Source organism: Sneathiella sp. (assembly GCF_029233945.1).
Lineage (GTDB): Bacteria > Pseudomonadota > Alphaproteobacteria > Sneathiellales > Sneathiellaceae > Sneathiella.
Genome location: NZ_JARGOQ010000032.1, coordinates 1 through 44,493 on the forward strand (window position 1 = coordinate 1; position 44,493 = coordinate 44,493).

Genomic DNA, 44,493 nt, shown 5'->3' on the forward strand with positions numbered 1-44,493 from the left:
GTTACCGGACAGCGACCTCAACGCTGCGCGTCTACCAATTCCGCCACGACCGCACAATGGAGGAGGGAAATAACAAATGTTTGTCCCCCGCGCAACAACTGAATCGCAAATACCGCTAATTAAAATTCCGGGAGATTTTTCTTGACGCTGTCGGTGATCGAAATCCCGATGTTATCGTCAACGATAATAATACCGCCATAGGCAATCGGCTTGTTGTTGGCGAGGACAACCGCGTCATCATCCGCCCCGGCGTCGAGCTCAATCACCGCGCCGCGCCCCATTTTCAGAAGCTGGTGTATAGGCATGATGGCTTTTCCAAGAACTACGGAGAGTTCCACGTCCACGCCTTCAATCGCTTTGTCTTCCTCACTCATGCCCGTACATTCCTGTAAACCGAAGTTAGGCCATTATCAACCATCAGGGTTAACAGGTTATTAATGGCGCGCGGGGCCCGCAAATATTGCTGTTTCACCGGAAACTGCTATATAGCGTTCATGCAGGAAATTGAATGGAAAATCTCTGACGACCCGGTTCCCTATGAGGAAGCGCTCGCTGTGATGGAGGCCAGGGTCGCCGCCATTCGGGAGGGAACCGCGCGGGAGCTTGTCTGGCTGCTGGAGCATCCTCCGCTTTATACGGCAGGGACCAGCGCAGATGTGGCTGATCTTAAAGACCCGAACCGATTCCCGGTTCATAATGCAGGCCGTGGCGGGCAATATACCTATCACGGGCCCGGTCAGCGCATCGCCTATGTGATGCTGGACCTCAAGAAGCGCAATGCGGATATTCGCGCCTATGTTCAGGATCTGGAGGATTGGGTCATCGACCTGCTGTCGCAGTATCAAATCAAAGGCGAGAAACGCTGCGAGCGGGTCGGCGTCTGGGTTGACAGGGGTTTTCGTGAAGACAAGATCGCCGCCATTGGGGTGCGGGTGCGCCGCTGGGTGAGCTTTCACGGCATCTCGATCAATGTCGACCCCGATCTCAGCCATTATGAAGGAATTGTCCCCTGCGGCATTGCCGAGCATGGGGTGACCTCTCTCGTCGATCTTGGGATTCCCGTTAGCATGGCGGAGGTCGATATGGAACTGAAGGCCGCCTTCGAGCGTGTGTTTCTGAAAAACGGCGACCTCGGCACATTTGCGCCCGAGGCCGCCTGAGACTTATTCGAATTCCAGAATAACGTCGTCCACTGCCAGAATATCCCCTGCGCCCGCCTTAACAGCGGAGACAACCCCATCCTGTTCGGCGCGGAGAATATTCTCCATCTTCATGGCCTCGACCACGGCCAGCGCCTGACCGGCCTTCACTTCATCGCCTTCATTGACATTGACGGAAACAACCATTCCCGGCATTGGGCAGAGAAGGAATTTCGACATATCCGGCGCCACCTTGACCGGCATGATTTCGGCAAGCGCCGCTGCATTCGGTGTCCGTACCGACAGATCGACTTCCGCACCACCATGGGTCAGGCGGATAGCCCCCCGAAAGAGCGAGAGCTGCGCAATCATCTTGGCGCCATTGACCTTGGCCTTGATGCGTCTCTTGCCCGGCTCCCATTTTGAGCGAACGGCAATGATCCGATCGCCGATCTTCACATCGATGCCGCTTTTTGCATCCTCTGCGGAAATCTCAATGGATTTTTCCTTGCCCTCAGTCACGATCCAGTTTTCGGCGGCCTTCGCGACCACATCTTTCAGAGACCGGCTGACAGAGCGCAGATGGACAAGTACGGCAATCGCGACAAGTTTCTCATAAGTTTCATCGCTGAGCGGTGCACCATGGAACCCTTCGGGATACTCCTCGGCAATAAAACCAGTGGTGAGATTGCCCGCCTTGAAGCGCGGATGATTGCAAACCGCATTCAGGAAATTGATGTTGTGGGCGATACCGCTCACCTCATAGGCATCAAGCGCGCGGCCCATTTCCTCAATCGCCTCATTACGATCCTTCCCGTAGGTGACCAGCTTTGCGATCATCGGATCATAGAACATGGTAATCTCGGAGCCTTCGGTCACACCCGTATCAACCCGGACATTATCCCCCTTGGGCACTTTATAGCGGCTCAGACGGCCAATGGAGGGCAGGAAGCCCCGATATGGGTCCTCGGCATAGAGACGGCTCTCCAGCGCCCAGCCAGTGAGCTTGATGTCCTTCTGCGTCAGGCTCAGCTTCTCGCCATAGGCAACGCGGATCATCTGCTCGACAAGGTCGATCCCGGTGATCAGCTCCGTTACCGGATGTTCCACCTGCAGACGGGTATTCATCTCCAGGAAATAGAAGCTCTTGTCGCTGCCGACGATGAACTCGACCGTTCCGGCGGAATGATAATCCACCACATTGGCCAGCGCGACCGCCTGCTCGCCCATGGCTTTACGCAGCTCTTCATCGACGAAGGGGCTCGGTGCCTCCTCGATTACCTTCTGATGCCGCCGCTGGACAGAGCATTCACGCTCTCCCAGATAGAGGCAGGTGCCATGCTTGTCGGCCAGAACCTGAATCTCGATATGGCGCGGATCGACAACGAATTTCTCGATAAAGATGCGGTCATCGCCGAAGCTGCTGATCGCTTCATTCTTGGCGGACTGGAAACCTTCTCTTGCCTCCTCGTCATCATGGGCAATGCGCATGCCCTTCCCGCCGCCGCCGGCGGAGGCCTTGATCATTACCGGATAACCAATCTCCTTGGAGATTTTAACGGCATGTTCCGCATCCTCGATCAGGTCCATATGACCCGGAACGGTGTTAACGCCGGCGTCCAGCGCCAATTTTTTAGATGCGATCTTGTCGCCCATGGAGGCGATGGCCTTCTTACCCGGCCCGATAAAGGCGATCCCCGCCTCATCCAGCGCATCGGCGAAGGCCTGATTCTCAGAGAGAAAGCCATAGCCCGGATGCACCGCCTCCGCGCCGGTCTCCTTACAGGCGTTGATAATTTTCTCGATAATGAGGTAACTCTCGGCCGCCGCAGACGGTCCGATATGCACGGCCTCATCCGCCATCTGCATATGCACAGCGCCGTCATCCGCATCGGAGTAAACGGCAACGGTCTTGATGCCCATCGCACGGGCGGAGCGGATAACACGGCAGGCGATCTCGCCACGGTTGGCTATCAGGATCTTTTTAAACATTTTTCTTTCCCTTTACCTTCGACCCTATAGCGGAATATTGCCGTGTTTTTTCCACGGATTTTCCAGTTGTTTATTTTTCAGCATGCGTAGTGATGTGGTGACACGATGCCGGGTATTGTTCGGCATGATCACATCATCGATAAAGCCCCGATGACCGGCGACAAATGGATTGGCGAACCGGGCCTGATATTCGTCGGTGCGCTTCTGGATTTTCTCCTCATCCCCGATCTCGGAGCGGAAGATGATCTCCACCGCGCCCTTGGAGCCCATGACGGCAATTTCCGCCGACGGCCAGGCATAATTAACGTCGCCGCGCAAATGTTTGGAGGCCATCACGTCATAGGCCCCGCCATAGGCTTTGCGGGTAATCACGGTAACTTTCGGCACCGTTGCTTCCGCATAGGCATAGAGCAACTTCGCCCCATGCTTGATGATGCCGCCATATTCCTGCGACGTGCCGGGCAGGAAGCCGGGAACATCGACAAGGGTGACGATCGGGATGTTGAAGCAGTCACAGAAACGCACGAACCGCGCCGCCTTCTTGGAGCTGTCGATATCAAGACAGCCGGCGAGAACCATTGGCTGATTGGCCACGATACCGACAGTCTGCCCATCCATGCGGCCAAAGCCGGTGATGATGTTCTTTGCAAAATTCGGCTGAATTTTGAAGAAATCCCCCTCATCCACCAGCTTTTCCACCAGTTCCATCATGTCATAGGGTTTGTTGGCATTGGCGGGGACTAGTGTGTTGAGCGATTTTTCCTTGCGGTCCGGATCATCGAAGCTGTCGCGGACGGGCGAGGATTCCAGATTGCTGGAGGGGAGGAAATCCACAAGACGGCGCACTTCCGTCAGGACTTCCATATCATTGTCATAGGCGTTATCGGCAACGGATGACTTGCCGGTATGGGTCCCGGCCCCGCCGAGTTCTTCCGCCGTCACCGTCTCGTTCGTGACGGTCTTCACCACATCCGGCCCCGTTACAAACATGTAGGAACTGTCGCGGACCATGAAGATAAAGTCAGTCATCGCCGGGGAATAGACCGCGCCGCCCGCGCATGGGCCCATGATGACGGAGATTTGCGGCACAACGCCGGACGCCATTACATTGCGCTGGAAAACCTCGGCATAGCCTGCGAGGCTGTCGATGCCCTCTTGAATACGGGCGCCGCCAGAATCATTAAGGCCGATGACCGGCGCGCCGACCTGAACGGCCTTATCCATGATCTTGCAGATTTTCTTGGCGTGGTATTCGGAGAGGGAGCCGCCGAAGACAGTAAAGTCCTGACTGAAAACAAACACCAGCTTGCCGTTGATCGTGCCATGACCAGTAATGACGCCATCGCCCGTGACCGTTTCTTCCTGCATGCCGAAATCGACGCAGCGATGCTCGACGAACATATCCCATTCCTCGAAGGAGCCCTCATCGAGAAGCAGGCTGATCCGTTCCCGCGCGGTAAGCTTTCCCTTGCTATGTTGCGAGTCGATCCTTTTCTGACCGCCCCCGAGCCGCGCTCTGGCCCGCTTCTCTTCAAGCTGCTGAATGATGTCCTGCATGTCCCCTCCTCAGGTAATAATGCCGCTTAATTGTAGAAAGCGCTCGCTTGCTGCAAGGCTTTTCTTGTTATTGTTCCGCCGATTAACAGCTTCTGCATCCGATCCCCAGAATTCCATCACATGGGTTTCGTCAAGTTCACTGATATCAAACGCCTCTTCCGCCGTGACATGCCCATCAAGCACCGCGAGCGCGATCACCAGAGAGCCACATAATGAGGTAATATTATAAAGCGGCGCAAGCGTCATATCATTTTGTGCCACCACCACATCCCGCATCTTGGTCAGCGCCTCTTCCGGCTGCTGTATATGCATGATGCCCTGGCAGGCTTCTAAAGTAACCTTATGGCGCGTCTCGATCCATTCCAGCATCGGATCCCACGCCGCCGACTGCTTCGCAACCAGGCTCATCGGATGGCTCGCCCGATAGCAGACAAGATCCGTTCCGCCATAGCCCGCGATTTCCTCAATCACTTTGTCCCGCTGCGGGGTGACCCGGTCAATGGCGGTTGCCGCCGCTTGCATGAGCGGCATGGACGACGGATCAATGTCCGTAACTTGCGCATCCCATTCTTCGGCAATGGCTTCCGCGAGCGCGCGGGTTGGCAGGCGCAAATGCGCCTTGGCCGGCGTTTTAATCACCCGCCCGTCAAGCTGAACGGAGTAAGCTCCGCCCTCTTTCTCTGCCGTCACTTTTTTGTAAAAGCGTTTCATCCCTGTTCGCTTTCGCGCCTTTAACCTAACAGTCGTTTGGCTTATAGCGATTGCACGGGAAAAAGCAAGGTCGGACTTGGATTTTTTGGCAAAACCTCAAGCCGCCCCGACGATTTTCGGCAGTTCATCAAATCGGTCAATCAGCTTCTCTGCCCCGCTTTCGCGCAGTTCAGCGTCATCATGATAGCCCCAGGTCACGCCGATCCCGCGGCAGCCCGCATTTTTCGCAAGCATCATATCAAAGCTGGTATCCCCGATCATGAATGTTTGCTCCGGCAACGCGCCCGTCATCGCCATCGCCTTTTCCAGCATCTGGGGATGTGGTTTACCGGGATTATGGTCGGGGGTCTGAAGAGAGCTGAAATAGCCATCAAGGCCATGTTGTTCAATCACCGCATTCACGCCGCGCATCGACTTTCCGGTCGCGACTGCCATGGCAATATTCCGGCTTGCGAAATGCTCCAGCACCTCCCGCACACCCTCGAATAACGGCTCATGATGATCGGCCTGCAATCGGCGCTTAAAAAAGGCGCCTTTATAGCCCATGACAATCTGCTCCAACTGAGCATCCTTTAAGGGGGTTTGCGCGAGATGCCGCACCGCCACGTCCGGGTTGAGACCGATGGAGCGACGAATATCCAGATCCGTCGGTGCAGGCAGCCCTGCGTCTTCAAACGCAATCCGCATACAGGCAACGACATTATGCGCGCTATCCACCAGCGTGCCGTCGCAATCGAAGACTACGAGAATATCAGTCGCCTTTGTCATCCGTACCTGCTGCTAAATTGAAGGGCCGGAAAATACTAAATTCACCGACCCTTATCGACTTATTGATTTTGCGACCGATTGACCGCACTTGTAATCGCCTTGAGGGAGGCAGTCACGATATTCGCATGACGACCGACACCGAAGATCGGCTCGCCTTTGTCATCGCGCATTTCAACATAGGCAACCGCCACGGCGTCGGAGCCAAACCCGGTCGTATGCTCCCGATAGTCATTGACCTTGAGATCAAAGCCATAGGCCTGTTTGAGAGCGGACATATAGGCATCTATCGGCCCGGTGCCGACGCCCTCGACCGTCCGTTCCTTGCCCTTCTCGCGGATCGTTGCGATCAGCTTGCGCCGTTCGGATGCGTGGGTATCCACTGTCGTCTGATGATCGACGAATTCAATATCCCCCTTGGCGTTGAGATACTCATTTTCGAAAATCTCAAAGATCGTTGCCGAAGAGAGCTCTTTTCCCGTCTCATCGGTCACGCCTTGCACAACCTTGCTGAGTTCAACCTGCAGGAGACGCGGAAGCTCAATGCCGTAGTCTTCCTCCAGAAGATAGGCGACGCCGCCCTTGCCGGACTGGCTGTTGACCCGGATCACCGCGTCGTAATTGCGGCCAAGATCAGCGGGATCAATCGGCAAGTACGGAATGGCCCAGAGCGGATCGTTTGATTTTTTCAAGGCCCCGAAGCCCTTCTTGATCGCGTCCTGATGCGAACCCGAAAAGGCCGTAAAGACAAGATCGCCGCCATAAGGATGGCGCGGATGGACCGGCAGCTGGTTACAATATTCGACGGTGCGGACAACCTCGTTGATGTCACTGAAATCAAGCTCGGGATCGACACCTTGGGTGTACATATTCATGGCGATATTCACCACATCGACATTACCGGTGCGCTCGCCATTGCCAAACAAGGTCCCTTCCACCCGGTCTGCGCCCGCCATAATACCGAATTCGGCGGCAGCAACGCCGGTGCCCCGGTCGTTATGCGGATGCAGGCTCAGGATAATCTTTTCCCGCTCCGGCAGGTTGCGGTGCATCCATTCGATCTGGTCGGCATAGATATTGGCGCTTGCCACTTCAACCGTCGCCGGCAGATTGAAGATAATCTTGTTATCCACCGTCGGCTTCCAGATTTTCATCACCTCCGTACAAACCTCACAGGCGTAGTCGAGCTCCGTCTGGGTAAAGCTTTCCGGTGAATATTCCATCTGCACCAGAGTTTCCGGCATTTCATCCGCGAGTTGACGGACCAGCTTGGCCCCGTCAATGGCGATCTGCTTGATGCCGACCTTGTCCAGATCGAACACCACCCGGCGCTGCAATGTAGACGTCGAGTTATACAGATGAACGATGGCCTGCTTCGCACCCTTAATACTCTCGAAAGTGCGGCGGATCAGCTCTTCCCTCGCCTGCGTCAGCACCTGGATTTTCACATCATCAGGAATCTCCCCTTCCTCAATCAGGAAGCGGACGAAATCGAAATCAGTTTGGGATGCTGAAGGGAAACCAACCTCGATTTCCTTGAAGCCGAGTTCGACCAGATGGCGAAACATGCGGAGTTTACGCTCATGCCCCATCGGTTCGATCAGCGCCTGATTCCCATCGCGCAAATCCACGCTGCACCAGATAGGGGCCTTGTCGATCACCTTCGTCGGCCATTGTCGATCCGGTATATTAATCGGCTCGAACGCCTTGTATTTATCGCCGGGTGTGAATGTCATTTTTCAAATTCCTCTTGTCTCGCTTGGACGCCACGCGTCCCGTGTATCTTATATATTCAGTTCAATGCAGCCTGCATACGGTCGCCGGGTGCCGCGCGTACCCGAGCGACCGCCTGGAAGTCGAGAGAGCCCCCCGGAGGAGTGAAGACACTCTTCCTGCCATGAACCGTTTGAATTTTCAGAGATGGACGACCCAGAGGTCTTCGTTACATACATTCGTTTATCCGACAATTTTGAGAATAGGACAGCTCTCGCCCCGGCACCAAGTTCAGAGTGCCGGGCCTATAAGTCGTAGGCTCAATAGTCGGTTCGAATTCATCATGGGTGAAAATTTAGCGATTGAAAGCCATTAGTCAAGCCAAAAGCGGCAATTCCCGCGCCCGCGGAGTTAGAGTTCCATATCCAGGAACGGATCTTCATAGTCATTTTCCTGAAATCCGAACAGCTTCCAGCTCTCCGCCATATGCCGATCCAACGGTGCTGTCACGGTCAGGTCGCCCCCATCGGGGTGGGAAATCGTTATCTCCCGCGCGTGCAGATGCATCTTCTTGCTGACGATGCCGTCGAGGAAAGCTTCCGGCCCGCCATATTTGCCATCGCCAACAATGGGCGTGCCGAGTGCCGCCGCATGAACACGCAGCTGATGCGTCCGTCCGGTGAGTGGCTTGAAGGCGACCCAGCAGGCCTTCTGCGCGGCAAGCTCAACTACCGAGTAATCGGTGATTGCCGTCTGCCCTTCCCGGTCGACAACCACTTTCTCGCCGTTGGAGGTAACGATCTTGGCAAGGTTATAGCTGATTGTTCCCTCGCGCGGTTTCGGAACGCCCGCGAGCAATGCCCAGTATATTTTCCGCGTTGTGCGACGCTTGAATGCCTCCGCCAGATGCTTTGCCGCCAGTCTTGTCCGGCCCAACACCAGAACACCGGAGGTGTCCTTGTCCAGACGATGCACAAGACGCGGCTTCTCCGGATAGTCAAACCTGAGTCCTTCCAGCAGGCCGTCGATATGACGATTCTGGCCACTTCCGCCTTGAACAGGAAGACCCGCCGGCTTGTTGAGGACAATCACCGCATCATCCATATGCAGGACCATCTGCCGGATGTCTGCGATATCCCGATCGGAAAGTTTCTCTTCCTGCGGCGCACGCGGGCCTCTTGCCTGCACCGGCTTATAAACATCATCCGCCAGAGGCGGCACCCGCACGGTCTGCCCCGCCTCCAGACGATCATTCGCCTTGGAGCGTTTCTTATCGACCCTGATATCACCCTTGCGGAGCAGTTTCTCGAGCTGCCCATGGGTGAGGCCTGGAAAATGTGCCTTGAACCAGCGATCAAGCCGCTGATCCGATTCATCATCGCCGACAATAAGATGCTGAACCCGGCTCATTACAATACCGCCCGCATCAGATGAAGCCCAGCGAACAACCCAGCAATAGAGAGCACCACTGACATCAGCACATAAATCGCTGCCGAGAGGGTTTCGCCCTTCTCAACCATCAATGCAACGTCGAGCGAGAAAGCCGAAAAGGTTGTAAATCCGCCCAGAAAGCCCGTCACCAGCAAAACCCTGATCTCGGGTGGTGGAGACCAGCGCAGCGCGATCAGTTCAATCAAAACGCCCATCAGGAAGGAGCCAACGATATTGACGAACAAGGTTCCATACGGGTAACCCGGCCCCAACTGCCGCAGCATGATTTGCGCCACGCCATAACGCGCACAGGCGCCGAGCGCGCCGCCGATTGCCACTGATAGGAACATATTCATTTATCTGTCTTTCCGGCCTGTCTCTCCGCCCGTAGCCGCGCCCAATAGTCCAGGCGCTTCTTTATGTCGCGTTCAAATCCGCGCAGGGCCGGAGAATAATACTGCTCGCGCTTCATTTCATCGGGAAAATAGCTCTGGCCCGAAAATCCATCTTCCGCATCATGATCATAGGCATAACCCGCCCCATAGCCCATATCCTTCATCATGCCCGTTGGCGCGTTCAGGATATGCTTGGGCGGCATGTGGGAACCATGCTTGCGCGCCGCCTTCTTCGACTGACTAAAGGCTCGATACCCTGCGTTTGATTTCGGCGCCGTGGCGAGGTAGATCACCGACTGCGCGATGGCGAGATCCCCCTCCGGGGAGCCGAGAAACTGATAGGCTTCCTTCGCCGCGTTGGCCTGCACCAGTGCGCTGGGGTCCGCCATGCCGATATCCTCTACCGCAAACCGGACCAGCCGCCGCGCGAGATAAAGCGGGTCCTCCCCCCCGTCCATCATGCGGGAGAACCAGTAGAGCGCCGCATCCACATCCGAACCACGCAGCGACTTATGCAGCGCGCTGATCAGGTTGTAATGCCCGTCGCGATCCTTGTCATAAGCTGGTGCACGTTTGGAAATAACCTGAGATAGCGCCTCGGGATCGAGCATTTCCTCGCCTGAATGAAAGACCGCCTCCACCATATTCAGGAAAAACCGGCCATCCCCATCAGCAAGTTGCAGGAGCGCCGTCTTCGCCGCCTCATCGAGCGGAATGGGACGCCCTTCCAGTTCCTCCGCCCGCTCCATCAGGACACGAAGAGAGGTTTCGTCATGGCGGTTGAGGACCAGCACCTGGCAACGCGAGAGCAAGGCGCCGTTCAACTCGAACGAGGGGTTTTCCGTGGTCGCACCGACCAGCGTGATGGTCCCATCTTCGACGTAAGGCAAAAACCCATCCTGCTGCGCGCGGTTGAAGCGATGGATTTCATCCACAAACAGAAGGGTTCTCTTGCCATCCTGCCGCCGCATCTTCGCCGCCTCGAAAGCTTTGCGTAAATCGGCAACGCCTGAGAAGACGGCGGAAATCTGCTCAAAATGCATATCCACTTCCTTGGCGAGCAGGCGAGCGATGGTCGTTTTGCCCGATCCGGGCGGTCCCCAGAAAATAATTGAAGCGAGCCAGCCCGCATCCAGCATGCGTTTCAGCGGCGCGTCCTTTTTCAGAAGATGATCCTGCCCCACCACCTCCTCCAGACGGGAGGGGCGCAACCGATCCGCGAGCGGCCGATCTGCGCCGCCGTCGGGGAGCCCTGCGTCAAACAGGCTGGTCATAGATTAACCTTGAAGGACAGGGTTCGCCCGTTGCGACGGATCGCGATCTGCCAACTTCCTTGCGCGGATTCAAGCACCTGTTTAGCCTGCTCGACATCCGTAATTTTTTCCCCGTTGACCCGGAACAGGATATCCCTTGGCCGGAGGCCATAGCGCTCCGCGACGCTTCCCTTGGTCGTTCCGGCAACGACAACGCCTTCCGAGAAAGCGGAGAGGCCCAGCTCCAGCGCATAGGCCGGCGACAAATTCCCCACCACTGATCCGGACAGCGGGTGACGGCCCGTCAATGTCTCTATGCTGCGCGGCGGGATTTCCGGTGCGGGCTGCAGGTTCATCTCCAGCGTCATCCGCTCCCCATCCCGATAGACAACGAGGCGTGCAGTCTTGCCAATCACACTTGACGCGACCCGGAAGGTAAGTGTTTCCGGCCCGAGGATTTCCTTGTCATCGATGGAGACGATAACGTCCCCGACGCGAAGGCCCGCCTGATAGGCGGCACCATAAGGATGAACGCGATTAATCAGCACACCCCCCGGCTTTTCAAGGCCGAGACCGTCGGCGACATCCCCGGTGATCTCCTGCCCACTTGCACCAAGCCAGGGGCGAACCACCTTCCCTGTTTCAAGGCCGTTTGTAAGCACAGCCTTCACCAGATTGGCGGGGATCGCAAAACCGATACCGAGGGAGCCGCCGCTTTTGCTGAAGATCGCTGAATTAATGCCGGCTATCTTGCCATCCATGGTCAGGAGCGCGCCACCGGAATTGCCGGGGTTAATTGCGGCGTCCGTCTGGATAAAAGACTGGATATCATTGGCAACCCCTGCGTTTCGATCAAGGGCAGAAATAATTCCGCTTGTCACGGTCTGACCGACGCCGAATGGATTGCCGATTGCGATAACAAGATCACCGATCTCAAGGACGTCCGAATCAGCAAATTCCAGAAAGGGGAGCCGCTCGCCTTCCACATCGATTTTAAGGATGGCAAGGTCCGTCCGCTCATCCGAGACGATTACCCGTGCATCAAACTCGCGGCGGTCGGAAAGCGCCACGGTAATTTCATCGGCGCCGTTGACAACATGGTAGTTGGTGACGATAACCCCGTCACCATCCACCAGCACGCCGGAGCCCAGCGAATTCTGGATCTTCTGGCGTTGTTTGGGCGGACCGAAGTTGTTGCCAAAGAAGCGTTTGAAGAAGGGATCATCGAACAGGCTCGGTCGGGTCTGGGTCACACGGGTCTTTGTGAAGATATTGACAACCGCCGGCACTGCTTTTTTCACCAACGGGGCGAAAGAGAGCATGATCTGCACCTGGCTTTGCGGGACCACATCCTCAGCCTGAACGGGCACAGCCGTCCCAATCAGGGCCAATAGAAGAATGCCGGATGCGAGTTGCCGGAGATATCTTTTCATGCGTGTCAAACCGGTTCCAAGTGAGTTCTGCTTCGTCTTTATATAGATGTCCATACTAGCGTGATTTTCAATCGGTTGTCAGCCTGGTAGGCATCAGGGCGAAAAAAAAGGCAGCCTTCAAAGACTGCCTTTTCATTTCTTTGCGCGGATCGTCTTACGCGACGGCTTCCGCCTCTAATTCGTCTTCATCGACGGCGCTCTGATCCGGGCCGGAATCCTGACCCTTGGCATCCACATCCCGGTCTACCAGCTCAATCACGCCCATCGGTGCGGCATCGCCTGTGCGAAAGCCTGCTTTCAGGACGCGGGTGTAACCGCCGCTGCGTTCCGCATAGCGCTCACTCAGCGTTGTGAACAGCTTGTCGACTGCCGATTTCTCATGCAGCTCGGACAGAGCCTGCCGACGCGCATGAAGATCGCCGCGTTTGCCAAGCGTAATCAGCTTTTCAACGACAGGGCGCAGTTCCTTCGCCTTTGGCAGGGTCGTCTGGATTTGCTCATGCTTGATCAGGGACGCCGCCATATTGGCGAACATCGACTTGCGATGAGCAGAGGATCTGTTGAGCTTACGCCCGGATTTACGATGCCGCATTTTTCTTACTCCACAGCGAGGATTGCTGTTCTAAAAAGGTTCTTCCAGCCGTTTGGCCATATCTTCAATGTTTTCCGGCGGCCAGTTCGGCACTTCCATACCGAGATGGAGGCCCATCTGCGCCAGCACTTCCTTGATCTCGTTCAAGCTCTTGCGGCCGAAGTTCGGCGTCCGCAGCATTTCCGCTTCGGTCTTCTGAATGAGATCACCGATATAGACGATATTGTCATTCTTCAGGCAATTCGCCGAGCGGACGGAGAGTTCAAGCTCATCCACCTTGCGAAGCAGATTGCGATTGAATTCCGGCTCCTGGCTCTCTTCCTTGACGACCACTTCTTCGGGCTCATCGAAGTTCACGAAGAGCTGGAATTGCTCCTGCAGGATGCGGGCAGCGAAAGCCACCGCATCTTCCGGGGAAACCGTCCCGTTCGTCTCTACCTTCAAGGTCAGCTTGTCATAGTCCAGCACCTGCCCTTCGCGGGTGGCCTCGACTTTATAGGTAACCTTGCGAACCGGGCTATAGAGGCTGTCCATCGGGATCAGGCCGATCGGCGCATCTTCCGGATGGTTATTTACACCCGGTACATAGCCCTTGCCCGTGTCGACATTCATCTCCATGGAGATGGACGCGCCGTCATCCAGGGTCATCAGGACCAGGTCGGTATCCATAATCTCGATATCCGGACCGGTTTCGATCATGCCAGCGGTTACTTCACACGGACCAGACGCCTTCAGCACCATCCGCTTCGGGCCGTCCGAATGTGCCCGGATGGCCAGCGTTTTCAGGTTCAGAACGATATCCGTCACATCTTCGCGCACACCGGCGATAGAGGAGAATTCATGCAAAACATTATCGATTTGAATGGACGTAATGGCGGCGCCCTGAAGGCTTGACAGCAAAACACGACGAAGCGCATTGCCCAATGTCAAACCAAACCCTCTTTCCAAAGGTTCCGCAATAATCGTGGCTTCCCGATCGCTCTGCTCACCCGGCTCTACTGAGAGGTTCGCCTGGATCAGATCTTTCCAGTTTTGCTGAATCACGGTATTGACCTCATAGTTTTGCAGGCCCACCTTGGACCTGCGACGTCTAGACAAATAGCAATACAGGCGTGAAGCCCGTATCGATATGCATTAACCCGTTAAACGCGGCGGCGTTTTGGCGGGCGGCATCCATTGTGCGGAATGGGCGATACATCACGGATCGATGTGATATTGAAACCCACGGACTGCAATGCACGCAAAGCCGATTCGCGCCCGGAACCCGGCCCCTTGACTTCAACTTCAAGAGTTTTCATACCATGGTCCATGGCTTTTTTACCCGCGTCTTCCGCGGCGATCTGCGCGGCGAACGGGGTCGATTTACGCGATCCCTTGAAGCCTTGCGATCCGGCGGACGACCAGGCAATTGCATTGCCCTGGGCATCGGTAATCATAATTTTGGTATTATTAAAGGAGGCACTGACATGTGCGACGCCTGAAATAATGTTTTTACGTTCGCGGCGTTTAACGCGCGTTTTTTCACGAGCCATATTACTTCTTCTTCCCAGCGATAGCTTTGGCCGGTCCCTTACGGGTACGGGCGTTGGTATGGGTACGCTGACCGCGAACCGGCAGACCGCGGCGATGGCGCAGGCCACGGTAACAACCAAGGTCCATCAGACGCTTGATATTCATTGAGGTTTGACGGCGCAGATCACCTTCAACGATATGATCGCTGTCAATGGTTTCGCGAATCTTCACAACTTCAGCATCGCTGAGCGCGTTCACACGCACTTCCGGCGCGAGGCCGACCGAGTTGCAGATTTCCTTGGCCTTTGCCGGGCCAATTCCATGAATATAGGTCAGTGCAATCAATACCCGCTTATTCGTCGGAATATTTACACCAGCAATACGAGCCACGCTAGTCTCTCCTCATCACCAAACGGGTCGTCCTGACCCGGTTATCTCAAGCGCCTCTTGAGAAGCGCGCGATTATATAATTTTGTGTTACCTAGTCAACAGTTTAGATTGCCGGTAAAGCGGCTTCCATTTCTGCTGTCACTTCATCAATTCCAGCCATGCCATCGACCTGCTTCAGGATACCTTTACTCCGGTAGTACGGAAGCAAAGGCGCCGTCTGATCGTGATATGCCTTGAGCCGCGACGTCACCGTCTCGGCATTATCGTCACTACGCCGGGTAAACTCGGTACCGCCGCATTTATCGCAAACACCCTCAACCTTCGGCTTCAGGAACTTATCGTGATAGCCTGCACCGCATTTCGCGCAAGTATAGCGACCCGTAATTCGTTCAACCAGTATATCATCGTCGGTTTTCATCTCGATAACGGCATCGAGCTTAAGGCCCTTTTCCGCCAGCATCGTATCGAGCGCTTCTGCCTGCGCCTCGGTCCGCGGAAAACCATCGAGGATAACGCCGTTCTTGCAGTCCGGCTGATCCAGACGGTCAGAGATGATGCCCGTCATGATATCATCGGAGACAAGTTCGCCCCGATCCATCACGGCCTTGGCTTTCTTGCCAACTTCTGTTCCCGCCGCAACGGCCGCGCGCAACATATCCCCCGTCGAGAGCTGGATCAAGCCATGTTTATCCTGCAACCGCTGTGCCTGGGTTCCCTTCCCCGCACCAGGAGGCCCCAAAAGAATCAAAATCATCTACGCCGTCCCCCAAGCTTTGACTTTTTGATCAGCCCTTCATACTGATGGGCAACAAGGTGGCTTTGGATCTGCGCCACCGTATCCATGGTGACCGACACCACGATCAGGAGAGACGTTCCGCCGAAGTAAAAAGGAACAGCCCACTGAGAGACGAGAATTTCCGGCAAAATACAAACCAGAGAAAGATACGCCGCACCAACAACCGTCAACCGTGTCAAAACATAATCGAGATATTCCGACGTCCGCTTTCCGGGACGAATGCCCGGTACGAAGCCGCCATGCTTCTTCAGGTTATCGGCCGTATCATCGGGGTTAAAGACGACAGCTGTATAGAAAAAACAGAAGAACACAATGCCCGCGATATAGAGCATCAGATAGATCGGCTGCCCATGACCCAGCATCGCCGTCAGGCTGTTGAGCCAATCAGGGCCGGAACCCGCGCTGAAGCTTGCGACCGTCGTCGGCATCAGCAGCAGGGACGAGGCAAAGATCGGCGGGATAACGCCAGCCGTGTTCAGCTTGAGCGGCAGATGTGAATTCTGCCCGCCATAGGTCTTGTTACCGCGCTGTCGCTTTGGATACTGTATCAAAATCCGGCGTTGCGCGCGCTCCATAAAGACAATGAACGCGATGACGGCAACCGCCATAACCAGCAGCAGCAAGATTACAAACGTAGAGAGCGCCCCTGTCCGGCCAAGCTCCAATGTACCGACAAGCGCACTCGGCAATTGTGCGACAATGCCGGCGAAAATGATCAGCGAAATACCATTACCAACACCACGCGCGGTGATCTGCTCGCCCAGCCACATCAGGAAGACGGTACCCGCAACCAGTGTCACCACCGTATACAGGCGAAACTGCATGCCCGGATCGATAACAGCGGATTGCCCGTTTGAAAGGGTCAGCCCTTCAATACCGGCGGCAATACCATAGCCCTGCAGCGCCGCCAGAAGAACGGTGCCGTAGCGGGTATACTGGTTGATCTTCTTACGCCCGGATTCCCCCTCTTTCTTGAGTTGGGCCATCTGCGGCGAAATCGACGTCATCAACTGCATGATGATCGATGCCGAGATATAGGGCATGATGTTGAGAGCGAAAATCGTCATACGGCCAAGCGCACCGCCTGCAAAAACGTCAAACATTCCGAGGATACCCCCGGAATTTTGCGCAAAAACATCAGCCAGAACTGTCGGATCGACACCAGGGATCGGAATATACGTGCCGATCCGGTATACGATCAGGGCAAAGAGCGTGAACCATAAACGCTTCTTGAGTTCCGTTGCCTTGGAAAAGGCACCGAAACTCATGGTAGAAGCCATTTGCTCTGCTGCTGACGCCATTTACTAATTCTCCCGAAGGTACGGATTCAAACCGCCCCGTCGATGTATTTACTCGCTTGTTGCCGGGCTTGGCGCCGGAAGGGTGACTTTACCCCCGGCCTTCTCAACTGCTTCAATCGCGGATTTCGACGCACCGGCGACTTCGAAGCTGGCTTTGGTTTTGAGCTCACCCTTCGCAAGCAGACGAACACCATCACCGATTTTACCAACAACACCAGCCTTCTGCAGCAGTTCCGCCGTGATGGTTTCTTTCGGGTCGAGCTTGCCCGCATCAATCGCAGCCTGAACCCGGCCGAGATTCGCCACAGCGAAGTTCTTGCTGAAGATGTTCTTAAAGCCACGTTTCGGCAGGCGACGGTAGATCGACATCTGACCGCCTTCAAATCCCTTGATGGCAACGCCGGATCGTGATTTCTGACCCTTCTGGCCGGATCCGGAGGTTTTGCCCTTACCGGAACCGATACCCCGACCAACGCGCATCCGATTCTTGGTGCTGCCTTTGTTGTCGGCTAGTTGATTTAAACGCATGTTCAATATTCCTTAAATCAGACCGGCGGAGCCCTATTTGGACTCTTCCACCTGTACCAGATGATTCACCTTGCGGATCATGCCGCGAACGGCGTCGGTATCTTCGAGTTCCACCGTCCGGTGCATTTTGTTCAGCCCCATACCAACCAGCGTTGCCCGCTGGTTCTTTGGACGACCGATCGGGCTGCCCGTCTGGGTAACTTTGATCGTTGATTTAGCCATCGACCTTTTCCTTTGCTGCATCGGCGCCACGGCGACCCACAACCTCAGAGACTTTCTTGCCGCGCTTCGCCGCAATCATTCTCGGGGAGTTCATCGCTTTCAGGGCTTCGAAAGTTGCCTTGACCATGTTGTAGGGGTTGGAAGTCCCGATGGACTTCGTCACCACATCCTGCACGCCCAGGGTCTCGAAAACGGCACGCATCGGACCACCGGCAATAATCCCGGTACCGGCCGGTGCCGAGCGAAGAACCACGCGGCCCGCGCCGAAGCGACCCTGTACATCGTGATGCAGCGTCCGGCCTTCACGGAGCGGCACACGCACCATATTGCGCTTCGCGGCTTCCGTTGCCTTGCGAATGGCTTCCGGAACCTCACGGGCCTTACCGTGACCATAGCCAACCCGGCCCTTCTGGTCACCGGCAACAACCAATGCCGCAAAACCGAAACGACGGCCGCCTTTTACAACTTTGGCCACACGGTTAATGTAAACCAGCTTATCGACGAATTCTGAATCGCCTTTTTCATTTTGATCAGGTCTCAACATCGTCAATTCCCCTAGAAGGACAAGCCGCCCTCACGGGCAGCGTCGGCAAGGGCCTTGACCCGGCCATGATATTTATAACCGCCGCGATCGAATGCGACTTCCTTGACGCCGGCCTTGATGGCCCGCTCGGCAATCAGCTTGCCGATTGCCGCTGCGGCTTCCTTGTTGCCGCCTTTCAGCTTGCCGCGCAGATCTTTTTCAAGACTGGAGGCAGACGCGATGGTCTTGCCCGCAGCATCGTCAATAACCTGAACGTAAATCTGCTGAAGCGTCCGGTGTACAGACAGCCGCGGACGGCCAGAAGACACCTTGCGAAGCTGGGTCCGATTTCTCCGCCGACGGCGGTCGAACAATTCTTTTGAGTTTGCCATAATCGGTTCCTACTTCTTCTTGCCTTCTTTGCGGAAGATATACTCATCCGCATATTTGACACCCTTGCCCTTGTACGGCTCTGGCTTCCGATAAGACCGGATCACAGCCGCAACCTGACCAACCTGCTGCTTGTCAGCGCCGGAAATTTCAATCACCGTCGGCTGGGGGCATTTAATTTCAATACCGTCCGGGATCGGGAAATCGACGTCATGGCTGAACCCGAGGTTCAACTTGAGTGTTTTTCCCTGTACCGCCGCACGATACCCAACGCCGACCACTTCCAAGGTTTTGGTAAAGCCGGTCGAGACGCCTTCAACGAGGTTGCTCAGCAATGTGCGCTGCAGCCCCCACATCTGACGGCCACGAATGTTGTTCGTACGGGGCTTAACCAGGATTTTGTCGTCTTCACGGCTGACGACAACGTCATCGACAAAAGTCATGCTCAGCACGCCCTTGCTACCCTTGACGGTTACATCGCTACCGGAGAGCTGGACATCCACACCAGAAGGGATTGTCACCGGATGTTTTCCAATTCGAGACATAATAGCTCCTAGTACAACTTACACAGTACTTCGCCGCCGACATGGGCATCACGTGCCTCATTGTCCGACAAAACACCGCTCGGGGTGGATAGAATGGCAACGCCCAGACCATTACGTATGGTCGGCAAATCCTTCACGCCGGTATAAACACGGCGGCCCGGTTTTGAAATGCGGCTGACATGCTCAATCACGCCCTTGCCCTGATAATATTTCAGTTCAATGGTGACTTCAGGTTTGCCCTTTTCGGGCTCTGCCACGTCGTAACCACGAATGTAACCTTCACGTTTAAGTGCTTCGAGAACACTTAACCGCAATTTTGAAGACGGGCTCTTAATCGAGCTTTTCATGGCGCGCTGACCGTTACGAATACGGGTCAGCATATCGCCGAGGGGATCACTTAAAGACATTTCTGTATCTCCCTACCAGCTCGATTTGACCATGCCCGGAATTTGGCCATTGGACGCCATGTCGCGCAGGCCAATACGGGATAGTTTCAATTTACGGTAAACACCGCGCGGACGACCGGTCAGTTCACAACGATTGCGGACGCGGGTCTTGGACGAATTCCGCGGCAATTCTGCCAGCTTCAAACGCGCCACAAAACGCTCTTCCTGTGGCAGATCCTCATCCTTGCTGATCGCTTTCAGCTCCGCCCTCTTGTCCGCAAATTTTGCGACCAAACGGCGACGCTTTTCGTTTTTCTCGATAGCACTTTTCTTAGCCATTTCAATTAACTCCTAGGATCAATTAATCTTGAACGGCATGCTGAAACCACTCAGAAGCTCGCGGGCTTCTTCGTCAGTTTCTGCAGTCGTGCAGATTACGATATCCATTCCCCGTACATCCGTCACATCATCGTAATGGATTTCCGGGAAGACGATTTGTTCCTTCAGGCCCATGGCATAGTTGCCCCGGCCGTCGAAACTTTTCTCAGACACACCGCGAAAATCCCGAACACGCGGGAGCGCGATATTAATCAGCCGGTCAAGAAACTCATACATCTGGCTCTTGCGCAGCGTTACTTTTGCTCCGATCGGCATACCTTCACGCAATTTGAAGGTTGCAACGGATTTCTTGGCAGTCGTGACAACCGGCTTCTGACCGGAAATCTTTGCGAGTTCGCTCTCAACCGATTTGATTTTCTTTGAATCGGCGACTGCCTCCCCGCACCCAACATTGATGACAATCTTTTCCAGCTTTGGAATCTGCATCTCGTTGGCGTAGGAGAATTTACCCTGAAGCTGCTTGCGCAGCTCCTCGTTATATAATGTTTTAAGTCTTGGCGTCGTCATCGAACTGCCCTCTATATATCAATGACTTCACCGGAGCGCTTGGCGAAGCGAACTTTCCGGCCGTCATCAAGATTTTTGTAACCAACACGGGTCGCCTTGCCATCCTTCGGATCCTGCAATGCGATATTCGAGATATGGATTGCCGCTTCCTTTTCGACAATGCCACCCTGGTCTGCCTGGCTCGGTTTCGTATGGCGTTTCACCATATTGATACCGGACACAAACACGCGGCGGTCTTTGCGACGAACGCTCAGTACCTCGCCGGTACGGCCCTTGTCCTTGCCCGTGAGCACGACGACCTTGTCGCCCTTTTTCACTGCGAATTTTTCAGCCATTAGAGAACCTCCGGCGCGAGGGAAATAATCTTCATGTAATTCTTGCTTCTCAGCTCACGCGTTACCGGACCGAAAATACGGGTCCCGACCGGCTCGCCCTGCTTGTTGATCAGCACGGCTGCGTTGCTATCAAAGCGAATTGCCGTCCCGTCGGTCCGGCGAATTTCCTTTTTTGTGCGCACGATGACAGCTCTCTGCACGTCACCTTTTTTGACGCGGCCGCGCGGAATCGCTTCCTTCACGGAGACAACAATTACGTCCCCGATAGAAGCGGTTTTCCGTTTTGAACCACCCAAAACTTTAATGCACTGCACCTGCCTCGCGCCGGAATTATCGGCAACATCCAGGTTGGTTTGCATCTGAATCATAGTCGTTTACCTTCGTTTGGTATCAACACTGTTTACTTAAGCGACGCTTAAAGAACTTCCCAACGTTTCAGTTTCGAATAGGGCGCACATTCCTGAATACGGACTGTATCGCCTGTCTTGAACTGATTTTTCTCGTCATGGGCATGGTACTTTTTCGACTGGCCTATGTACTTCTTATACAGCCGATGCATCACTTGACGATCGACTTTGACAACGACGGTCTGGTTATTCTTGTCGCTGACAACTGTTCCTTGCAGGATACGCTTTGGCATCGTTCTCTCTCCTAAGACGCAGCGCTAGCTGACATCACGGTTTTAATGCGGGCGATATCCCGCCGCACCTGGCGTTGGCGCGCCGTATTTTCCAATTGGCCACTGGCTTGCTGGAAGCGTAAATTGAACTGCTCCTTCTTCAGTTGAAGCAGTTCTGATTTAAGTTCATCAGCCGTTTTGCCCAGTAAATCCTGTGCTTTCATGGTCAATTTCCTTCACCAATGCGGGTCACGAAACGGGTTTTGATCGGCAATTTAGCCGCCCCCCTCTCGAACGCCTCGCGGGCGATTTCGAGCGGAACACCGTCAAGTTCAAACATTACTTTTCCGGGCTGAATGCGGACCATCCAATATTCCGGCGAACCCTTACCCTTACCCATCCGGACTTCGGTGGGTTTTTTGGATACGGGCACATCCGGGAATATACGGATCCAGACACGTCCAGCACGTTTGATATGGCGCGTAACCGCACGTCGAGTTGCCTCGATCTGCCGTGCCGTAATACGCCCGGGCTCTACAGCTTTCAGGCCATATGCGCCGAAGTTCAGCGTTGTACCTGAAGTTGCGACTCCCTTCAAGCGCCCTTTATGCGCTTTACGAAATTTTGTGCGCTTCGGTTGAAGCATGACATCACCCCTTTACTTAATTCCGACGGGAGCCACCGGGACGACCACCAGGTCGGCCGCCAGCCTGTTGTTTTTCAGCGAGTTTGTCCTGGGCCATCGGATCATGTTCCAGAATTTCACCTTTATAAATCCAGACCTTGATCCCGATGATCCCATAGGTGGTCAAGGAAGATGCGGTTCCATAGTCGATATTCGCGCGCAACGTATGCAACGGCACACGGCCTTCGCGATACCATTCCGTCCGCGCAATTTCCGCGCCGCCCAAACGACCGGCACAGTTAATCCGGATACCTTCCGCGCCAAGACGCAGCGCTGACTGAACCGCCCGCTTCATCGCCCGGCGATAGGAAACGCGCCGCGCCAGCTGCTGCCCGATATTCTCGGCAACCAGCTTCGCATCGATTTCCGGCTTGCGGACTTCAACGATATTCAGATGCACTTCAGAGTTCGTCATCTTGGCAATCGCAGAGCGCAGCTTTTCGATATCCGCACCCTTCTTACCAATGATAACACCCGGACGCGCCGAATGAATGGTGATCCGGGCTTTCTTGGCCGGACGCTCGATCACGATCTTGCTGATGCCCGCCTGCTCCAGCTGCTTTTCAAGATATTCGCGAATGCGCACATCTTCATGCAGCAGCTTGGCGTAATCGTCTTTGGCGTACCAGCGCGAATCCCAAGTCCGGTTGATACCGACCCGAAGGCCAATTGGATTTACTTTTTGACCCATTACTCTTGCTCCTCGCGCTCACGAACGATAATCGTGATATTGCTGAAAGGTTTCAGGATCGGGCTTGAACGCCCCCGCCCCCGTGGCCGCATGCGCTTCATCACCAGAGACTTGCTTACATAGGCTTCGGAGACATAGAGCTGATCTACGTCCAACTGATGGTTGTTTTCCGCGTTCGCAATCGCGGACTGCAACACTTTCCGTACCTCTGGCGCAATCCCCCGATTGGAGAAGCTGAGCTCGGTCAGTGCCGCACCTGCGGATTTGCCGCGAATGAGGCTGGCCACCAGGTTCATTTTCTGCGGGCTTACGCGGATGCGATTGCCGACGGCGCGCGCTTCCGTGTCTTTAAGTTGCCGCGTGAGTGACGCTTTACCCATGATTAGTTTCTCCGAGCCTTTTTATCAGCCGCATGGCCGTAATATGTCCGTGAGGGAGAAAATTCCCCAAACTTGTGACCCACCATGTCTTCATCCACCAGAACCGGAACAAACTTCTGGCCGTTATAAACGCCAAAGGTAAGTCCCACGAACTGCGGGAGAATTGTCGACCGGCGAGACCAGATCTTGATTACTTGTTTTCTGCCGCCCTCACGCGCAGCTTCCGCTTTTTTCAGCAGATAGCCGTCGACAAAAGGACCTTTCCATACAGAACGTGCCATGTTGCGCTCCTACTTCTTCCGCTTGAGCGGACGGCGCCGCATTATCATTTTATCCGTGGACTTGTTTGACCGAGTCCGTTTACCCTTCGTCGGCACACCCCATGGGGAGACCGGATGACGACCGCCGGATGTCCGGCCTTCACCACCACCATGCGGATGATCCACCGGGTTCATCGCGACACCGCGAACCGACGGGCGCTTGCCGAGCCAGCGGGACCGTCCCGCCTTCGCCAGCTTGATGTTTTTCTGGTCCGGGTTGGAAACCGCACCAACCGTCGCCATGCATTCACCGAGAACGATGCGCTGCTCGCCGGATGCCAGGCGAAGCTGCGCGTAACCCGCATCCTTACCGATCAGTTGAACATAGGTGCCCGCGGCGCGTGCCATCTGGCCACCCTTGCCCGGCTTCATCTCCACATTATGGATGATGGTGCCAACCGGCATGTTCTTCATGGGCATCGCATTGCCCGGCTTGATATCGACATTCGTGCCGGAGACGACCTTGTCGCCCGCAGAAATACGTTGCGGCGCCAGGATATAAGCCTGCTCGCCATCCTCATAACGGATCAGTGCGATAAAGGCCGACCGGTTCGGGTCATACTCAAGCCGTTCCACCGTTGCCGGGACGTCAAACTTGTTCCGTTTGAAATCAACAATACGGTAGGTCCGCTTGTGCCCGCCACCGCGACGACGCGCGGTGATCCGACCGTGGTTATTGCGACCCCCATTTCCGGACAACCCTTCCGTCAGGGCCTTGACCGGCTTTCCCTTATGCAGGTCAGACCGATCAACAAGGATCAATCCCCTCTGAGAAGGTGTTGTCGGTTTATAATTCTTCAACGCCATAGTTTAAATCCCCGCCGTCACATCGATGGCCTGACCCTCAGCAAGGGTCACAATTGCCTTCTTGTAATCAGACCGTTTGCCAATATGGCCCCGGAAACGCTTAACCTTACCTTTGTTACGGTTGGTGTTTACGTTCGTGACCTTGACATCGAAGAGTTTTTCAACTGCTTCTTTGATCTGAGGTTTCGTCGCATCCAGTGCGACACGGAATGTCACCTGATTAAACTCTGATCCCATCGTCGACTTTTCAGTCACGACCGGGCCCAGCAGGATGTCATATAGATTTTCCTGGTTCATTTCAGTCGAGCCTCCAGGCTTTCTACTGCGCTTTTCGTCAGCACAAGTGTGTCGCGGCGAAGAATGTCATACACATTGGCGCCGTTTGACGTCAGCAAGTCCACTTTCGGCAGGTTACGGGTGGAAAGAGCAAAGTTCTTTTCCATTTCCGCCCCATCCACGATCAGGATCGAGTCCCAACCGAGTGCCTTGAACTTCCCGGCCATATCCTTGGTTTTGATGCCCTTGGCTTTCAACTCGTCCACTACGACCAGCTTTCCTTCCGCCTGCTTGGCGGAAAGCGCCGTTTTCAGGGCCAGCTTCCGAACCTTTTTCGGCAGGTCGTGGGCATGACTGCGAACAACCGGCCCATGGGCTACGCCACCGCCGCGCTGAATCGGATTACGCTTCTGACCCTGACGGGCACGACCGGTGCCTTTCTGGTTGAACGGCTTCTGGCCGGTGCCGGAAACTTCCGCAACACCCTTTGTCTTATGAGTGCCAGACCGACGCGACGCCAGCTGATAGCGAACCATGCGCTGCAGCAGGTCGGCGCGTGGCGCCAAGCCAAAGACCTCATCCGCCAGTTCAATGTCACCGGCTTTTTTGTTGTCGAGGTTAATTACATTTACCTTCATCTTAGCCGTCCTTTATTCTTCCGTCGCCGTATCGGCGGCGGCAGTCTCTTCGGCAGGCGTGTCGGCCTGAGCTGTTTCTTCAACTGGCTCCGGCGCCCCGCCCTTTGCAACAAATGCAGCCGGATAAGGAGCATCGCTATGACGCGCCTTTTTCACGGCATCCGCGACAAAGACCCAGGATCCCTTGGAACCCGGAACGGCACCCCTGACAAGAACCAAGCCGCGATCCTTATCCGTTGAGACCACTTTCAAATTCTGTGTCGTTACCCGCGCCGCGCCCATGTGACCGGCCATCTTCTTACCCTTGAAGACCTTGCCCGGATCCTGACACTGACCGGTAGAACCATGCGCACGATGGGATACGGACACACCATGAGTGGCCCGCATGCCGCCGAAGTTATGACGCTTCATGGCGCCGGCAAAACCTTTACCGATACTCGTGCCGACAACATCGACAAACTGATCGGACACAAAATGATCCGCCGTGATTTCCGCGCCGACATCGACGAAGCCATCGCCCTCAATGCGGAATTCCGCCAGTTTCATTTTCGGCTCAACTTCGGCTTTAGCGAAATGGCCGCGCATCGCCTTGTTGACGTTCTTGACCTTCGCCTTGCCAACCCCGAGCTGCATGGCGTTATAGCCATGAGATTCAGTAGTCCGGTGAGCGACGACCTGACAGTTATCAACGGCAAGAACAGTTACCGGAATATGGGTACCGTCTTCCGCGAAAACCCGGGTCATCCCCAGTTTCTTTGCGATCAATCCACTACGCATTTCGATCACCCCAACAATTTGATGGACACATCGACGCCTGCGGCGAGGTCCAGTTTCATTAGTGCGTCCACCGTCTGCGGCGTCGGCTCAACGATATCCAAAAGCCGCTTATGGGTCCGGATTTCGAACTGCTCCCGCGACTTCTTGTCAATATGCGGACCGCGCAGGACCGTATATTTATCGATATGCGTCGGCAGCGGAATAGGTCCACGAACCTGAGCACCCGTGCGCTTGGCCGTATTTACAATTTCACCTGTCGAAGCATCGAGAACACGATGATCATACGCTTTCAGGCGGATGCGGATATTTTGGTTTTCCATTACTCTGGTCACTCCAGAAGAGAAACAAGACAGCCCCACAAGGGGCTGCCAGAATTAACTTATTCGGTTACGGATGCGACGACGCCGGCGCCGACGGTACGGCCGCCTTCGCGAATTGCGAAGCGCAGACCCTCATCCATGGCGATCGGGGCGATCAACTCGACATCCATCGTCACATTGTCACCCGGCATCACCATCTCCGTCCCACCCGGAAGCGTCACGACACCCGTCACGTCCGTGGTCCGGAAGTAGAACTGCGGACGATAGTTCGTGAAGAACGGTGTATGACGTCCGCCCTCTTCCTTCGTCAGGATGTAGGCTTCCGCCTTGAACTTCGTATGCGGCGTGATCGAACCCGGACGCGCCAGAACCTGGCCGCGCTCAACATCCTCACGCTTCGTACCGCGTAGCAGAACACCCACGTTGTCGCCAGCCTGACCCTGATCCAGGAGCTTGCGGAACATCTCAACGCCCGTGCAGGTCGTCTTCGTCGTCGGGCGAATGCCGACAATCTCGATTTCCTCGCCAACCTTCACAATGCCGCTCTCAATACGACCCGTCACAACCGTACCCCGGCCAGAGATCGAGAACACATCCTCGATCGGCATCAGGAACGGCTTGTCAATCTCACGCTCCGGCTGCGGGATAGAGGCGTCAACCGCTTCCATCAGCTTCAGGATCGATTCCTTGCCAATCTCGTCATCCCGGCCTTCCAGCGCCGCAAGCGCAGATCCGCCGATAATCGGAATATCGTCGCCCGGGAAATCATACTCAGACAGAAGCTCGCGGATTTCCATCTCAACAAGCTCAATCAGCTCTTCGTCGTCCACAAGGTCAACCTTGTTCATATAGACAACCAGCGCCGGAACACCAACCTGGCGCGCCAGAAGGATATGTTCGCGCGTCTGCGGCATCGGGCCGTCGTTCGCCGACACAACCAGGATCGCGCCGTCCATCTGCGCCGCCCCCGTGATCATGTTCTTCACATAGTCCGCATGGCCCGGGCAGTCCACATGCGCATAGTGACGGTTACCCGTCTCATACTCAACATGCGACGTCGAAATCGTGATCCCCCGCGCCTTCTCTTCCGGCGCCTTGTCAATCTCGTCAAACGCAAACGCAGCGCCCCCGCTCTGCTCCGACAGAACTTTCGTAATCGCCGCCGTCAGCGTCGTCTTACCATGGTCAACATGACCAATCGTCCCAATATTTACATGCGGTTTACTACGATCAAATTTCTCTTTGGCCATTTTATCTCTCCGTTATTTCCGGCTGCCTCAGCTTGCTCTGTTACGCCAACTTCGCCAGAACTTCGTCTGATACGTGTTGTGGCACTGGTTCATAATGGTCGAACACCATGGAAAATGTTGCGCGGCCCTGTGTCTGGGAGCGCAGGTTGTTCACATAGCCAAACATGTTGGCCAGCGGCACCATGGCATTTACGACTTGCGCGACACCGCGCGGTTCCGTTCCGGTCACCTGACCGCGGCGGCTGTTCAAATCGCCCATCACATCGCCGATATATTCATCCGGCGTCACAATCTCGACCTTCATCATCGGTTCCAGCAGGCGAAGGCCGGCTTTCGGGGCGATTTCGCGCATTGCCGCGCGGCCCGCGATTTCAAAGGCCATGACCGAGCTATCGACGTCATGATAGGCACCGTCAATAAGGGTGACGTCCACATCGATGAGCGGGAAGCCCGCAAGCACACCGGTCTCGACAATGTCGCGAATACCTTTTTCCACACCCGGAATATATTCCTTCGGCACCGAACCACCGGTAATGGTATCGCTGAAAGTGAAGCCCGCACCCGGCTCGCCCGGCTTGGCAATAATCTTGATGCGCGCGAACTGACCTGAACCACCGGACTGTTTCTTATGGGTGTAGTCAAGCTCTGCTTCGCGTGTGATGCTTTCACGATACGCCACCTGCGGCGCACCAATGTTGGCCTCAACGCCAAATTCGCGCTTCATGCGATCAACAATGATGTCGAGATGAAGCTCGCCCATCCCCTTAATAATCGTCTGGCCGCTTTCAATATCGGAAGACACCCGGAAAGACGGATCTTCTTTTGCCAGGCGATTAAGGGCAACGCCCATTTTTTCCTGGTCGGTCTTGGTTTTCGGCTCAACCGCGATCTCGATCACGGGCTCCGGAAACTCCATCCGCTCCAGAATAACCGGCTTGGATGAGTCGCAAAGCGTATCACCCGTCGTCGTGTCTTTCAGGCCTGCGATGGCGACAATATCACCGGCGCGAGCCTCTTTCACGTCTTCCCGGCTGTTCGCATGCATCTGCAGCATACGACCAACACGCTCGCGCGTGTTCTTAACGGAGTTCATCGTCTGCGTACCGGCTTCAAGCACACCAGAATAGACGCGAACGAATGTCAGGGAACCAACGAAGGGGTCCGTCATCACCTTAAATGCCAAGCCGGCAAAAGGCTGATCATCAGACGGAAGACGCTCGATATCTTCTTCGGTCTTGACATCAATACCGTGCGTCCCGCCGATGTCCGTCGGGGACGGCATGAACTCGATCACAGCATCCAGAAGCGGCTGAACACCCTTGTTCTTAAATGCCGTTCCGGTCAGGACCGGTACAAAAGTCGCCGCCAGCGTGCCTTTACGAATACAGGCGCGCAGCGTATCTTCGCTCGGCTCCTCGCCCTCAAGATAGGCTTCGAGAATCGCCTCATCCATCTCAATGGCCGTCTCGACCATGGCTTCGTGATATTCCGCTGCCTTATCGGCGAGTTCGGGGCGAATGTCGCGATACTCGAAAGATGCCCCCATCTCTTCACCGGTCCAGACGATTTCCTGCATCTTGATCAGGTCAACCACACCCTCGAACTCAGCTTCGGAGCCGATGGGGAGCTGCAACACAAGCGGCTTCGCACCCAAGCGGGTCTTGAACATCTCAACGCACCGATAAAAGTCAGCGCCGGTACGGTCCATCTTGTTGACGAAACACATGCGCGGCACGCGGTATTTATCAGCCTGGCGCCATACGGTTTCAGACTGCGGCTCAACACCGGCAACGCCATCAAACACAGCAACCGCACCGTCGAGCACCCGCAACGACCGCTCAACTTCAATTGTGAAGTCCACATGGCCGGGGGTATCGATAATGTTGATACGGTGATCTTTCCAGAAGCAAGTCGTCGCGGCGGACGTAATCGTGATGCCGCGCTCCTGCTCCTGCTCCATCCAGTCCATAGTTGCCGCACCATCATGCACCTCACCGATTTTGTGAGACACACCGGTATAGTACAGAATGCGTTCCGTGGTCGTCGTCTTGCCCGCATCGATATGGGCCATAATCCCAATGTTGCGGTATCTGTCGATGGGCGTTGTGCGTGCCATGTCTGAAATCCTAGATCAAGCTTGCGTAATTAAGTTCAGTTACCAGCGGTAATGGGCGAACGCACGGTTCGCTTCCGCCATCTTGTGCGTATCTTCACGTTTCTTGACAGCGCCGCCGCGTTCGTTCGATGCGTCAAGAATTTCCCCGGAAAGGCGATCCACCATCGTCACCTCGGAGCGCTTGCGGGCGCTTGAGATCAACCAACGGATGGCAAGGGCCTGACCGCGTTCGGAGCGGACTTCGACCGGCACCTGATAGGTGGCGCCACCCACACGGCGGGACCGTACTTCGATATCCGGCTTCACCTTGTCGAGCGCTTCATGGAAAACTTCCACGGGGCTTGAGCCGGTCTTTTTTTCAATAATATCAAAAGCACCGTAGACAATGCCTTCGGCGGTAGATTTTTTTCCATCAAACATGAGGGAGTTCATGAACTTGGTCAGAACAACATCCCCAAATTTGGCGTCCGGGAGAACTTCGCGTTTTTCAGCTGCGTGACGACGTGACATATATTAAATTCCTTATTTCGGCTTCTTCGCGCCATATTTGGAGCGACGCTGGCGACGATCCGCAATCCCTTGCGTATCCAGCACACCACGAATGATATGATAACGAACACCCGGCAAGTCCTTTACACGACCGCCACGGATCAGGACAACTGAATGCTCCTGAAGGTTATGGCCCTCACCCGGAATATAGCTCGTCACCTCAAACCCATTGGTCAGACGCACACGGGCGACTTTACGCAAAGCGGAGTTCGGCTTTTTCGGAGTCGTCGTATAAACTCTCGTGCAAACACCACGTTTCTGCGGGCACGCCTCCATGGCGGGCACTTTATTGCGCGAAACCGGCGCCTTGCGGGGGTTTCTAATCAGCTGATTAATAGTAGGCATTCTTCTTCCTATCATGCGTTGCCGCAAACAGAACAGCCGCGCGCAGCTGCGGCTCTGCTCGCGGTCAGGTTTTTTGCGTCCACCCGAAGAGACTTAACACGTGTGTTTTTTTCAAAATCCTGACGACACACGGAAAAATTAGTACACGACTGTTGTCAGGAGCGCGCAATATATGGGCGAGGCCCTATGCAGTCAAGCAGAAAAGATTGCATTTTTGTTAATCTCTCAATGGCGCCAATTTAAGCCTTCCCCCACCCCTTATTTGGAGGGAAATACGGCGATTTCATGATCCGGATTTGGCTTTCCCCGTGATGGGAGTGCAAATATGTATCGGGTTAACTGAAAACGGCGCCCGATGAGAGGCGCCGCTTTCCTATTTTTCATCCTTTCGCCGTGGTTCACCACATCGAAAAGACTGATTCTTCGAGCATCACTCCGCGGCGGAGGTTTCCTCTGATCCTGCCGGTTCAAGCGTGTTGACAGCCGCTTCGGCTTTATCCTGGATTTCCTTGTCGCGTTTCGCCGCCACCATTTTCAGACGGTTCATCTGCGAACCCGTACCCGCCGGGATCAGGCGACCAACGATGACGTTCTCTTTGAGACCCATCAGCGTATCCTTCTTGCCGGCAACAGAAGCTTCCGTCAGCACCCGGGTCGTTTCCTGGAAGGACGCGGCCGAGATGAAGGAATTCGTCTGCAGGCTGGCTTTCGTGATACCGAGCAGGATCGGGCTGCCTTCCGCCGGTGCTTTTCCGGCGTCAACCAGCTTCTCATTCTGAGCCTCGAACTCTTCACGGTCGATATGCTCTCCGATCAGGAAGGAGCTATCGCCCTGTTTCTCGATCTCGATCTTCTGCAGCATCTGACGGCAGATCACTTCGATATGCTTATCGTTGATCTTCACGCCCTGCAGACGATAAACGTCCTGGATCTCATTAATCAGGAAGTTGGCGAGCGCCTCGACACCGAGAACCTTCAGAATGTCGTGCGGAGCGGGGTTGCCATCGAGAAGGTAGTCGCCAACCCGAACATAGTCGCCCTCATTGACCGCAAGATGCTTGCCCTTGGGAATAAGATACTCTACCGGTTCCGCCCCTTCCTCTTCAGGCCGGATCGACACGCGACGTTTCGATTTATAGTCTTTGCCGAATTCGACAAAGCCATCCGCCTCGGCGATAATCGCGTGGTCCTTCGGACGGCGGGCTTCGAAAAGCTCGGCCACCCGTGGCAGGCCACCCGTAATATCTTTCGTCTTGGAACCTTCACGTGGAATACGTGCCAGAACGTCACCAGCCTGAACATCCGCCCCGTCTTCAACCGACAGAATAGCATCCACCGGAAGGAAGTAACGGGCTTCATGACCACTCGGAAGAGTAAGAAGTTCGCCATCATCACCCCGCAGGGTAATGCGCGGGCGAAGATCGCTGCCTTTTGGCTGGGACTTCCAGTCAACAACGATTTTCCGGGCGATACCCGTTGCTTCGTCAACCTGCTCGGCCATGGAAACACCGGAGACAAGGTCTTTATAGCTAACCTTACCCTCAAGCTCCGTGATCACAGGTGTGGTGAACGGATCCCACTGGGCAAGCTTGTCGCCTTTGCTGACCTTCGCCCCTTCGTCAACCATCAGTCGCGTACCATATGCAACCCGATGACGTGCTCTTTCACGATTGTTTTCATCGACCAGAACCAATTCCGAATTCCGGCCCATAACAATCGGATTGCCGCTGCTGTTCACAACAACATTCCGGTTTTCAATCTTGATCGTGCCTTCATGGGAAGCTTCGATGGAGGAGACTTCCGCCACCTGCGCCGTCCCCCCAATATGGAACGTCCGCATGGTAAGCTGGGTACCCGGCTCACCAATTGACTGGGCAGCGATAACGCCCACGGCCTCGCCAATATTGACAGGCGTTCCGCGCGCAAGATCACGGCCATAACAGCTACCGCAGATACCGCCCTTGGTCTCACATGTGAGAACCGAACGGATAAGAACCTGCTCAACACCGGAGGTTTCAGCAAGAAGCGAGCTCGCTTCGTCGAACATCTCACCGCCGACGACAATCACTTCGCCGGTTGTCGGGTTGACAACATCAACAGCCGCCGTCCGCCCGAGCAGACGATCGCTCAATGTTGCGATAATATCGCTGCCTTCCACCACTTCGCGAACCGTCACACCATTTTCGGTCCCGCAATCTCTCTCGATCACGACACAATCCTGGGCCACATCCACCAACCGGCGGGTCAGGTAACCGGAGTTTGCGGTCTTCAGCGCGGTATCCGCCAGACCCTTACGGGCACCATGGGTGGAGTTGAAATATTCAAGAACGCTCAACCCCTCCTTAAAGTTGGAGATAATCGGCGTCTCGATAATTTCACCAGACGGTTTCGCCATCAGGCCACGCATACCAGCAAGCTGTTTCATCTGAGCCGCCGAACCACGGGCACCAGAGTTGGCCATCATAAAGATAGAGTTAATGCCAACCTGACGATCGTTTTCGTCCATTTCCACCGCTTCAATGACTTTCATCATCTCGTCAGCGACACGATCCGTACATTGTGACCAGGCATCAATGACCTTGTTGTACTTCTCGCCCTGAGTGATCAGACCATCATAATACTGACGCTCATATTCCTCGGCGAGTTTACGGGTGTCCTCAACAAGTTTGTCCTTGGATTCGGGGATACGCATGTCATCCTTGCCGAAGGAGATACCGGCGCGGCAGGCATGCGCAAAGCCGAGACCCATGATCCTGTCGGCGAAGATAACCGTCTCTTTCTGACCGCAGTGACGATAAACCTCGTCAATCACCTGAGTGATTTCCTTCTTGGTCAGCAAGCGGTTGATCAGATCGAAGCTTATTTTTGCATTTTTGGGCAGAATTTCTTCAATCAGCATCCGGCCCGGGGTCGTATCCACAACTTTGCGGACTTCCGTGCCATCTTCCTGCACGACAGTGATGCGCGTCTTGATCTTGCTGTGCAGGGTCAGGATTTTGTTGTCGATCGCGTGCTGGGCTTCCGCCACATCGGCAATCACCATCCCCTCACCCGGATCATTGGCAATATCCATGGTCAGGTAATAGATACCCAGAACAATATCCTGGCTCGGCACGATGATCGGCTTGCCACTTGCCGGGCTCAGGATGTTGTTGGTCGACATCATGAGAACACGGGCTTCAAGCTGTGCTTCGAGCGAGAGCGGCACATGAACCGCCATCTGGTCACCGTCAAAGTCGGCGTTAAAGGCCGTACAAACGAGCGGATGAAGCTGGATCGCCTTACCCTCGATGAGGACCGGTTCAAACGCCTGAATACCAAGACGATGCAGCGTCGGCGCACGGTTGAGAAGCACCGGATGCTCGCGAATAACTTCCTCAAGAATATCCCAGACTTCCGGGCGTTCCTTCTCGACCAGCTTCTTCGCCATCTTGACGGTTGCCGCCATGCCCTTGAGTTCAAGCTTCGCGTAGATAAAGGGCTTGAATAGCTCAAGCGCCATCTTTTTAGGCAAGCCGCATTGATGGAGTTTCAACTCCGGCCCCACCACAATCACCGAACGACCGGAATAGTCAACGCGCTTACCGAGCAGGTTCTGACGGAAGCGGCCCTGCTTGCCTTTCAGCATGTCAGAGAGCGATTTCAGCGGCCGCTTGTTGGCACCCGTGATCACCCGACCGCGACGGCCGTTATCAAAGAGCGCATCAACGGATTCCTGAAGCATACGCTTTTCGTTCCGGACAATGATGTCCGGCGCACGCAGCTCGATCAGCCGTTTCAGGCGGTTATTCCGGTTTATCACCCGGCGATAAAGATCGTTGAGGTCAGAGGTTGCGAACCGGCCGCCATCAAGTGGGACCAGCGGACGCAGTTCCGGCGGAATGACCGGAATGACCTGTAGGATCATCCATTCGGGACGGTTACCCGATTCCATGAAGGCTTCAATGATCTTGAGACGCTTGGCGAGTTTGCGCGGCTTGGCTTCGGACGTTGTCGTCGCCATTTCCTCGCGGATTTCATCGCGGATCGTTTCCAGATCAAGAGAAGAAAGAATATCGCGGATCGCTTCTGCGCCGATACTGGCGGTGAAAGCATCCTCACCATATTCATCCTGTGCGTCGAGAAACTCTTCTTCACTCAACAGCTGAAACTGTTTAAGTGGGGAAAGGCCTGGCTCGACAACCACATAGTTTTCGAAATAGAGAATGCGTTCCAGATCCTTCAGCGTCATATCGAGCAACAGGCCGATACGAGACGGGAGTGATTTCAGGAACCAGATATGCGCGACCGGCGATGCCAGTTCGATATGCGCCATGCGTTCGCGGCGCACCTTCGACAGGGTGACCTCAACACCACATTTTTCGCAGGTAATCCCGCGATATTTCATCCGCTTGTACTTACCGCACAGGCATTCATAATCCTTGATCGGACCAAAGATCCGCGCACAGAAAAGACCGTCTTTTTCCGGCTTGAAAGTTCGGTAATTGATGGTTTCGGGCTTTTTGATTTCACCGAACGACCAAGACCGGATCCGTTCCGGTGAGGCGATAGAAATTCGGATTTCATCAAAAGCCTGAGTGCCCTGTGGCTGACCAAAAAGGTTCATCAACTCATTCATGGACCATCTCTCCTTTTAAACCCCGGGGTCCCCGGGAGGCGCTCGATAAAGCAGCCTTTAAAAAATAACTGTCTGTGACCAACGTATCAATTGGCCCCGGGATGACCCGGGACCAACTCAATCAGTAACCAATCTGCGAAAGTTCGACATTCAGGCACAAGGACCGCATTTCCTTGACCAGAACGTTGAAGCTTTCCGGAATACCGGCTTCAAACGTATCGTCACCGCGGACAATGGCTTCGTAGACTTTCGTCCGGCCCGCCACGTCATCCGACTTGACGGTCAGCATTTCCTGCAGGGTGTAGGCGGCGCCATAAGCCTGCAGGGCCCAGACTTCCATCTCACCGAAACGCTGTCCACCGAACTGCGCCTTACCGCCCAGCGGTTGCTGGGTGACCAGGCTGTAGGGGCCGATTGACCGCGCATGGATCTTGTCATCAACCAGATGATGCAGCTTCAGCATATAGATATAGCCCACTGTCACCTTCCGATCAAAGGTCTCGCCTGTCCGACCGTCAACAAGTGTGACCTGACCGGACGTATCAAGACCGGCGATTTCGAGAAGACGGTTAATATCGTCTTCCTTGGCACCATCAAAAACCGGCGTTGCCATCGGCACACCGTTGGTGAGGTTACCGCCGAGTTCAAGGAACTGATCATCGGACATGCCGGAGATTTTTTCCTCATACTCTTCATCGCCATACACTTCTTGCAGCTTGGATTTAAGCGGCTTCAAGTCAGTCGCGCCAAGGCGGATACGAGTCATGATCTCTGTGATCTGGGTGCCAATACCGTGGCTGGCCCAGCCGAGATGCGTTTCCAGAATCTGCCCTACGTTCATACGTGATGGCACGCCAAGCGGGTTCAGCACGATATCGACCGGCTTGCCGTCCTCAAGATACGGCATATCCTCTTCCGGCAAGATCCGGGAGATAACACCCTTGTTACCATGACGGCCGGCCATCTTGTCACCCGGCTGAAGCTTGCGCTTCACCGCGACGAAGACTTTGACCATCTTCATCACCCCGGGCGGCAACTCATCACCGCGCTGTAGCTTGTCGACCTTGTTCTCAAAGCGAGCACGCAGGCCACCGATGGCTTCGTCATACTGCTTCTTGAGCTGTTCGATCTTCTCCATCGCGCCATCGTCCTTGACGCTGATCTGCCACCAGACACCCGGGTGCAGGTCCATCAGCTTCTCGGACTTGATTTCCTCATTGGCTTTGAACTCACTTGGGCCGGAGGCAACCTTCTGCGACACCAGCAGACCTTTCAGGCGGTCATAAATTGTCCGTTCCAGAATGGCTTTTTCGTCATCGCGGTCTTTCGCCAGATGCTCGATCTCGTCACGTTCGATGGCGAGCGCACGCTCGTCCTTCTCAACGCCGTGGCGGTTGAAGACACGCACTTCAACAACCGTACCCGCAACACCCGGCGGCAACCGCAGGGACGTATCACGGACATCGGATGCCTTCTCACCGAAGATGGCGCGCAGGAGTTTTTCTTCCGGCGTCATCGGGCTTTCGCCCTTCGGCGTGATCTTGCCAACCAGAATATCGCCCGGCTGAATTTCCGCACCGACATAAACGATACCGGCCTCATCGAGGTTCTTAAGTCCCTCTTCACCGACATTCGGAATATCGCGGGTAATTTCTTCCGGGCCGAGCTTCGTATCCCGGGCCATGACCTCAAATTCCTCGATATGGATCGAGGTGAAGACGTCGTCCTTCACGATCCGCTCCGAGATCAGAATCGAGTCTTCAAAGTTATACCCATTCCACGGCATAAACGCGACCAGCACGTTCCGGCCAAGAGCCAACTCGCCAAGATCCGTTGACGGTCCGTCACAAATGATGTCACCGGCATCCACCATATCGCCAACCTTCACCAAAGGCCGCTGGGTGATGCAGGTGTTCTGGTTCGACCGCTGGAATTTCAGCAGGTTATAGATATCAACCCCGGACTTGCTGAGGTCCTTCTCATCCGTTGCGCGGATCACGATACGGGTGGCGTCCACCTGATCGACGATACCGGCCCGCTTTGCAACCGTAGCCACGCCGGAATCCCGGGCAACCCGCTCTTCCATACCAGTACCGACAAATGGTGCTTCAGCCCGCAGGAGCGGAACCGCCTGACGCTGCATGTTCGAGCCCATCAAGGCACGATTGGCATCATCATTTTCCAGGAACGGAATAAGTGCCGCACCGACAGACACCAGCTGTTTCGGCGATACGTCAATATAGGTAACGTCTTCAGGCTTGGCGACAACATATTCACCCTGTGCCCGGCAACGCACGAAATCTTCCGTGAACTGGCCCTTGTCATCGAGGGCCGCGTTCGCCTGGGAGATCGTGTGCTTGCTCTCTTCCATGGCGGAGAGATATTTCACGTCGCCTGTCAGCTTGCCATTTTCGACGCGCTGATACGGGCTTTCAATAAAGCCGTACTTATTAACACGGGCGAACGTCGCCAGCGAGTTGATCAGACCGATGTTTGGACCTTCCGGCGTTTCAATCGGGCAGATACGACCATAATGAGTTGGATGCACGTCACGCACCTCAAAACCGGCACGCTCACGGGTCAGGCCGCCCGGGCCAAGTGCAGAAAGACGGCGCTTATGGGTGATTTCCGACAGCGGATTGGTCTGGTCCATAAACTGGCTGAGCTGGCTGGAGCCGAAAAACTCGCGCACCGCAGCCGCCGCTGGCTTCGCATTGATCAGATCATGCGGCATGACCGTGTCAATCTCAACCGAGCTCATCCGCTCGCGAATGGCACGTTCCATGCGGAGAAGGCCAATACGGTACTGGTTTTCCATCAGCTCACCAACCGAGCGTACACGCCGGTTGCCGAGATTATCGATATCGTCAGTTTCCCCGTGACCGTCTTTCAGGCGGACAAGGGTTTTAACAACGGCAAGAATGTCTTCTTTCCGCAGAACCCGCACGGTATCTTCCGCATCGAGGTCAAGGCGCAGGTTCATCTTCACCCGGCCAACCGCAGAAAGATCATAGCGTTCTGAATCAAAGAAGAGGCCCTTGAACAACGCTTCGGCCGTTTCCTCGGTCGGCGGCTCACCCGGGCGCATCACACGATAGATATCAACCAGCGCCTGATCACGGGTGCTGCTCTTGTCCACGGCAAGCGTATTACGGATGTACGGGCCGACATTTACATTATCGATATCGAGGGTCGGAATTTCCTTGAACCCGGACGCTTCCAGCTGGTCGATCAGGGCTTCGGTCAGTTCTTCGCCCGCCTCAACCAGGACTTCACCGGTTTTTTCATTGACCAGGTCTTCCGCAATAAAGCGGCCCACGAGATCGAGATGACCGACGAGCATGTCTTTCAGCCCCTCGTCCATCAATTTATTGGCGAGGCGCTGAGTGATTTTCGTCCCTGCTTCAGCGACGACTTTCTGAGTATCCGCGTCAACAAGATCACGGATCAGGCGACTGCCGCGTACCCGATCCACGTTGAACGGTGTCCGCCAGCCTTTTTTCTCGAGCTTGTAATCCACACGATCGTAGAAATAGTTCAGAATATCCTCATGGGTCATGTCGAGCGCCTGCAGCAGCGCCGTGACAGGCAGCTTGCGACGACGGTCGATACGGACATGAACGATGTCTTTTGCATCAAATTCAAAATCGAGCCATGAACCACGGTAAGGGATCACGCGTGCCGCAAACAGAAGCTTGCCGCTGGCATGGGTTTTACCCTTGTCATGATCGAAGAACACGCCGGGGCTGCGATGCATCTGGGAAACGATCACACGCTCGGTGCCGTTAATAATGAACGTGCCCTTGTCGGTCATAAGCGGCATATCGCCCATGTAAACGCTCTGTTCCTTGATATCGAGGACAGATTTTGCTTCCGTATCCGGATCCACTTCGAAGACGATCAGGCGCAGCGTCGCTTTTAAGGGCGCGCCAAAGGTCATGCCGCGTTGCTGGCACTCTTCCTCGTCATACTTCGGGGTTTCAAATTCATAGGAAACAAATTCAAGGCTTGCCGTATCGGCAAAATCCTTGATCGGAAAAACAGATTTGAAAACGGATTGAAGACCTTCGTCGCCGCGCGCATCGGGCGACGTGTCTTGCATCAAAAACGCATCGTAAGAGGTTTTCTGGACCTCAATCAAGTTCGGCATTTCGGTTGCCGCCTCAATGCTTCCAAAGTTTTTACGAACGCGCTTGCGACCGGTGAACGACTGCAATATGCCCATGCCAAATCCCCGTATGTTTCTTGGCCAACTAAAAAACAACCCTTGCTAAAAAGGCTGCGAGCCGGATTTTCCAAAGATCAGAGAAAATGATCTAATCTCTTGAAATTCCTGCAAATTTTTCTCCAGACTTAAGGCCGCTGGAGACGCCACGTGATTAAATTCCCGCCGGACCGCCGCTTGCCTGCTTAGAAAGCGGCTGCGGGGAAGGCAGCAAAAGCCGCCTTCCCCGTTGTAACCCTAGCTACCCAAAGGTCGCTACATCGCAACTGATTATTTAAGTTCAACAGTTGCGCCTGCGCCTTCGAGCTGTTCTTTGATTTTGTTAGCTTCGTCTTTAGGTGCCGCTTCCTTAACGGTTTTCGGCGCACCTTCAACGAGGTCTTTTGCTTCCTTAAGACCGAGACCCGTGATCGCACGAACCTCTTTAATAACGTTGATTTTCTTTTCGCCTGCGGCCATCAGAACAACGTCAAAATCATCTTTTTCTTCAGCAGCAGCGGCATCGCCACCACCTGCACCCGGAGCCGCGGCGACAGCAACCGGTGCGGCGGCAGAAACGCCCCATTTTTCTTCCAGAATCTTTGAAAGTTCTGCAGCTTCCAGCACAGTCAGGCTGGAAAGGTCTTCGGCAATCTTTTCGAGATCGGCCATTGTACTATTCTCCTCAGGTAAACCTAGTGGTTTAGTTTCAATATTAACTGGCTATTACATCTAACCCTGTTCGGCTTTCGCCGCCAGGACACGGGCCAACTGACCAGCAGGAGCCTGAAGGACACCAGCGATTTTCGTCGCAGGCGCCTGCAGCAACCCGACCAGTTTTCCACGAAGTTCGTCAAGCGATGGGAGGCTCGCAAGAGACTTGACCCCGGCGGGGTCGAGTTCCGTTGTGCCCATTGCACCGCCGATCACGACAAACTTCTCGTTTCCCTTTGCATAGTCCATAACAACTTTCGGTGCCGCGACAGGATCGCTTGAATAAGCGATGCCCACAGGGCCTTTCAGTTTTTCGGACAGGGAACCATAGTCCGTGCCATCAAGAGCGAGACGCGCAAGCCGATTTTTAGTCACTTTGAAGCTGGCACCGGCATCCAGCATCTTTACGCGAAGCTCGGTCATTTGCGCCACAGTGAGACCACTGTATTCGGCGACAACAACCACAGCTGCCTCGTTAAAGACACCCTTCAGTTCGGTAACCACCGCTTCTTTTTGCGATCGGTCCACTCGTCGTCTCCAGTCTTTGAAATGCCTCAAACTCTTGAAGCATTCCGTTTACACTAGAACCCGGCCTCGGCCGGATCCGGTTAAACTGTCCCAGGTCCACCTGAATTGCTGACTAGCAGCGAATTATTTAGCTTCCCTGTCTATGCAGGCAACGAATTGCATTTAAATCCCCTTATCCAAAAGGTCCGGGAACACCTGCAGTCTTGGACAGACGGACTGGCGAACCAGCCCGACATTTACCGCACCGAAATGCGGCAAATTTGGTAGGCGACGCTAGATTACGTCGCCGATTTCAAGCTTCACGCCCGGGCCCATGGTGGAGCTCACGGCGATCTTCTTGATAAATGTTCCTTTTGCGCCGCTCGGCTTGGATTTTGCCACCGCGCCCACAAACGCCTTGATATTTTCGCTCAAGGCTTCCTTGGTGAAGCTCGATTTGCCAAGTCCGGCATGGATGATCCCGCTTTTCTCAGCACGGAATTCCACCTGGCCGCCCTTGGCAGCCTCAACGGCCTCAGCGACATTCGGCGTTACCGTGCCGAGCTTCGGGTTTGGCATCAGACCGCGCGGGCCCAGCACCTTACCAAGGCGACCAACAACGGCCATCATGTCCGGCGTCGCGATGCAGCGATCGAAATTCATCTCGCCTGCCTGAATTTTCTCCATCAGGTCTTCCGCCCCGACGAGATCGGCACCGGCTTTCGTTGCTTCCTCGGCCTTGTCACCACGGGCGAAAACGGCCACCCGGACGGACTTGCCCGTTCCGTTCGGCAACTGGATCACACCGCGCACCATCTGGTCCGAATGCCGCGGATCAACACCGAGATTCATTGCAATTTCGATAGTTTCATCGAATTTCGATTTTGCGTGCGCCTTAATGATCTCGACGGCTTCGTCAAGCGCGTAGAACTTCTCGCGATCAATCACGTCAGCCGCGGCTTTTTGGTTTTTCGTCAGTTTTGCCATGATCTTAACCCACCACTTCCAGGCCCATGGAACGGGCGGAGCCTTTGATAATATTCATCGCCGCATCAATATCGTTGGCGTTCAGATCCACCATCTTCGCTTCCGCGATCTCACGAACCTGCGCCTCGGTCACTGTACCCGCAACTTCCTTACTTGGCGTGCTGCCGCCTTTTTTCAACTTGGCTGCCTTTTTCAGGAAATAGGAAGCCGGAGGCGTCTTGGTTATGAAACTGAATGAACGATCCGCATAAACAGTAATAACTGTCGGAATTGGCATGCCGCCTTCCATATTGCCCGTTGAGGCATTGAAAGCCTTGCAGAATTCCATAATATTCACGCCCTGCTGGCCCAGTGCCGGACCGATAGGCGGGGATGGATTTGCCTGCCCCGCCGGGACCTGCAACTTGATATAACCTTTAATCTTCTTTGCCATTATCTTCCCTCTTCAAATTAAGGGGTCGTGGTACGACCATGGCCGGCCTCCCACAACGATCCGCACCATGCGGAAATTACGCTTTAACTTTTTTCAACCTGCGAATAATCAAGTTCAACAGGCGTCGAGCGGCCAAAGATCGATACCGAGACCTTCAGCTTCGCTTTCTCTTCATCTACTTCTTCAACCTGACCCATAAAGGTGGCGAACGGACCATCACTGACCCGGACTTCCTCACCAAGCTCAAACGTAACCGATGGCTTGGGTCGCTCGATCCCTTCCTGCACCTGGTTGAGGACCGCCATTGCCTCCTTCTCGGAGATTGGCGTCGGCTTGTTCCCATTGCCAAGGAAACCCGTCACCTTCGGCAGGTTCTTGACCAGATGGTAGGTTTCGTCATTCATCTCCATATGCGCGAGCACATAGCCCGGGAAAAACTTCCGCTCTGCGCTGACCTTCTGGCCACGCCGCACTTCAACTACTTCTTCAACCGGAACCAGCACTTCTTCAAACAAATCGGCCATGCCCTTGATGATCGCCTGTTCCTTTACGGATTGTGCGACCTTCTTTTCGAAGCCCGAATAGGCATGAATGATATACCAGCGTTTGGCCATGTGATCAGGATCCCAGCGACATAATTTGTTTGACAACGAACTGAATGCCGGAATCAACAAGGAAAAAGAACATGGAAGCCAGAAAAACCATGACAAATACCATCCCCGTCGTCACCAGCGTTTCCTTGCGGGTCGGCCATGTGACTTTCGAGGCTTCCTGCCGCACCTGGCGGATAAAAGCTCCTGGGTTTACCTTTGCCATAATTCTTCAAAAATCCTTCATCCGGTGAATGACCCGGCGGTATACAAGACTTTTACATATAGATCAACCAGATTGGCAGGAGAGGAGGGACTCGAACCCACAACCCCCGGTTTTGGAGACCGGTGCTCTACCAATTGAGCTACACTCCTCCGGTCTGAACGGGCAATCCCGGGTCGCCGATTTTTTACGTCCGGCGCCCGGGACTGACCATTTAATCTACATGTAATCTTTTCGCCGCTTAAAACAAACGGCGTCCATTTTCCTTATTCGGTTACGGATGCGACGACGCCGGCGCCGACGGTACGGCCGCCTTCGCGAATTGCGAAGCGCAGACCCTCATCCATGGCGATCGGGGCGATCAACTCGACATCCATCGTCACATTGTCACCCGGCATCACCATCTCCGTCCCACCCGGAAGCGTCACGACACCCGTCACGTCCGTGGTCCGGAAGTAGAACTGCGGACGATAGTTCGTGAAGAACGGTGTATGACGTCCGCCCTCTTCCTTCGTCAGGATGTAGGCTTCCGCCTTGAACTTCGTATGCGGCGTGATCGAACCCGGACGCGCCAGAACCTGGCCGCGCTCAACATCCTCACGCTTCGTACCGCGTAGCAGAACACCCACGTTGTCGCCAGCCTGACCCTGATCCAGGAGCTTGCGGAACATCTCAACGCCCGTGCAGGTCGTCTTCGTCGTCGGGCGAATGCCGACAATCTCGATTTCCTCGCCAACCTTCACAATGCCGCTCTCAATACGACCCGTCACAACCGTACCCCGGCCAGAGATCGAGAACACATCCTCGATCGGCATCAGGAACGGCTTGTCAATCTCACGCTCCGGCTGCGGGATAGAGGCGTCAACCGCTTCCATCAGCTTCAGGATCGATTCCTTGCCAATCTCGTCATCCCGGCCTTCCAGCGCCGCAAGCGCAGATCCGCCGATAATCGGAATATCGTCGCCCGGGAAATCATACTCAGACAGAAGCTCGCGGATTTCCATCTCAACAAGCTCAATCAGCTCTTCGTCGTCCACAAGGTCAACCTTGTTCATATAGACAACCAGCGCCGGAACACCAACCTGGCGCGCCAGAAGGATATGTTCGCGCGTCTGCGGCATCGGGCCGTCGTTCGCCGACACAACCAGGATCGCGCCGTCCATCTGCGCCGCCCCCGTGATCATGTTCTTCACATAGTCCGCATGGCCCGGGCAGTCCACATGCGCATAGTGACGGTTACCCGTCTCATACTCAACATGCGACGTCGAAATCGTGATCCCCCGCGCCTTCTCTTCCGGCGCCTTGTCAATCTCGTCAAACGCAAACGCAGCGCCCCCGCTCTGCTCCGACAGAACTTTCGTAATCGCCGCCGTCAGCGTCGTCTTACCATGGTCAACATGACCAATCGTCCCAATATTTACATGCGGTTTACTACGATCAAATTTCTCTTTGGCCATTTTCCGTCGTCCCGAAGCAATAAATTACACAGCCCAAAAACACCGAATGTCAGTCATTCGGCATCATCAATTCCATGGCCTATTTATAATGCGCTGACCAGCGCTTGGAGCGGGTGAAGGGAATCGAACCCTCGTATTCAGCTTGGAAGGCTGCTGCTCTACCATTGAGCTA

51 protein-coding genes and 1 tRNA gene are annotated in these 44,493 nt (G+C 54.9%); 1 reads left to right on the forward strand and 51 read right to left on the reverse strand.

Going from position 1 to position 44,493, the window contains the following annotated elements; all coding sequences use genetic code 11:
* Positions 1 to 119 precede the first annotated feature (119 nt).
* Positions 120 to 374 carry a FliM/FliN family flagellar motor switch protein gene (locus tag P1U71_RS11370; RefSeq protein WP_301105733.1) on the reverse strand — a complete coding sequence of 85 codons (255 nt, stop codon included), beginning with the start codon at positions 372 to 374 and terminating at the stop codon, positions 120 to 122.
* A gap of 120 nt (positions 375 to 494) precedes the next feature.
* On the opposite strand from P1U71_RS11370, the gene lipB reads away from it, so the two are divergent.
* On the forward strand, positions 495 to 1,160 hold the full coding sequence (gene lipB / locus P1U71_RS11375; RefSeq protein WP_301105734.1) for a lipoyl(octanoyl) transferase LipB: 666 nt from the start codon (positions 495 to 497) through the stop codon (positions 1,158 to 1,160).
* Between the two features lie 3 nt (positions 1,161 to 1,163).
* Here lipB and P1U71_RS11380 read toward each other — a convergent pair whose 3' ends face one another.
* From P1U71_RS11380 to tuf (P1U71_RS11625), 50 genes are all read right to left on the reverse strand, one after another.
* The gene (locus P1U71_RS11380) at positions 1,164 to 3,131 is read right to left on the reverse strand and encodes an acetyl/propionyl/methylcrotonyl-CoA carboxylase subunit alpha (RefSeq protein WP_301105735.1); all 1,968 of its coding nucleotides are present in this window, start codon (positions 3,129 to 3,131) and stop codon (positions 1,164 to 1,166) included.
* Positions 3,132 to 3,155: 24 nt separating this feature from the next.
* The gene (locus tag P1U71_RS11385) at positions 3,156 to 4,688 is read right to left on the reverse strand and encodes an acyl-CoA carboxylase subunit beta (RefSeq protein WP_301105736.1); all 1,533 of its coding nucleotides are present in this window, start codon (positions 4,686 to 4,688) and stop codon (positions 3,156 to 3,158) included.
* 9 nt (positions 4,689 to 4,697) lie between these two features.
* Complete coding sequence (locus tag P1U71_RS11390) at positions 4,698 to 5,399, reverse strand: ATP12 family chaperone protein (RefSeq protein WP_301105737.1); 702 nt, start codon at positions 5,397 to 5,399, stop codon at positions 4,698 to 4,700.
* Positions 5,400 to 5,495: 96 nt separating this feature from the next.
* Entirely contained in the window at positions 5,496 to 6,167 is a 672-nt protein-coding gene (locus tag P1U71_RS11395) for an HAD-IA family hydrolase (protein ID WP_301105738.1), read from the reverse strand.
* 59 nt (positions 6,168 to 6,226) lie between these two features.
* Complete coding sequence (leuA, locus tag P1U71_RS11400; protein WP_301105739.1) at positions 6,227 to 7,900, reverse strand: 2-isopropylmalate synthase; 1,674 nt, start codon at positions 7,898 to 7,900, stop codon at positions 6,227 to 6,229.
* 388 nt (positions 7,901 to 8,288) lie between these two features.
* The gene (locus P1U71_RS11405; protein ID WP_301105740.1) at positions 8,289 to 9,287 is read right to left on the reverse strand and encodes an RluA family pseudouridine synthase; all 999 of its coding nucleotides are present in this window, start codon (positions 9,285 to 9,287) and stop codon (positions 8,289 to 8,291) included.
* Entirely contained in the window at positions 9,287 to 9,664 is a 378-nt protein-coding gene (gene crcB / locus P1U71_RS11410; protein WP_301105741.1) for a fluoride efflux transporter CrcB, read from the reverse strand. Before crcB ends, P1U71_RS11405 begins: the two co-directional genes overlap by 1 nt.
* Positions 9,661 to 10,977, reverse strand: coding sequence for a replication-associated recombination protein A (locus tag P1U71_RS11415; RefSeq protein ID WP_301105742.1), 1,317 nt, complete (start codon positions 10,975 to 10,977; stop codon positions 9,661 to 9,663). Before P1U71_RS11415 ends, crcB begins: the two co-directional genes overlap by 4 nt.
* Positions 10,974 to 12,389, reverse strand: coding sequence for a Do family serine endopeptidase (locus P1U71_RS11420; RefSeq protein ID WP_301105743.1), 1,416 nt, complete (start codon positions 12,387 to 12,389; stop codon positions 10,974 to 10,976). Before P1U71_RS11420 ends, P1U71_RS11415 begins: the two co-directional genes overlap by 4 nt.
* 154 nt (positions 12,390 to 12,543) lie before the next feature.
* Positions 12,544 to 12,981 carry a 50S ribosomal protein L17 gene (gene rplQ / locus P1U71_RS11425; RefSeq protein ID WP_301105744.1) on the reverse strand — a complete coding sequence of 146 codons (438 nt, stop codon included), beginning with the start codon at positions 12,979 to 12,981 and terminating at the stop codon, positions 12,544 to 12,546.
* 30 nt (positions 12,982 to 13,011) lie between these two features.
* On the reverse strand, positions 13,012 to 14,025 hold the full coding sequence (locus P1U71_RS11430; protein WP_301105745.1) for a DNA-directed RNA polymerase subunit alpha: 1,014 nt from the start codon (positions 14,023 to 14,025) through the stop codon (positions 13,012 to 13,014).
* 98 nt (positions 14,026 to 14,123) lie between these two features.
* On the reverse strand, positions 14,124 to 14,513 hold the full coding sequence (rpsK, locus tag P1U71_RS11435; protein ID WP_207045960.1) for a 30S ribosomal protein S11: 390 nt from the start codon (positions 14,511 to 14,513) through the stop codon (positions 14,124 to 14,126).
* Between the two features lies 1 nt (position 14,514).
* Positions 14,515 to 14,883, reverse strand: a complete 369-nt coding sequence (gene rpsM / locus P1U71_RS11440; RefSeq protein ID WP_301105746.1) for a 30S ribosomal protein S13 — start codon at positions 14,881 to 14,883, stop codon at positions 14,515 to 14,517.
* Between the two features lie 103 nt (positions 14,884 to 14,986).
* Positions 14,987 to 15,637, reverse strand: coding sequence for an adenylate kinase (locus tag P1U71_RS11445; protein ID WP_301105747.1), 651 nt, complete (start codon positions 15,635 to 15,637; stop codon positions 14,987 to 14,989).
* Positions 15,634 to 16,980 carry a preprotein translocase subunit SecY gene (gene secY / locus P1U71_RS11450; protein ID WP_367281180.1) on the reverse strand — a complete coding sequence of 449 codons (1,347 nt, stop codon included), beginning with the start codon at positions 16,978 to 16,980 and terminating at the stop codon, positions 15,634 to 15,636. The genes P1U71_RS11445 and secY overlap by 4 nt, the downstream gene beginning before the upstream one ends.
* A gap of 48 nt (positions 16,981 to 17,028) precedes the next feature.
* Positions 17,029 to 17,508, reverse strand: a complete 480-nt coding sequence (gene rplO / locus P1U71_RS11455; RefSeq protein WP_301105748.1) for a 50S ribosomal protein L15 — start codon at positions 17,506 to 17,508, stop codon at positions 17,029 to 17,031.
* Positions 17,509 to 17,541: 33 nt separating this feature from the next.
* Entirely contained in the window at positions 17,542 to 17,730 is a 189-nt protein-coding gene (rpmD, locus tag P1U71_RS11460) for a 50S ribosomal protein L30 (protein ID WP_227949765.1), read from the reverse strand.
* On the reverse strand, positions 17,723 to 18,274 hold the full coding sequence (gene rpsE / locus P1U71_RS11465; protein ID WP_227949763.1) for a 30S ribosomal protein S5: 552 nt from the start codon (positions 18,272 to 18,274) through the stop codon (positions 17,723 to 17,725). The genes rpmD and rpsE overlap by 8 nt, the downstream gene beginning before the upstream one ends.
* Before the next feature lie 11 nt (positions 18,275 to 18,285).
* Positions 18,286 to 18,645 carry a 50S ribosomal protein L18 gene (rplR, locus tag P1U71_RS11470; RefSeq protein ID WP_301105749.1) on the reverse strand — a complete coding sequence of 120 codons (360 nt, stop codon included), beginning with the start codon at positions 18,643 to 18,645 and terminating at the stop codon, positions 18,286 to 18,288.
* Between the two features lie 9 nt (positions 18,646 to 18,654).
* Positions 18,655 to 19,188: a 50S ribosomal protein L6 gene (gene rplF / locus P1U71_RS11475; RefSeq protein ID WP_301105750.1), complete on the reverse strand. Its 534-nt coding sequence runs from the start codon at positions 19,186 to 19,188 to the stop codon at positions 18,655 to 18,657.
* An 8-nt stretch (positions 19,189 to 19,196) separates the two neighbouring features.
* Positions 19,197 to 19,595, reverse strand: a complete 399-nt coding sequence (rpsH, locus tag P1U71_RS11480) for a 30S ribosomal protein S8 (RefSeq protein ID WP_301105751.1) — start codon at positions 19,593 to 19,595, stop codon at positions 19,197 to 19,199.
* Between the two features lie 12 nt (positions 19,596 to 19,607).
* Complete coding sequence (gene rpsN, locus P1U71_RS11485) at positions 19,608 to 19,913, reverse strand: 30S ribosomal protein S14 (RefSeq protein WP_301105752.1); 306 nt, start codon at positions 19,911 to 19,913, stop codon at positions 19,608 to 19,610.
* 18 nt (positions 19,914 to 19,931) lie between these two features.
* Positions 19,932 to 20,480, reverse strand: a complete 549-nt coding sequence (gene rplE, locus P1U71_RS11490) for a 50S ribosomal protein L5 (protein ID WP_301105753.1) — start codon at positions 20,478 to 20,480, stop codon at positions 19,932 to 19,934.
* Positions 20,481 to 20,491: 11 nt separating this feature from the next.
* On the reverse strand, positions 20,492 to 20,815 hold the full coding sequence (gene rplX / locus P1U71_RS11495; protein ID WP_227949749.1) for a 50S ribosomal protein L24: 324 nt from the start codon (positions 20,813 to 20,815) through the stop codon (positions 20,492 to 20,494).
* Positions 20,815 to 21,183 carry a 50S ribosomal protein L14 gene (gene rplN / locus P1U71_RS11500; RefSeq protein ID WP_301105754.1) on the reverse strand — a complete coding sequence of 123 codons (369 nt, stop codon included), beginning with the start codon at positions 21,181 to 21,183 and terminating at the stop codon, positions 20,815 to 20,817. The genes rplX and rplN overlap by 1 nt, the downstream gene beginning before the upstream one ends.
* A gap of 47 nt (positions 21,184 to 21,230) precedes the next feature.
* Entirely contained in the window at positions 21,231 to 21,455 is a 225-nt protein-coding gene (rpsQ, locus tag P1U71_RS11505) for a 30S ribosomal protein S17 (RefSeq protein ID WP_301105755.1), read from the reverse strand.
* A gap of 11 nt (positions 21,456 to 21,466) precedes the next feature.
* Positions 21,467 to 21,658 carry a 50S ribosomal protein L29 gene (gene rpmC / locus P1U71_RS11510; RefSeq protein WP_227949743.1) on the reverse strand — a complete coding sequence of 64 codons (192 nt, stop codon included), beginning with the start codon at positions 21,656 to 21,658 and terminating at the stop codon, positions 21,467 to 21,469.
* A 2-nt stretch (positions 21,659 to 21,660) separates the two neighbouring features.
* Positions 21,661 to 22,080 (reverse strand): 50S ribosomal protein L16, encoded by a 420-nt coding sequence (gene rplP / locus P1U71_RS11515; RefSeq protein ID WP_227949741.1) that lies wholly within the window; start codon positions 22,078 to 22,080, stop codon positions 21,661 to 21,663.
* 16 nt (positions 22,081 to 22,096) lie between these two features.
* Positions 22,097 to 22,810, reverse strand: coding sequence for a 30S ribosomal protein S3 (gene rpsC / locus P1U71_RS11520; protein ID WP_301105756.1), 714 nt, complete (start codon positions 22,808 to 22,810; stop codon positions 22,097 to 22,099).
* Positions 22,810 to 23,190 carry a 50S ribosomal protein L22 gene (gene rplV / locus P1U71_RS11525; RefSeq protein WP_301105757.1) on the reverse strand — a complete coding sequence of 127 codons (381 nt, stop codon included), beginning with the start codon at positions 23,188 to 23,190 and terminating at the stop codon, positions 22,810 to 22,812. The genes rpsC and rplV overlap by 1 nt, the downstream gene beginning before the upstream one ends.
* Positions 23,191 to 23,192: 2 nt before the next feature.
* Positions 23,193 to 23,471 (reverse strand): 30S ribosomal protein S19, encoded by a 279-nt coding sequence (gene rpsS / locus P1U71_RS11530; RefSeq protein ID WP_301105758.1) that lies wholly within the window; start codon positions 23,469 to 23,471, stop codon positions 23,193 to 23,195.
* A gap of 9 nt (positions 23,472 to 23,480) precedes the next feature.
* Complete coding sequence (gene rplB, locus P1U71_RS11535; protein WP_301105759.1) at positions 23,481 to 24,317, reverse strand: 50S ribosomal protein L2; 837 nt, start codon at positions 24,315 to 24,317, stop codon at positions 23,481 to 23,483.
* Positions 24,318 to 24,320: 3 nt separating this feature from the next.
* On the reverse strand, positions 24,321 to 24,614 hold the full coding sequence (locus tag P1U71_RS11540; RefSeq protein WP_301105760.1) for a 50S ribosomal protein L23: 294 nt from the start codon (positions 24,612 to 24,614) through the stop codon (positions 24,321 to 24,323).
* Positions 24,611 to 25,231 (reverse strand): 50S ribosomal protein L4, encoded by a 621-nt coding sequence (gene rplD, locus P1U71_RS11545; protein ID WP_301105761.1) that lies wholly within the window; start codon positions 25,229 to 25,231, stop codon positions 24,611 to 24,613. The genes P1U71_RS11540 and rplD overlap by 4 nt, the downstream gene beginning before the upstream one ends.
* Before the next feature lie 12 nt (positions 25,232 to 25,243).
* Positions 25,244 to 26,008, reverse strand: coding sequence for a 50S ribosomal protein L3 (gene rplC / locus P1U71_RS11550; protein ID WP_367281181.1), 765 nt, complete (start codon positions 26,006 to 26,008; stop codon positions 25,244 to 25,246).
* A 5-nt stretch (positions 26,009 to 26,013) separates the two neighbouring features.
* Complete coding sequence (gene rpsJ, locus P1U71_RS11555) at positions 26,014 to 26,328, reverse strand: 30S ribosomal protein S10 (protein WP_161315724.1); 315 nt, start codon at positions 26,326 to 26,328, stop codon at positions 26,014 to 26,016.
* Positions 26,329 to 26,387: 59 nt separating this feature from the next.
* Positions 26,388 to 27,578 (reverse strand): elongation factor Tu, encoded by a 1,191-nt coding sequence (tuf, locus tag P1U71_RS11560; RefSeq protein ID WP_301105762.1) that lies wholly within the window; start codon positions 27,576 to 27,578, stop codon positions 26,388 to 26,390.
* Positions 27,579 to 27,618: 40 nt separating this feature from the next.
* The gene (gene fusA / locus P1U71_RS11565) at positions 27,619 to 29,694 is read right to left on the reverse strand and encodes an elongation factor G (RefSeq protein ID WP_301105763.1); all 2,076 of its coding nucleotides are present in this window, start codon (positions 29,692 to 29,694) and stop codon (positions 27,619 to 27,621) included.
* Between the two features lie 39 nt (positions 29,695 to 29,733).
* Entirely contained in the window at positions 29,734 to 30,204 is a 471-nt protein-coding gene (rpsG, locus tag P1U71_RS11570; protein WP_301105764.1) for a 30S ribosomal protein S7, read from the reverse strand.
* 12 nt (positions 30,205 to 30,216) lie between these two features.
* A complete protein-coding gene (rpsL, locus tag P1U71_RS11575) occupies positions 30,217 to 30,588 on the reverse strand; it encodes a 30S ribosomal protein S12 (protein WP_161316330.1) in 372 nt (123 codons plus the stop codon).
* Between the two features lie 430 nt (positions 30,589 to 31,018).
* Positions 31,019 to 35,206 (reverse strand): DNA-directed RNA polymerase subunit beta', encoded by a 4,188-nt coding sequence (gene rpoC / locus P1U71_RS11580; RefSeq protein WP_301105765.1) that lies wholly within the window; start codon positions 35,204 to 35,206, stop codon positions 31,019 to 31,021.
* A gap of 121 nt (positions 35,207 to 35,327) precedes the next feature.
* The gene (gene rpoB, locus P1U71_RS11585) at positions 35,328 to 39,431 is read right to left on the reverse strand and encodes a DNA-directed RNA polymerase subunit beta (protein WP_301105766.1); all 4,104 of its coding nucleotides are present in this window, start codon (positions 39,429 to 39,431) and stop codon (positions 35,328 to 35,330) included.
* A gap of 270 nt (positions 39,432 to 39,701) precedes the next feature.
* The gene (gene rplL, locus P1U71_RS11590; RefSeq protein WP_301105767.1) at positions 39,702 to 40,082 is read right to left on the reverse strand and encodes a 50S ribosomal protein L7/L12; all 381 of its coding nucleotides are present in this window, start codon (positions 40,080 to 40,082) and stop codon (positions 39,702 to 39,704) included.
* A 60-nt stretch (positions 40,083 to 40,142) separates the two neighbouring features.
* Positions 40,143 to 40,652, reverse strand: coding sequence for a 50S ribosomal protein L10 (rplJ, locus tag P1U71_RS11595; RefSeq protein WP_301105768.1), 510 nt, complete (start codon positions 40,650 to 40,652; stop codon positions 40,143 to 40,145).
* 273 nt (positions 40,653 to 40,925) lie between these two features.
* Positions 40,926 to 41,618: a 50S ribosomal protein L1 gene (rplA, locus tag P1U71_RS11600; protein WP_301105769.1), complete on the reverse strand. Its 693-nt coding sequence runs from the start codon at positions 41,616 to 41,618 to the stop codon at positions 40,926 to 40,928.
* A 4-nt stretch (positions 41,619 to 41,622) separates the two neighbouring features.
* The gene (rplK, locus tag P1U71_RS11605) at positions 41,623 to 42,051 is read right to left on the reverse strand and encodes a 50S ribosomal protein L11 (RefSeq protein ID WP_301105770.1); all 429 of its coding nucleotides are present in this window, start codon (positions 42,049 to 42,051) and stop codon (positions 41,623 to 41,625) included.
* Positions 42,052 to 42,134: 83 nt separating this feature from the next.
* Complete coding sequence (nusG, locus tag P1U71_RS11610) at positions 42,135 to 42,665, reverse strand: transcription termination/antitermination protein NusG (RefSeq protein ID WP_301105771.1); 531 nt, start codon at positions 42,663 to 42,665, stop codon at positions 42,135 to 42,137.
* Between the two features lie 4 nt (positions 42,666 to 42,669).
* Positions 42,670 to 42,867: a preprotein translocase subunit SecE gene (gene secE, locus P1U71_RS11615; protein ID WP_301105772.1), complete on the reverse strand. Its 198-nt coding sequence runs from the start codon at positions 42,865 to 42,867 to the stop codon at positions 42,670 to 42,672.
* A gap of 73 nt (positions 42,868 to 42,940) precedes the next feature.
* Positions 42,941 to 43,016, reverse strand: a tRNA-Trp gene (locus P1U71_RS11620).
* A gap of 114 nt (positions 43,017 to 43,130) precedes the next feature.
* Positions 43,131 to 44,321 carry an elongation factor Tu gene (gene tuf, locus P1U71_RS11625; protein ID WP_301105762.1) on the reverse strand — a complete coding sequence of 397 codons (1,191 nt, stop codon included), beginning with the start codon at positions 44,319 to 44,321 and terminating at the stop codon, positions 43,131 to 43,133.
* Positions 44,322 to 44,493: the final 172 nt, after the last annotated feature.

Bases quoted from the DNA above. Each gene is read 5' to 3' on its own strand.
- P1U71_RS11370 (WP_301105733.1), bottom strand. From the start codon at position 374: ATGAGTGAGGAAGACAAAGCGATTGAAGGCGTGGACGTGGAACTCTCC.
- lipB (WP_301105734.1), top strand. From the start codon at position 495: ATGCAGGAAATTGAATGGAAAATCTCTGACGACCCGGTTCCCTATGAG.
- P1U71_RS11380 (WP_301105735.1), bottom strand. From the start codon at position 3,131: ATGTTTAAAAAGATCCTGATAGCCAACCGTGGCGAGATCGCCTGCCGT.
- P1U71_RS11385 (WP_301105736.1), bottom strand. From the start codon at position 4,688: ATGCAGGACATCATTCAGCAGCTTGAAGAGAAGCGGGCCAGAGCGCGG.
- P1U71_RS11390 (WP_301105737.1), bottom strand. From the start codon at position 5,399: ATGAAACGCTTTTACAAAAAAGTGACGGCAGAGAAAGAGGGCGGAGCT.
- P1U71_RS11395 (WP_301105738.1), bottom strand. From the start codon at position 6,167: ATGACAAAGGCGACTGATATTCTCGTAGTCTTCGATTGCGACGGCACG.
- leuA (WP_301105739.1), bottom strand. From the start codon at position 7,900: ATGACATTCACACCCGGCGATAAATACAAGGCGTTCGAGCCGATTAAT.
- P1U71_RS11405 (WP_301105740.1), bottom strand. From the start codon at position 9,287: ATGAGCCGGGTTCAGCATCTTATTGTCGGCGATGATGAATCGGATCAG.
- crcB (WP_301105741.1), bottom strand. From the start codon at position 9,664: ATGAATATGTTCCTATCAGTGGCAATCGGCGGCGCGCTCGGCGCCTGT.
- P1U71_RS11415 (WP_301105742.1), bottom strand. From the start codon at position 10,977: ATGACCAGCCTGTTTGACGCAGGGCTCCCCGACGGCGGCGCAGATCGG.
- P1U71_RS11420 (WP_301105743.1), bottom strand. From the start codon at position 12,389: ATGAAAAGATATCTCCGGCAACTCGCATCCGGCATTCTTCTATTGGCC.
- rplQ (WP_301105744.1), bottom strand. From the start codon at position 12,981: ATGCGGCATCGTAAATCCGGGCGTAAGCTCAACAGATCCTCTGCTCAT.
- rpsK (WP_207045960.1), bottom strand. From the start codon at position 14,513: ATGGCTCGTGAAAAAACGCGCGTTAAACGCCGCGAACGTAAAAACATT.
- P1U71_RS11445 (WP_301105747.1), bottom strand. From the start codon at position 15,637: ATGATTTTGATTCTTTTGGGGCCTCCTGGTGCGGGGAAGGGAACCCAG.
- secY (WP_367281180.1), bottom strand. From the start codon at position 16,980: ATGGCGTCAGCAGCAGAGCAAATGGCTTCTACCATGAGTTTCGGTGCC.
- rplO (WP_301105748.1), bottom strand. From the start codon at position 17,508: ATGCGTTTAAATCAACTAGCCGACAACAAAGGCAGCACCAAGAATCGG.
- rpmD (WP_227949765.1), bottom strand. From the start codon at position 17,730: ATGGCTAAATCAACGATCAAAGTTACCCAGACGGGCAGCCCGATCGGT.
- rpsE (WP_227949763.1), bottom strand. From the start codon at position 18,274: ATGTTGAGACCTGATCAAAATGAAAAAGGCGATTCAGAATTCGTCGAT.
- rplR (WP_301105749.1), bottom strand. From the start codon at position 18,645: ATGGCAAACTCAAAAGAATTGTTCGACCGCCGTCGGCGGAGAAATCGG.
- rplF (WP_301105750.1), bottom strand. From the start codon at position 19,188: ATGTCTCGAATTGGAAAACATCCGGTGACAATCCCTTCTGGTGTGGAT.
- rpsH (WP_301105751.1), bottom strand. From the start codon at position 19,595: ATGTCTTTAAGTGATCCCCTCGGCGATATGCTGACCCGTATTCGTAAC.
- rpsN (WP_301105752.1), bottom strand. From the start codon at position 19,913: ATGGCTAAGAAAAGTGCTATCGAGAAAAACGAAAAGCGTCGCCGTTTG.
- rplE (WP_301105753.1), bottom strand. From the start codon at position 20,480: ATGACGACGCCAAGACTTAAAACATTATATAACGAGGAGCTGCGCAAG.
- rplX (WP_227949749.1), bottom strand. From the start codon at position 20,815: ATGGCTGAAAAATTCGCAGTGAAAAAGGGCGACAAGGTCGTCGTGCTC.
- rplN (WP_301105754.1), bottom strand. From the start codon at position 21,183: ATGATTCAGATGCAAACCAACCTGGATGTTGCCGATAATTCCGGCGCG.
- rpsQ (WP_301105755.1), bottom strand. From the start codon at position 21,455: ATGCCAAAGCGTATCCTGCAAGGAACAGTTGTCAGCGACAAGAATAAC.
- rpmC (WP_227949743.1), bottom strand. From the start codon at position 21,658: ATGAAAGCACAGGATTTACTGGGCAAAACGGCTGATGAACTTAAATCA.
- rplP (WP_227949741.1), bottom strand. From the start codon at position 22,080: ATGCTTCAACCGAAGCGCACAAAATTTCGTAAAGCGCATAAAGGGCGC.
- rpsC (WP_301105756.1), bottom strand. From the start codon at position 22,810: ATGGGTCAAAAAGTAAATCCAATTGGCCTTCGGGTCGGTATCAACCGG.
- rplV (WP_301105757.1), bottom strand. From the start codon at position 23,190: ATGGGTAAAGCGTCACTCACGCGGCAACTTAAAGACACGGAAGCGCGC.
- rpsS (WP_301105758.1), bottom strand. From the start codon at position 23,471: ATGGCACGTTCTGTATGGAAAGGTCCTTTTGTCGACGGCTATCTGCTG.
- rplB (WP_301105759.1), bottom strand. From the start codon at position 24,317: ATGGCGTTGAAGAATTATAAACCGACAACACCTTCTCAGAGGGGATTG.
- P1U71_RS11540 (WP_301105760.1), bottom strand. From the start codon at position 24,614: ATGAACCAGGAAAATCTATATGACATCCTGCTGGGCCCGGTCGTGACT.
- rplD (WP_301105761.1), bottom strand. From the start codon at position 25,231: ATGAAGGTAAATGTAATTAACCTCGACAACAAAAAAGCCGGTGACATT.
- rplC (WP_367281181.1), bottom strand. From the start codon at position 26,008: ATGCGTAGTGGATTGATCGCAAAGAAACTGGGGATGACCCGGGTTTTC.
- rpsJ (WP_161315724.1), bottom strand. From the start codon at position 26,328: ATGGAAAACCAAAATATCCGCATCCGCCTGAAAGCGTATGATCATCGT.
- tuf (WP_301105762.1), bottom strand. From the start codon at position 27,578: ATGGCCAAAGAGAAATTTGATCGTAGTAAACCGCATGTAAATATTGGG.
- fusA (WP_301105763.1), bottom strand. From the start codon at position 29,694: ATGGCACGCACAACGCCCATCGACAGATACCGCAACATTGGGATTATG.
- rpsG (WP_301105764.1), bottom strand. From the start codon at position 30,204: ATGTCACGTCGTCACGCAGCTGAAAAACGCGAAGTTCTCCCGGACGCC.
- rpsL (WP_161316330.1), bottom strand. From the start codon at position 30,588: ATGCCTACTATTAATCAGCTGATTAGAAACCCCCGCAAGGCGCCGGTT.
- rpoC (WP_301105765.1), bottom strand. From the start codon at position 35,206: ATGAATGAGTTGATGAACCTTTTTGGTCAGCCACAGGGCACTCAGGCT.
- rpoB (WP_301105766.1), bottom strand. From the start codon at position 39,431: ATGGGCATATTGCAGTCGTTCACCGGTCGCAAGCGCGTTCGTAAAAAC.
- rplL (WP_301105767.1), bottom strand. From the start codon at position 40,082: ATGGCCGATCTCGAAAAGATTGCCGAAGACCTTTCCAGCCTGACTGTG.
- rplA (WP_301105769.1), bottom strand. From the start codon at position 41,618: ATGGCAAAACTGACGAAAAACCAAAAAGCCGCGGCTGACGTGATTGAT.
- rplK (WP_301105770.1), bottom strand. From the start codon at position 42,051: ATGGCAAAGAAGATTAAAGGTTATATCAAGTTGCAGGTCCCGGCGGGG.
- nusG (WP_301105771.1), bottom strand. From the start codon at position 42,665: ATGGCCAAACGCTGGTATATCATTCATGCCTATTCGGGCTTCGAAAAG.
- secE (WP_301105772.1), bottom strand. From the start codon at position 42,867: ATGGCAAAGGTAAACCCAGGAGCTTTTATCCGCCAGGTGCGGCAGGAA.
- tuf (WP_301105762.1), bottom strand. From the start codon at position 44,321: ATGGCCAAAGAGAAATTTGATCGTAGTAAACCGCATGTAAATATTGGG.